Annotated in this window: 48 protein-coding genes, 1 tRNA gene and 1 riboswitch (2 of these 50 running past the window's edge); of the genes, 26 read left to right on the plus strand and 23 right to left on the minus strand. The window is 73.9% G+C overall.

Translation table 11 applies throughout. The features are described from left to right. From ACFY1T_RS26660 to ACFY1T_RS26670, 3 genes are all read left to right on the plus strand, one after another. Nucleotides 1–944: the final stretch of an ABC transporter ATP-binding protein gene (locus ACFY1T_RS26660; protein WP_390790408.1), read on the plus strand. 970 nt of this gene lie to the left of the window's left edge; only the last 944 of its 1914 coding nucleotides appear in the window; its start codon lies off the left edge, out of view; it ends in the stop codon at nt 942–944. A gap of 64 nt (nt 945–1008) precedes the next feature. Beyond that, complete coding sequence (locus tag ACFY1T_RS26665) at nt 1009–1407, plus strand: VOC family protein (RefSeq protein WP_390790409.1); 399 nt, start codon at nt 1009–1011, stop codon at nt 1405–1407. A gap of 134 nt (nt 1408–1541) precedes the next feature. Further along, nucleotides 1542–2417 carry an NAD(P)-dependent oxidoreductase gene (locus tag ACFY1T_RS26670; protein ID WP_390790410.1) on the plus strand — a complete coding sequence of 292 codons (876 nt, stop codon included), beginning with the start codon at nt 1542–1544 and terminating at the stop codon, nt 2415–2417. Nucleotides 2418–2439: 22 nt separating this feature from the next. Here ACFY1T_RS26670 and ACFY1T_RS26675 read toward each other — a convergent pair whose 3' ends face one another. Beyond that, complete coding sequence (locus tag ACFY1T_RS26675) at nt 2440–3156, minus strand: FadR/GntR family transcriptional regulator (RefSeq protein ID WP_390790411.1); 717 nt, start codon at nt 3154–3156, stop codon at nt 2440–2442. Between the two features lie 105 nt (nt 3157–3261). Between ACFY1T_RS26675 and ACFY1T_RS26680 the strand changes: the two genes are divergently transcribed. Further along, nucleotides 3262–3837 (plus strand): gluconokinase, encoded by a 576-nt coding sequence (locus tag ACFY1T_RS26680; protein WP_390790412.1) that lies wholly within the window; start codon nt 3262–3264, stop codon nt 3835–3837. A 12-nt stretch (nt 3838–3849) separates the two neighbouring features. Beyond that, complete coding sequence (locus ACFY1T_RS26685; protein WP_390790413.1) at nt 3850–5247, plus strand: gluconate:H+ symporter; 1398 nt, start codon at nt 3850–3852, stop codon at nt 5245–5247. A 132-nt stretch (nt 5248–5379) separates the two neighbouring features. On the opposite strand, the gene ACFY1T_RS26690 is transcribed toward ACFY1T_RS26685, so the two are convergent. The 4 genes from ACFY1T_RS26690 to ACFY1T_RS26705 all read right to left on the minus strand — a co-directional run bounded on the left by ACFY1T_RS26690 (nt 5380) and on the right by ACFY1T_RS26705 (nt 8597). After that, the gene (locus ACFY1T_RS26690; RefSeq protein ID WP_390790414.1) at nt 5380–5628 is read right to left on the minus strand and encodes a hypothetical protein; all 249 of its coding nucleotides are present in this window, start codon (nt 5626–5628) and stop codon (nt 5380–5382) included. Further along, the gene (locus ACFY1T_RS26695) at nt 5613–6437 is read right to left on the minus strand and encodes a hypothetical protein (RefSeq protein ID WP_390790415.1); all 825 of its coding nucleotides are present in this window, start codon (nt 6435–6437) and stop codon (nt 5613–5615) included. The genes ACFY1T_RS26690 and ACFY1T_RS26695 overlap by 16 nt, the downstream gene beginning before the upstream one ends. A gap of 58 nt (nt 6438–6495) precedes the next feature. Beyond that, the gene (locus ACFY1T_RS26700; RefSeq protein WP_390790416.1) at nt 6496–7683 is read right to left on the minus strand and encodes a cytochrome P450; all 1188 of its coding nucleotides are present in this window, start codon (nt 7681–7683) and stop codon (nt 6496–6498) included. Between the two features lie 164 nt (nt 7684–7847). After that, nucleotides 7848–8597: a hypothetical protein gene (locus ACFY1T_RS26705; RefSeq protein ID WP_390790417.1), complete on the minus strand. Its 750-nt coding sequence runs from the start codon at nt 8595–8597 to the stop codon at nt 7848–7850. Nucleotides 8598–8758: 161 nt separating this feature from the next. Here ACFY1T_RS26705 and ACFY1T_RS26710 point away from each other — a divergent pair, with 161 nt between their 5' ends. Beyond that, entirely contained in the window at nt 8759–9490 is a 732-nt protein-coding gene (locus ACFY1T_RS26710; protein ID WP_390790418.1) for an ATP-grasp domain-containing protein, read from the plus strand. Nucleotides 9491–9558: 68 nt separating this feature from the next. On the opposite strand, the gene ACFY1T_RS26715 is transcribed toward ACFY1T_RS26710, so the two are convergent. After that, complete coding sequence (locus ACFY1T_RS26715) at nt 9559–13191, minus strand: S8 family serine peptidase (protein ID WP_390790419.1); 3633 nt, start codon at nt 13189–13191, stop codon at nt 9559–9561. 98 nt (nt 13192–13289) lie between these two features. Between ACFY1T_RS26715 and ACFY1T_RS26720 the strand changes: the two genes are divergently transcribed. The 3 genes from ACFY1T_RS26720 to ACFY1T_RS26730 all read left to right on the plus strand — a co-directional run bounded on the left by ACFY1T_RS26720 (nt 13290) and on the right by ACFY1T_RS26730 (nt 17182). After that, on the plus strand, nt 13290–14795 hold the full coding sequence (locus ACFY1T_RS26720) for an MFS transporter (protein WP_390790420.1): 1506 nt from the start codon (nt 13290–13292) through the stop codon (nt 14793–14795). 13 nt (nt 14796–14808) lie between these two features. After that, on the plus strand, nt 14809–15435 hold the full coding sequence (locus ACFY1T_RS26725) for a DUF6629 family protein (protein ID WP_390790421.1): 627 nt from the start codon (nt 14809–14811) through the stop codon (nt 15433–15435). Nucleotides 15436–15526: 91 nt separating this feature from the next. Then, nucleotides 15527–17182, plus strand: coding sequence for a GMC oxidoreductase (locus ACFY1T_RS26730; RefSeq protein ID WP_390790422.1), 1656 nt, complete (start codon nt 15527–15529; stop codon nt 17180–17182). Nucleotides 17183–17254: 72 nt separating this feature from the next. Here the strand turns inward: ACFY1T_RS26730 and ACFY1T_RS26735 are convergent, their stop codons facing one another. The 5 genes from ACFY1T_RS26735 to ACFY1T_RS26755 all read right to left on the minus strand — a co-directional run bounded on the left by ACFY1T_RS26735 (nt 17255) and on the right by ACFY1T_RS26755 (nt 21325). Next, nucleotides 17255–17734, minus strand: coding sequence for a carboxymuconolactone decarboxylase family protein (locus ACFY1T_RS26735; protein ID WP_030154022.1), 480 nt, complete (start codon nt 17732–17734; stop codon nt 17255–17257). Further along, nucleotides 17731–18813 (minus strand): dihydrodipicolinate reductase, encoded by a 1083-nt coding sequence (locus ACFY1T_RS26740; protein WP_390790423.1) that lies wholly within the window; start codon nt 18811–18813, stop codon nt 17731–17733. Before ACFY1T_RS26740 ends, ACFY1T_RS26735 begins: the two co-directional genes overlap by 4 nt. 57 nt (nt 18814–18870) lie before the next feature. Then, entirely contained in the window at nt 18871–18993 is a 123-nt protein-coding gene (locus ACFY1T_RS26745) for a DUF6126 family protein (RefSeq protein WP_037846875.1), read from the minus strand. Nucleotides 18994–19018: 25 nt separating this feature from the next. Next, a complete protein-coding gene (locus tag ACFY1T_RS26750) occupies nt 19019–19720 on the minus strand; it encodes a helix-turn-helix domain-containing protein (protein WP_390790424.1) in 702 nt (233 codons plus the stop codon). Nucleotides 19721–19798: 78 nt separating this feature from the next. Continuing rightward, nucleotides 19799–21325 carry an ATP-dependent DNA ligase gene (locus ACFY1T_RS26755; protein ID WP_390790425.1) on the minus strand — a complete coding sequence of 509 codons (1527 nt, stop codon included), beginning with the start codon at nt 21323–21325 and terminating at the stop codon, nt 19799–19801. 198 nt (nt 21326–21523) lie between these two features. Here ACFY1T_RS26755 and ACFY1T_RS26760 point away from each other — a divergent pair, with 198 nt between their 5' ends. The 3 genes from ACFY1T_RS26760 (at nt 21524) to ACFY1T_RS26770 (ending at nt 26000) form a co-directional block, all read left to right on the plus strand. Continuing rightward, nucleotides 21524–24262: an alpha/beta fold hydrolase gene (locus tag ACFY1T_RS26760; protein WP_390790426.1), complete on the plus strand. Its 2739-nt coding sequence runs from the start codon at nt 21524–21526 to the stop codon at nt 24260–24262. Continuing rightward, nucleotides 24259–25122, plus strand: a complete 864-nt coding sequence (locus ACFY1T_RS26765) for an ABC transporter permease (RefSeq protein WP_390790427.1) — start codon at nt 24259–24261, stop codon at nt 25120–25122. The genes ACFY1T_RS26760 and ACFY1T_RS26765 overlap by 4 nt, the downstream gene beginning before the upstream one ends. A gap of 146 nt (nt 25123–25268) precedes the next feature. Then, nucleotides 25269–26000 carry a carbonic anhydrase gene (locus tag ACFY1T_RS26770; protein WP_390790428.1) on the plus strand — a complete coding sequence of 244 codons (732 nt, stop codon included), beginning with the start codon at nt 25269–25271 and terminating at the stop codon, nt 25998–26000. Nucleotides 26001–26079: 79 nt separating this feature from the next. On the opposite strand, the gene ACFY1T_RS26775 is transcribed toward ACFY1T_RS26770, so the two are convergent. From ACFY1T_RS26775 to ACFY1T_RS26790, 4 genes are all read right to left on the minus strand, one after another. Beyond that, entirely contained in the window at nt 26080–27021 is a 942-nt protein-coding gene (locus ACFY1T_RS26775) for an aldo/keto reductase (RefSeq protein ID WP_390790429.1), read from the minus strand. Between the two features lie 115 nt (nt 27022–27136). After that, nucleotides 27137–28294: a galactokinase gene (gene galK, locus ACFY1T_RS26780; RefSeq protein WP_390790430.1), complete on the minus strand. Its 1158-nt coding sequence runs from the start codon at nt 28292–28294 to the stop codon at nt 27137–27139. Next, entirely contained in the window at nt 28291–29379 is a 1089-nt protein-coding gene (galT, locus tag ACFY1T_RS26785) for a galactose-1-phosphate uridylyltransferase (protein ID WP_390790431.1), read from the minus strand. Before galT ends, galK begins: the two co-directional genes overlap by 4 nt. A gap of 71 nt (nt 29380–29450) precedes the next feature. Further along, on the minus strand, nt 29451–31250 hold the full coding sequence (locus ACFY1T_RS26790; RefSeq protein WP_390790432.1) for a beta-galactosidase family protein: 1800 nt from the start codon (nt 31248–31250) through the stop codon (nt 29451–29453). Between the two features lie 186 nt (nt 31251–31436). On the opposite strand from ACFY1T_RS26790, the gene ACFY1T_RS26795 reads away from it, so the two are divergent. The 5 genes from ACFY1T_RS26795 to ACFY1T_RS26815 all read left to right on the plus strand — a co-directional run bounded on the left by ACFY1T_RS26795 (nt 31437) and on the right by ACFY1T_RS26815 (nt 37182). Then, nucleotides 31437–32594 (plus strand): substrate-binding domain-containing protein, encoded by a 1158-nt coding sequence (locus ACFY1T_RS26795; protein WP_390790433.1) that lies wholly within the window; start codon nt 31437–31439, stop codon nt 32592–32594. A 136-nt stretch (nt 32595–32730) separates the two neighbouring features. Then, nucleotides 32731–34056 (plus strand): ABC transporter substrate-binding protein, encoded by a 1326-nt coding sequence (locus ACFY1T_RS26800; RefSeq protein WP_390790434.1) that lies wholly within the window; start codon nt 32731–32733, stop codon nt 34054–34056. 272 nt (nt 34057–34328) lie between these two features. Then, nucleotides 34329–35177, plus strand: a complete 849-nt coding sequence (locus tag ACFY1T_RS26805) for a carbohydrate ABC transporter permease (RefSeq protein WP_390790507.1) — start codon at nt 34329–34331, stop codon at nt 35175–35177. Continuing rightward, nucleotides 35174–36133 (plus strand): carbohydrate ABC transporter permease, encoded by a 960-nt coding sequence (locus tag ACFY1T_RS26810; RefSeq protein ID WP_390790435.1) that lies wholly within the window; start codon nt 35174–35176, stop codon nt 36131–36133. The genes ACFY1T_RS26805 and ACFY1T_RS26810 overlap by 4 nt, the downstream gene beginning before the upstream one ends. 62 nt (nt 36134–36195) lie before the next feature. Beyond that, the gene (locus ACFY1T_RS26815) at nt 36196–37182 is read left to right on the plus strand and encodes a hydroxyacid dehydrogenase (RefSeq protein ID WP_390790508.1); all 987 of its coding nucleotides are present in this window, start codon (nt 36196–36198) and stop codon (nt 37180–37182) included. 113 nt (nt 37183–37295) lie between these two features. Here ACFY1T_RS26815 and ACFY1T_RS26820 read toward each other — a convergent pair whose 3' ends face one another. Together ACFY1T_RS26820 and ACFY1T_RS26825 are read right to left on the minus strand one after the other, a co-directional pair. Then, the gene (locus tag ACFY1T_RS26820; protein WP_390790436.1) at nt 37296–38093 is read right to left on the minus strand and encodes a sugar phosphate isomerase/epimerase family protein; all 798 of its coding nucleotides are present in this window, start codon (nt 38091–38093) and stop codon (nt 37296–37298) included. Then, nucleotides 38090–39166 (minus strand): LacI family DNA-binding transcriptional regulator, encoded by a 1077-nt coding sequence (locus ACFY1T_RS26825; RefSeq protein WP_390790437.1) that lies wholly within the window; start codon nt 39164–39166, stop codon nt 38090–38092. Before ACFY1T_RS26825 ends, ACFY1T_RS26820 begins: the two co-directional genes overlap by 4 nt. Before the next feature lie 181 nt (nt 39167–39347). Between ACFY1T_RS26825 and ACFY1T_RS26830 the strand changes: the two genes are divergently transcribed. The 6 genes from ACFY1T_RS26830 to ACFY1T_RS26855 all read left to right on the plus strand — a co-directional run bounded on the left by ACFY1T_RS26830 (nt 39348) and on the right by ACFY1T_RS26855 (nt 47134). Beyond that, the gene (locus ACFY1T_RS26830; protein WP_390790438.1) at nt 39348–40499 is read left to right on the plus strand and encodes a Gfo/Idh/MocA family protein; all 1152 of its coding nucleotides are present in this window, start codon (nt 39348–39350) and stop codon (nt 40497–40499) included. Beyond that, nucleotides 40496–41674 (plus strand): dihydrodipicolinate synthase family protein, encoded by a 1179-nt coding sequence (locus tag ACFY1T_RS26835; protein WP_390790439.1) that lies wholly within the window; start codon nt 40496–40498, stop codon nt 41672–41674. Before ACFY1T_RS26830 ends, ACFY1T_RS26835 begins: the two co-directional genes overlap by 4 nt. Before the next feature lie 65 nt (nt 41675–41739). Then, nucleotides 41740–42516: a sugar phosphate isomerase/epimerase family protein gene (locus ACFY1T_RS26840; RefSeq protein ID WP_390790509.1), complete on the plus strand. Its 777-nt coding sequence runs from the start codon at nt 41740–41742 to the stop codon at nt 42514–42516. A 94-nt stretch (nt 42517–42610) separates the two neighbouring features. Then, nucleotides 42611–45004: a polysaccharide lyase 8 family protein gene (locus ACFY1T_RS26845; protein ID WP_390790440.1), complete on the plus strand. Its 2394-nt coding sequence runs from the start codon at nt 42611–42613 to the stop codon at nt 45002–45004. A gap of 29 nt (nt 45005–45033) precedes the next feature. Then, a complete protein-coding gene (locus tag ACFY1T_RS26850; RefSeq protein ID WP_390790441.1) occupies nt 45034–46650 on the plus strand; it encodes a N,N-dimethylformamidase beta subunit family domain-containing protein in 1617 nt (538 codons plus the stop codon). A gap of 85 nt (nt 46651–46735) precedes the next feature. After that, nucleotides 46736–47134 carry a VOC family protein gene (locus tag ACFY1T_RS26855; protein ID WP_390790442.1) on the plus strand — a complete coding sequence of 133 codons (399 nt, stop codon included), beginning with the start codon at nt 46736–46738 and terminating at the stop codon, nt 47132–47134. A 29-nt stretch (nt 47135–47163) separates the two neighbouring features. Here ACFY1T_RS26855 and ACFY1T_RS26860 read toward each other — a convergent pair whose 3' ends face one another. The 4 genes from ACFY1T_RS26860 to ACFY1T_RS26875 all read right to left on the minus strand — a co-directional run bounded on the left by ACFY1T_RS26860 (nt 47164) and on the right by ACFY1T_RS26875 (nt 50290). Continuing rightward, nucleotides 47164–47955, minus strand: a complete 792-nt coding sequence (locus ACFY1T_RS26860; RefSeq protein WP_390790443.1) for an ABC transporter ATP-binding protein — start codon at nt 47953–47955, stop codon at nt 47164–47166. Beyond that, nucleotides 47952–49001, minus strand: a complete 1050-nt coding sequence (locus ACFY1T_RS26865) for a FecCD family ABC transporter permease (RefSeq protein ID WP_390790444.1) — start codon at nt 48999–49001, stop codon at nt 47952–47954. The genes ACFY1T_RS26860 and ACFY1T_RS26865 overlap by 4 nt, the downstream gene beginning before the upstream one ends. Then, nucleotides 48998–49981 carry an ABC transporter substrate-binding protein gene (locus ACFY1T_RS26870; protein ID WP_390790445.1) on the minus strand — a complete coding sequence of 328 codons (984 nt, stop codon included), beginning with the start codon at nt 49979–49981 and terminating at the stop codon, nt 48998–49000. Before ACFY1T_RS26870 ends, ACFY1T_RS26865 begins: the two co-directional genes overlap by 4 nt. Before the next feature lie 56 nt (nt 49982–50037). After that, a riboswitch (cobalamin riboswitch) is annotated at nt 50038–50113 on the minus strand. A gap of 103 nt (nt 50114–50216) precedes the next feature. Beyond that, nucleotides 50217–50290 (minus strand) — tRNA-Trp (locus ACFY1T_RS26875). Between the two features lie 378 nt (nt 50291–50668). Here ACFY1T_RS26875 and ACFY1T_RS26880 point away from each other — a divergent pair. Both ACFY1T_RS26880 and ACFY1T_RS26885 read left to right on the plus strand, forming a co-directional pair. Further along, nucleotides 50669–51994 carry a glycoside hydrolase family 18 protein gene (locus ACFY1T_RS26880; protein ID WP_390790446.1) on the plus strand — a complete coding sequence of 442 codons (1326 nt, stop codon included), beginning with the start codon at nt 50669–50671 and terminating at the stop codon, nt 51992–51994. 644 nt (nt 51995–52638) lie between these two features. Beyond that, on the plus strand, nt 52639–53523 hold the full coding sequence (locus ACFY1T_RS26885) for an aldo/keto reductase (protein WP_390790447.1): 885 nt from the start codon (nt 52639–52641) through the stop codon (nt 53521–53523). On the opposite strand, the gene ACFY1T_RS26890 is transcribed toward ACFY1T_RS26885, so the two are convergent. Continuing rightward, a complete protein-coding gene (locus ACFY1T_RS26890; RefSeq protein ID WP_390790448.1) occupies nt 53512–54534 on the minus strand; it encodes a PfkB family carbohydrate kinase in 1023 nt (340 codons plus the stop codon). The two genes, ACFY1T_RS26885 and ACFY1T_RS26890, sit on opposite strands and share 12 nt — an antisense overlap. 2 nt (nt 54535–54536) lie before the next feature. Next, nucleotides 54537–55175, minus strand: a complete 639-nt coding sequence (locus ACFY1T_RS26895) for a bifunctional 4-hydroxy-2-oxoglutarate aldolase/2-dehydro-3-deoxy-phosphogluconate aldolase (RefSeq protein WP_390790449.1) — start codon at nt 55173–55175, stop codon at nt 54537–54539. A 129-nt stretch (nt 55176–55304) separates the two neighbouring features. On the opposite strand from ACFY1T_RS26895, the gene ACFY1T_RS26900 reads away from it, so the two are divergent. Next, a protein-coding gene (locus tag ACFY1T_RS26900) for an IclR family transcriptional regulator (protein ID WP_390790450.1) crosses the window boundary here: on the plus strand, nt 55305–56064 show its 5' portion. The gene runs 38 nt beyond the window's last position; only the first 760 of its 798 coding nucleotides appear in the window; its start codon is at nt 55305–55307; its stop codon lies beyond the right edge, outside the window.

Below are 56064 nucleotides of genomic sequence, written 5' to 3' on the forward strand. Positions count from 1 at the left end.
TCGAGGTGATGAGCGCGCTGGTGAGCTTCGAGCGGGTCTTCGAGATCCTCGACCTGAAGCCGCTGATCGCCCAGAAGCCGGACGCCGGGCGGGTGCCGGAGGGGCCGGTGGCCGTGGAGTTCGACCGGGTCTCCTTCGGCTACCCCTCCCCCGACAAGGTCTCGCTCGCCTCCCTGGAGGAGGTCGCGGTGCTCGACTCCCGGGGCGGTACGCCGGTCCTGCACGAGGTGTCCTTCCGCGCCGAGCCCGGGCAGATGGTCGCCCTCGTCGGCTCGTCCGGCGCCGGCAAGTCGACCATCGCCCAGCTGCTGCCGCGGCTGTACGACGCCGACGCGGGCGCCGTCCGCCTGGGCGGGGTCGACGTACGGGACCTGACGGCCGACTCGATCCGGGAGACGCTCGGCATGGTCACCCAGGACGGGCACCTGTTCCACGAATCGGTGCGTTCCAACCTGCTGCTGGCCCGGCCGGAGGCGGGCGAGGAGGAGATCTGGGAGGCCCTGCGCCGCGCGCGGCTCGACGGGCTGGTCGCCTCGCTGCCGGACGGCCTGGACACGGTGGTCGGCGAACGCGGCTACCGCCTGTCGGGCGGCGAGCGGCAGCGGCTGACCATCGCGCGGCTGCTGCTGGCCCGGCAGCGGGTGGTGATCCTGGACGAGGCCACGGCCCACCTGGACTCCACCTCGGAGGCGGCGGTGCAGGAGGCCCTGGGCGAGGCCCTGTCCGGCCGGACCGCGGTCGTCATCGCGCACCGGCTGTCGACGGTGCAGGCGGCCGACCTGATCCTCGTCGTCGAGGAGGGCCGGATCGTGGAGCGCGGTACGCACCCGGAGCTGCTGGCCGCGGGCGGGCGGTACGAGGAGCTGTACCGCACCCAGTTCGCGGCGGCGGACACGGCGGCGGGCGCCGCTCCGGGCGGCGCCGTACCGGCTGCGGGAGCATGATGCCGGGAGGTCCGCGAGCGGCGGGCCGGCGCCGAGCACCGACCGTGGAACACGTGGAGCACCGATGGACATCAAGCTGGAACTGGTCGCCGTCCCCGTCACCGACGTCGACCGGGCCAAGGCCTTCTACGAGCGGGTCGGCTTCCACGCCGACCACGACGTCACCGTGAGCGAGGACATCCGCTTCGTGCAGCTGACCCCGCCGGGCTCGGCCTGCTCGATCGCCCTGGGCAAGGGGCTCACCCGGATGGCCCCGGGATCGCTGGACAACATGCAGGTCGTCGTCACCGACATCGAGGAGGCGTACGAGGACCTGCGCGGCCGGGGCATCGAGGTGACGGAGATCCAGGACATGCCGTGGGGCTCGTTCGTCTACTTCTCCGACCCGGACGGCAACGGCTGGGCGGTCCAGCAGACGACCCCCCGCACTGCCTCGGCCGAGGGCCGGGGAGACGGCGCATAGGGCGGGTCCGGCGGTCGCGGTCCTTTCGGAACGCTCCGGTCAAGTCCGCGGCGCCGGGCGTGGGATGACCGGCCGGGCGGGGTGCGGCGCCGAGACTGGACGCACTGTACGCATCCGGAAGGGAAAGTGACGTCGTGAACACTGTCGCACTGCTGGGCACCGGGATCATGGGCTCGGGGATGGGCCGCAACCTGCTGCGGGCCGGGCTGGGGCTGCGGGTGTGGAACCGGACCCGGGAGAAGGCCGAACCGCTGGCCGCGGAAGGCGCGGTGGTCGTGGACACCCCGGCCGAGGCGGTGGCCGGGGCAGATGTCGTGCTGACCATGCTGACGGACGGCGCGGCCGTGGCCGATGCGATGGCCGCCGCCGTGCCGGGGCTGCGCGCGGGGCAGGTGTGGGCGCAGATGAGCACGGTCGGCGTGGTCGCCCTCGACGAACTGGCCGGCTTCGCCCGGGAGCACGGCCTGGTGTTCGTGGACGCCCCGGTGCAGGGCACCCGGCAGCCGGCCGAGGCCGGGACGCTGGTCGTACTGGCCTCCGGGCCGGCGGATCCTCGGCTGGACCCGGTGTTCGACGCGGTGGGCGCCAAGACGCTGTGGGCCGGGGCCGAGGCGGGGGCCGCGACCCGCTTGAAGCTGACCACGGTCGGGTACGCGATCACCTTGACGGCGGCGGTCGGCGAGGCCCTCGCGCTCGCGGAGGGACTGGGCGTGGATCCGGGCCTGTTCGCGCAGGCGCTGACCGGCGGCCCGATGGACAACCCGTACCTCCAGGCGAAGATGAAGGCCGTCCTGGAACGGGACTTCGCGCCCAGCTTCACGGTGTACGGCGCCGAGAAGGACACCGGTCTGATCGCCGAGGCGGCCGACGGCGCGGGGGTCTGCGTCGACCTGGCCCGGGCCACGGGAGAGCGCATGCGGCGCGCGGCGGCGGGAGGCCACGCGGAGGAGGACATGGCCGCCGCGTACTACGCGGGCTTCGAGACCGTGCCCGTGGGGTCGGCGTCCTGAGCCCGTTCTAGAAGGGCGTACGTCACGGGGAGGTGGGCGCCGGGGCGAGGACGTCGAGCTCCTCCAGGGCGCCCACCGCGATCTGCCGGGTCAGGGACTCGGCGCGGTCCGCGTCGCCCTCCCGTACGGCCTCGGCGACCTGTACGTGGAGGGTGACGGCGGCCGGGTCGGGGTCGGGGAACATCACGGCGTGCTGCGTGCGGCCGGTCAGGACCTCGGCGACCACGTCGCCGAGGCGGGCGAACATCTCGTTGCCGGAGGCGCGCAGCACGATCCGGTGGAAGTCGATGTCGTGGCGCAGGTACGCGTCGAGCTGGTGGCCGCGCGAGGTGCTGACCATCCCGAGGGCGGCCTCGGTGAGCGCGGCGCACTGGTCGGGGGTGGCCCGGGCGGCGGCGAGGCCGGCCGCGACGGGCTCGATCGCGGAGCGCAGCACGGTCAGTGAGCGCAGCTGGCGGGGGCGGTCGGCGCCGGCGAGGCGCCAGCGGATGACGCGCGGGTCGTAGACGTTCCACTCCTCGGCGGGGCGCACCGTGACGCCGACCCGGCGGCGGGACTCGACCAGTTGCATGGACTCCAGGACGCGGACGACCTCGCGGACCACGGTGCGCGAGGCGTCGAAGCGGTCCGCGATCTCGTCGGTGCGCAGGACGCTGCCGGGCGGGTGCTCGCCCGCGGTGATCGCGAGGCCGAGGGTGTCCAGCACGTGGGAGTGGAGTCCCTGGCCTTCGGTGGTCATGGCGTAAGCGTACGGTGATCCCCCGGCGGACCAAAGATGTGATGTTTCCCGTCAGACTCTTGAATAAGTACTACTTAATAGGCTTCAGTGAGGGCGCACGAACCGATGTCGACGAAGACAGCGAGGTACGACGTGAGCGGCACCCAGCGCGTGATGGTGGTGATGGGCGTGGCCGGCACGGGCAAGACGACCGTGGGCAGGCTGCTCGCGGCCGCGCTCGACCTCCCGTACGTGGAGGGCGACGCGTTCCACCCGGCGGCCAATGTCGCCAAGATGTCCGCCGGCATCCCGCTGGAGGACGCCGACCGGCGGCCCTGGCTGGACGCCATCGGCGCCTGGATCAGCGCCCGCCCCGCCGGGCAGGGCGCGGTGGTGGCCTCGTCGGCGCTCAAGCGCGCGTACCGCGACCGGCTGCGCGGCTCCGCGCCCGACGCCGTGTTCGTACACCTGACCGGCGAACGCTCCCTGATCGAGCGGCGCATGGCGGCGCGTACGGACCACTTCATGCCGACCGCGCTGCTCGACTCGCAGTTCGCCACGCTGGAGCCCCTCCAGCAGGACGAACTCGGCGTCGTCGTCGACGTGTCCGGATCACCCGAGGAGATCACCGAACGGGCCCTGGCCGCGCTGTCCGCGCTGCCCGGTGTCCGCCCGGACACCGCTCCCTCCCGAGAGAACTGAGGAACCCCCACCGTGACAGGTCTCAGCGTCGAGATACTGGCAGCGGCGGCACCCGCCCCGATCACCTCGGCCGGGAACACCCAGCTGGGTGTGGCCGTCCTCGCGGGTATCGCCGTCATCGTCCTGCTCATCACCCGCCTCAAGCTGCACGCCTTCCTGGCTTTGACCCTCGGCTCGCTCGCCCTCGGGGTGTTCGCGGGCGCCCCGCTGGACAAGACCATCGCGAGTTTCACGGCCGGGCTCGGCGCCACGGTCGCCGGGGTCGGCGTGCTGATCGCGCTCGGCGCGATCCTCGGCCGGCTGCTCGCGGACTCGGGCGGCGCGGACGAGATCGTCGACACCATCCTCGCCAAGGCCAAGGGCCGGGCGATGCCCTGGGCCATGGTGCTGATCGCCTCGGTGATCGGGCTGCCGCTCTTCTTCGAGGTCGGCATCGTGCTGCTGATCCCGGTGGTGCTGCTGGTGGCCAAGCGCGGCAACTACTCGCTGATGCGGATCGGCATCCCGGCGCTGGCCGGCCTGTCCGTGATGCACGGGCTGATCCCGCCGCACCCCGGCCCGCTGGTCGCCATCGACGCGCTGCACGCGAACCTCGGCGTGACCCTCGCGCTCGGCGTGGTGGTGGCGATCCCGACCGTGATCATCGCGGGGCCCGTGTTCTCCAGGTACGCGGCCCGCTGGGTGGACATCCCGGCGCCCGAGCACATGATCCCGCAGCGGCCCTCGGCGGATCTGGAGCACCGTCCGCGGTTCGGGGCGACGGTGTTCACGGTGCTGCTCCCGGTGGCGCTGATGCTGGTGAAGGCGCTCGTGGACATCGTTGTCGACGATCCGGAGAACGGCCTGCAGCGCGTCACGGACGTCGCGGGCTCCCCGCTCATCGCGCTGCTCGCCGCGGTGCTGGTGGGCATGTTCACCCTCGGCCGGGCGGCCGGGTTCACGAAGGCGCGGATCTCGACGACCGTGGAGAAGTCGCTGGCCCCGATCGCGGGGATCCTGCTCATCGTGGGCGCGGGCGGAGGCTTCAAGCAGACCCTGATCGACGCGGGCGTCGGCCGGATGATCCTGGAGCTGTCGGAGAACTGGTCGGTCCCCGCCCTCCTGCTCGCCTGGCTCATCGCCGTGGCCATCCGGCTCGCGACGGGCTCGGCGACCGTCGCCACCATCTCGGCGGCGGGGCTGGTGGCCCCGCTCGCCGCGGGCATGTCCACCACGGAGACGGCCCTGCTGGTGCTGGCCATCGGGTCGGGATCGCTGTTCTTCAGCCACGTCAACGACGCCGGATTCTGGCTGGTCAAGGAGTACTTCGGGATGACGGTCGGGCAGACGGTCAAGACCTGGTCGGTGATGGAGACCATCATCTCGGTGGTCGGGCTGGGCTTCGTCCTGCTGCTGTCACTGGTCCTGTGAGAGCGCCGGCGGCGCTTCACCTCACGCGCCCCGGCGCCCGTACGGCTCGGACGAGGCCACCACACGGCCGCTGGACGCAGTGCCCGACCGGGTGACCTCGGTCGGGCCGGGAACCGGGGTGAGCCCCCGGTCTCAGCGGCCGCCCTCCAGCTGCGCGGCCGCCACGGCGAGGCCGGTCGCGGCGGTGGCGCAGCGGTCGGCAAGGGCCGCGACCTCGGCGCGGAACGCGTCGCCCTGCGGACCCCGCCAGTCCAGCGCCTCGGCCGCCGCGTGCAGCCGGAGCGCGTGGGCGTGCAGGGCGGCCGAGTGACCGCGCAGGCCGTCGGCCGGGTCCGGCGGCCCGGGCCGGAGCCGGGTGGCGGCGTTCACCGGCTCCGCCACGGCTGGACGAGGAGGATGCCTCCGGTGCCGATCAGGCCGAGGGTGTGGACGCAGCCTTTGTACGGGGCGGCCGGGGCGGGCCTTTGCCGCTGATCCCCGTCCCGGTACCGGTCCCGGTCGCGGTACCGGTCCCGGGACCCGTATCGATCCCGGTCCCGGTCGCGGTCGAAGAACGCCCGGACGGCGGCGCCGAGTCCGAGCAGCGGCTCCGCCGGCACGGCCCGGCCGGTGGCCACCTGCCAGCCCGCGTGGTCGTTGAAGGGGTTGGCGTCGGTCAGGGCGTTCCAGGCGAACAGGTCGGCGAACGACGGGGACAGCAGGGCGAACGCCCGCTCGGCGCCCCGGTCCCGCATGATCCGGCGGAACACCCGGGCGGCCGCCGCCTGCCGGTCCTCGTTCACGGCCCGGAGGATGGCCGCGCAGTCCGGGTCGTCCAGGAGGTCGGGCCGCTCCGCGCTCGCCGCCCTGATCCGGGCCTTGAGCCCGCAGACGGCGAGGCTGACGGCCAGGCTCTCGCGGCCGGTGAGGATCCCGGCGAACCAGCCGGCCCGCGCCACACCCCGGCCGCGCGGGGCCCAGCCCAGGCCGGCGGGGTCGGTGAGGGTGCGCAGCAGGGTGCGCCAGCCGTGCCGGGAGCGGGCGTGGCGGCGGCCCAGGGCGGCGGCCGGGAGCCGGGCGCCGAGGGCCAGTTCGGAGGCGTGCCGGGCGGCTTCGCCGACTGCGTCGGCGGCCTCGGCGAGCTCGCGGCACAGGGCGTCGAGCAGTTCGGCGTCCGGGTCGGTGGGCGCGGGGCTCGCGGCGTCGGACATGGAATCCTCGCGGGATGTCGGTGGGGAGGGTGGCTTGGGCGTGGTCGTCGGGTGCGTGTCAGCGGCGGGTGAGGGTGAGCCGGATGCCGCGCGGGTCCAGTGCCTCGGGCAGCGGTCCCGGCGGGTCGAGCACCGGCCGCGTGGCCGTGATCCGGCGCCGGCGCAGGACTTCGGCGCACAGCGCGGTGGTGATCAGCAGGCCGAGCCGGTCGCCCGGGCAGCGGCCCGGGCCGTGGCCGAAGGGGGCCATACGGATGTCCTCGTCCGCGCCGGGGGTCTTCCAGCGGCCCGGTACGAAGACGTGCGCGGCGGGCACCTGCTCCGCGTCGCGCTGGTGGAAGTGGGCGGGCAGCAGGACGGTGGTGCCGGCGGGATGTCGTACGCCCCGCCACTCGGTCTCGGTACGGGTGACGCGGAGCAGGTCGGGCACCGCCGGATAGAGGCGCAGGCACTCCCGTACGCATGCGCGCAGCCGGGGCAGTTCCTCGGGGGCGGTGCATCCGGCGGCTTCGGCGGCCGCGGCCTCCTGTTCTGCGGGGTGGGCGCCGAGCAGGAGCAGGGTGCGCAGCAGCGTGGCGGGGATGCCGTCCATGGCACGCAGGGCCTGCTCCTCGCGGTCGGCGCAGGCGGCGGGGTGGCCGAGCAGGGTGTGCCCGTCCGCGGAGCCGCGGTGGCGGAGCCGGCCGAGGAGGCCGGTGGGGTGCTGCTCTCCCGCGGCCGCGCCGTCGCCGAGCACGATCCGGCGGGCGGCGCGCGCCACGGCGTGCCGGGCGCGGGCCAGGTCGAGGGTGGCGGCGGCCGTGAGGTGCCGGGCCTCTTCGGCGATGACGGTCCGGACGGCGGCGGGGGAACGGACTCCGGCGGGGTCCGGCGAGAGGGCGGTGACGGGTTCGGCGGCGTAGAACTGCCGCAGTTCCTGCCGGTCGAGCAGGACGAGCACCGCTCCGGAGAGCCCGCGCACGAGTACGGGGGCCCCGCCGTGGCGGGCGCGCAGCGCGCGCAGCGTCTCGGCGGAGAAGGCCGGACGGGCGCCGCCGGAGCCGCGGCCGCGGACGAGGAGCGGAAGCGCGCGGCCGGCGGCGAACCGGACGGCTCCGGCGCGGCCGGCCCGCGCCCGCTGCCCGCGTGAGACGGCGGACTGGGTCGTACCGGGACCGGTCATGACCGCACCACCTCCCTCGGATCGGGCCGCGGGGACGAGGTCCTCCGGCAGGACGTCCAGTGCGGCCTCGTGAAGCGTGCGCATCCGGGTACCTCCGCGCGCGGCCGGAAACCAACGGTCGGTGACATCGCCCTCACCGTACGTCCCCCCGACGCCCCCCGCGCCCCGAGCACCACCCGGGTGGATCCGGTGGTCGAAACCCTGGCCGGGGCGTGTGCGCGAAGCCCCGCCCGCCCCGGCGGACGGCGCTACTTCGCGGACGCCCCCTGGGGCGCGGGCGCGAAGGCCGCTTCGCGGAAGGTCGTGCGGAGGGGGCCCGGGGGGCGGGTGGGGTGGAGGAGGGCCCAGCGGTGGAGGCGGGGGGCGAGCCAGACCGTCTGGGTTTCGCCGTAGGACCAGGCGCCGTGCGGGGCCGGGTGCCAGAGGAGGCCGCGGGCCGGGGTCAGCTCGCCGGTGCGGATGCGGAGGGACTCGGTGACCCAGGCGCGGGTGAGCGGGTGCTCCGCCGGGGAGAGCAGGTGGCCGAGGAAGCGGGCCAGGTCGGCCGGGGGTGCGTGCAGGGTGCCGTCCGCGAAGCCGGTGCCGGTCATGCCGAGGGGGTCCCAGACGCGGGTGGCGGCGAGCTCGGCGAGCGGGCTGCCGGTGAGGTGTTCGGCGAGCCGGGTGAGGGCGGCGTGCGCCGCGGGGCCGGTGGAGTGGCTCAGCAGGTGGTGCGCGGTGGTCCCGGCCTCGGCCTCCACCCCGTACGCCGCCAGGGGCGTGTGCAGCCGCAGCGCCTCTTCGGCCACGAGGCTGCCGATCACGGGCCACAGGGCGAGTACGGGCACCAGCGCGCCGACGTCGAGGACCGCGGCCCCGTCCGCGGATCCGGCGTACGGCCCGTCCGGCCCTCCGATGGCCCAGACCGCGTCGGGGTCCGCGGCCCGGAGCACTCCCCTGATGCGGACTTCCGCGCCGGCTGCGTCGGCCGCGTCCGCGCGGTCGCTTTGGAGCGTCATGGGCTCCACGCTAGCCACCGCCCGGCGGGGCCCGCCGGTCCGGCGCCCCGGAGGCGGCCCGGATTCGGCCCGGGCCACCCGAATGCCAGCCGCGCCCCCCGGCACCCCGGGCGCCGGAAAACCGCGTGCCTTCCGCCGGGGCTCCTGGCAGGGTCTCCCCGGTGACCCTGATCCTGCCGCCCCGCATCACCGCCTCCGCCGCCCGGCTCCGCGAGGCGGCCCTCGCGCGCGGGCTGGGCACCGTACAGCTGGAGACCTTCGCCGTGCCCGACGGGCTGCGGGCACGGCATCTGCATGCCGGTCCGGCATTCGCCGACGCCGTGGCGCCGCGGCTCGGGATCGGGCTGCTGGAGGCCCCGGCCGACTGGCTGGCGCGGCTGCCCCGGGAGTTCACGGGCCGGGAGGTCCGCCTGGTCCCGATCCGCGAGGCCTGCGCCCTGCGCCGGCCCGTCTTCGTGAAGTCGCCCAACGACAAGTCGATCCCCGCCCTCGTCTACGCCGACGGCTCCCGCCTCCCGGGCCCCGACGCCGTGGACCCGGAGACCGAGGTGCTGGTCAGCGATGTCACGCGCTTCACGGCCGAGTACCGCATGCACCTCCTCGACGGCGCCGTGCACACCGCGAGCCGCTACGCCGAGGACGGCCGGCTGAGCCTCGGCCCGGCGGCCGCCGAAGCGGTCGCCTTCGCCGGGCGGCTGCCGTTCGCCACCCTCCCCTCCGCGATCGTCGTCGACGTCGGTGTCGCGGACGGCCGCTGGTCGGTGGTCGAGGCCAACGCCGCGTGGGCCAGCGGCACGTACGCCTGCGATCCGCAGCGCGCCCTCGACGTCGTCCTGCGCGCCGCCGCCCCGCTGGACTCCTTCACGGACCGCGACCGGGAATTCCTGCGCTAGAGGAGGCGCCGAGCGCGGGGGGCGGGGCGCCTTCCGGCACCCCGCCCCCCGCCGTCAGCCGGTGCCCGTCAGCTCTTGTCGGGGCGGTCCGTCACGCGCAGGGAGTTCAGCAGCGGCTTGCCGTACCCCCCGTGTGCGACGAAGCGGACGTTGAGCACGCCGTCGGTGACCGTGACCGTGTACGTCCGGGTCAGGGCCGTGTACGTGCCCGCCTCCAGCGCGATGTCCAGCGAGGGCAGCACCTGGGTGCCCTCGGCCATCACGTCGAAGACACGCTTGTTCGGCTTCGTCGAGGACAGCTCCGCGAAGCCGAGCTCCACGGTGTACGTACCGTTCGGGACGTTGTCGAAGCGGTACTCGTACATGCCTTCACGGGCGTTTCGGAACAGCTTCTGATCGGCCGTTCCGGCGATGGTGCGCCCGGTGGAGTGGGTCGAGGAGCTGCCCTGGTAGCCGTACGAGCCGGCCGTGTACTTGCGGTCCGGGGACCAGCTGTCCCCGAGCGCGTCCGTGGCAGCGGAGTCGGAGCCCGCGTCCAGGGCCACCTGGTAGCGCGGGACCACGACCTTGACCGGGACGGTGAGGACCGGGCTGCGCCCGCTCACCGAGCTGATCCGCAGGTTCGCCGTGAGGACCGAGCCGGCGGCCAGACCCGTGGTGTCGACGGCCAGGTTCACGGTGGCCTTGCCCCCGATCACCAGGTTCCCGGAGTCGGGGGTGGCCGTCAGCCAGGCGGCGTCCTCGGCCACCGTGAACCGCGAGTCGATGGTGCCGGTGTTGGTGAGTTCGAGGGTGCGGGTGCGCTTCTGTCCCGGCGGCAGGACCAGCTCCAGGGAGGGCTGGGAGGCGGTGACCCGTGCCGTCCACAGGGACTGGTTCACGGCGGTGACGCCGCCCGGCTCCACGGTGAAGGCGTTGGTCACCCCCGTGTACATGTCGGCCAGGATCGTGTACGAGTTCTTGCCGGAGGCGGCCTGCAGGAGGTAGCCGCCGTCCGCCCCGGTGGTCGCCGTGACGGCTTCGGCGCCGAAGCCGACGGTCACCGTGGCCCCCGCGACGCCCTTGCCGTCGTTCGCGTCGAGTATCCGGCCCGCGACCACGCCGCTCTTGGTGGTCCTGAAGGCGATGGCCAGTCCGTCGGTGATGCCGGCCTGGTTGAAGGAGTACTTGAAGGCGTCGGTGCCCAGCGCGTTCTCCACGCCGACCGTGGCCGTGGAGCCGCCCTTGATGCCGGTGCCGCCCGTCCCCTTGTAGGTGTAGACGACGGTGCCGTCCTCGCCGATCGCCGCCGAGAACGAGAACTTGTCGGCCTGCGCCGACCAGTGGGACACCTCGCGCCACTCGATCACGTACGTCCGGTGCGGGGCGGTGCCGGTGACACCGGTGAAGACGCCCGAACCGCTGCCGGCCGCGCCGACGACGAGGTCGTCCCAGAACGGGTACAGCGCCGCGTTGGGCGTGGCCGTGCTCGGGATGTCGCCGTTGATGTCGCCGGTGTTGTTGCCGCCGAAGCTGACGGTGCCGTTCGTCCCGATCCAGGCCTGGCCGTACGTCTTGCCGTACAGCGGGAGCGGGAACGGCAGGTCGACGCGCTCGGTGGTGTTGTCGCCGGTCAGCGCGAGCTGCCGGTCCCCGGCCGCGTACGGGCGGCCGCCCGGGGTGGCGCAGGCGTAGCCGAAGTTGTCGGTGCGCTCGGGCAGCGTGAGCGCGAGCGTCGTGTCGCCGGCGACGGTGGTCTGGGCGGCGGTGCCGGTGACGCAGCGGGAGGAGTGCGCGGCCCGTACCTCGTACGTGCCGTGCGGCACGGTGAGCTCGAAGCGGCCCTGGTCGTCGGCGGTCGCGGTCAGCGGGGTGTCCGTGAGCGTGACGGTGGCGCCCGCGGCGGGTCCGGCGGCCGAGGTGACGGTGCCGGTGAGCTTGCCTGAGGGGGCCTGGGTGAGGGAGAAGTCACCGGTGGCGGTGGCGTTCTCGGTCACCGTCGCCTGCGAGGTCTGCTGGCCGTAGCCGAACTTGGAGACCGTCAGCGTGTACGCGCCGACCGACAGGGCGGGGAAGGCGTAGGTGCCGTCGGCCGCGGTGGTCGTCGTACGGCCGATGGGGCCGGCCGCGGTGACCTTGGCGCCCGCGACGGGTGCGCCGGCGGAGCGGACGGTGCCGGAGACGGCGCCGATGGCGCCGCGCGGGGCGCCCGAGACGGCGGCGAACGCGTCGAGCTTGCCCTCGCCGAACACGTTGTTGTCGGCGGCGTTGCCGCCGCACTGGCCGTTGTCGGTGTCCTGGGCGGTGCCGTCCAGCAGTTCCTCGGTCCGCGCGACGTCGCCTTCGAGGGCGGGTGCGGCGGACCAGAGCAGGGCCACGGTGGCCGCGGTGTGCGGGGAGGCCATGGAGGTGCCGGAGAAGGCCTCGTACCCGCCGCCGGGGACGGATGAGCGGACGTTCACGCCGGGGGCGGCGATGTTCGGCTTGACGATGCCGCCGGGGCCCGCGCCGCGCGAGGAGAACGACGCGATCGCGCCGTTGATGTCGAAGGCGCCGGAGCTGTAGGAGCTCGCGTAGTCGCCGGGCGAGCCGCTGGTGGCGCAGCCGGGACCGGAGTTCCCGTTGGAGAAGGCGGGGAAGATGCCGGCGGCGCGCCAGGTGTCGACGATCTGCTGGTACCAGTCGTCGTGCGCGGCGCTGCCCCACGAGTTGTTGACCACGTGCGGGGCCAGGTCGGGGCGCGGGTTCTGGCCGCTCAGGTCGGTCGGCGCGACGATCCACTGGCCGGCGGCGAGGAGGGAGGCCTCGGAGCAGGAGTTGGTCTCGCAGCCCTTGGCGGCGATCCACTTGGCCCCGGGGGCCACGCCGATCTTGTTGGCGCCGCCGTCGTCGCCGACCATGGTGCCCATGGTGTGGGTGCCGTGGTCGTTGTTGTCGCAGGGGGCCGCGGTGGGACAGACTCCGGCCGGATCGAACCAGTTGTGGTTGTGGTCGTAGGACCCGTCCGCGTTCTTGCCGCGGTACTGGCCGTTCACGGCCGGGTGCGTGTAGTCGACGCCGCTGTCGATGTTGGCGACGACGATGCCCTCGCCGCGCACGCCGAGCTGGTCCCAGACCTGCGGGGCCTTGATGCGGTCGACGTTCCACTCGACCGCGTCGGCGGCGGCCTTCTCCCGTTTGCCCTCGGCGGGCTTGGGGAGGGTGACCTTGTCGTCGGCGTCGATCCGGGAGACCTCGGGGCGCTGTGCGAGGGTGCCCGCCAGTTTCTGGCTGCCGACGACGCGGACGGCGTTCACGATCCAGTACGAGGTGTACTCGGCCTTGGCGCCGTCCAGGGCCTTGATCACCTCGGCCTGGCTGCGCACGGCGTGCTCCTGCTTGGCGTGCAGAACCGTTTCTGCTTTGGCTGCGCGGGTCTTCTGCCGCCCCGCCGCCGAGAGGTCGGCGGCGCTGTTCAGGTACACCCAGAAGACGGCCTTGCCGGAGTCGTCGAGCTGGGTGCGGAGTTTCGGCTCGATCTTGCGCTCGGCCGCTGCGGGGGTGGGACCGGGTTCCGGCGCGGCCGCCGCCACGCCCGCTCCTACGGGCAGGAGCAAGGCCGTGGTGAGAGCGGCGAGCGCCGCGCGTAACGATCGTCGCCTGTTGCGTTGGGCCACGTGTGGTCCTCCTCGGACGCCGTGTGCAGGTTGTGCGGGAAGGGCGTGCGCGACGTGCGCGGTCATGGTGAAGGAAGGGTCATGGACATAACAAGAGGGCCTCATGAGCCGTACGCTTCGCGCCTGGGGTGGCCATCGCGGCCCCGGCGGGCGAGCCTGAAGACATGACCGATCCAGCGCCGGGCACGCAAGAGCGCGATCCGGCCGGACCCGGCGTGCCGCTCGCGTCGGCCCGGGGCCGGTGGATCGTACTGACCACCGTGCTCGGCTCGACCATGGCCATGCTCGACTCGACCGTCGTCAACGTCGCCCTCCCCACGATCGGGGTGGACCTCGACGCCGACATGGCCGTGCTCCAGTGGACCGCCAACGCCTACATGCTCACCCTGGCCGGGCTGATCCTCGTCGGCGGAGCGCTCGGTGACCGCTTCGGGCGGCGCCGGATCTTCGTCCTCGGGGTGGTGTGGTTCGCGGGCGCCTCGCTGCTGTGCGGGATCGCGCCGAACACGGGGGTCCTGATCGCCGCGCGGGCCCTCCAGGGCATCGGCGGGGCGCTGCTGACCCCCGGTTCGCTCGCGCTGATCCAGGGCTCCATCGCCGCCGAGGACCGGGCCCGGGCCGTCGGGCTGTGGTCGGGGTTCGGCGGGGTGGGCGCGGCCGTGGGGCCGTTCCTCGGCGGCTGGCTGGTGGACGGCCCCGGCTGGCGCTGGGTGTTCCTGCTGAACGTGCCGGTGGCCGCGGTGTGCGCGCCGATCGCCCTGCGGCACGTACCGGAATCACGTGACCCGCAGGCGCACGGGCGGTTCGACGTGCTCGGCGCCTTCCTGGGCGCCGCCGCCCTCGCCCTGCTCACGTACGCGCTGATCGAAGCCCGGTCCGGGTCCCCGCTCGTGATCGCCTCGGGCGTCGGGGGCGTGCTGCTGTCCGCCGTGTTCGTGTACGTCGAGCGGCACCGGGCCGATCCGATGCTGCCGCCCGACATCTTCGCCTCCCGCCAGTTCACCGCCGTCAACGTGGTCACCCTGTTCGTGTACGCGGCCTTCAGCGGGTTCTTCTTCCTGTTCGTGCTCCAGCTCCAGGTGGTGGCCGGCTACTCGGCACTGGGCGCGGGGGCGGCCCTGCTGCCGACGACCGCGCTGATGCTGCTGCTGTCGGCCCGTTCGGGGGCGCTCGGCGAGAAGATCGGGCCGCGGATCCCGCTCACGGTGGGGCCGCTGCTGTGCGCGGCGGCACTGCTGCTGATGCTGCGGGTCGGGCCGGACGCCTCGTACGTGCGGGACGTGCTGCCGGCGCTGATCGTGATGGGCATGGGCATGGTGGCCCTGGTGGCTCCGCTGACGGCGACCGTGCTGTCCTCGGTGGACCCCGGCCGTGCGGGCCTGGCCAGCGGCATCAACAACGCGGCCGCGCGGGCGGCCGGGCTGCTGGCGGTGGCGGCGCTGCCCCTGCTGGCCGGGATGGGGCCGGACGCGTACCGCTCGGCCTCGGAGTTCGACGCCGCGTTCGGGCGGGCCATGCTGTGGTGCGCGGGGCTGCTGGTGGCGGGCGCCGCCTTCGCCTGGGCCACCGTGCGCAAGCCCGTGCCCGGGGCCGGGTGCCACCCGGAGTGCCACACCTTCTGCGCGACGACCTCTCCCCCGCTCGAACCCCCGAGGACGGCGAAGCCCTGACCGGCGGCGCGCCATGTGCTGGAACGCCACGGCCGATCTGACGGCGGGTGCGGTCATCACCGCCGTCGGGATCGTGTGCGTGGCGCGCGTACGGCGGGCCCGCGATCTCCCGATCGCCGCACTGCCGTTGCTCCTGGGCGCCCACCAGCTGGTGGAGGCCGCCGTCTGGCACGCGGGCGGCGGCTGCGGCCCGGCCACCACGGCCTGGGTGGTGATCGCCCTGCCGGCGCTCCCGGTCTGGGTGCCGCTCGGGGTCCTCCTCGCGGCCGATCCGGCGGTCCGGCGCCGCCTGGCGGGGCCGGCGGCCGTCGGCCTGACCACCGCCGCGGTGCTCGCGTACCGCATCTCGACCCGGCCGGCCGTCGCCGGGATCCGGGGCCACACCCTCGGCTACGGCGTGAATGTTCCGTGGATGCCTCTCGTCCTCGCGGGCTACCTCTTCGCCACCCTGGGCGCCCTGCTGCTGTCCGGCGACCGGCGGCTGCGGCTCCTCGGTGCGGTGCTCGGCGCCGGGGCATTGGCCTGCTCAGCGCTGTGGCGGCTGGAATTCGCCTCCACCTGGTGCGCCTTCGCGGCGGTCGCCTCGCTGCTCGTCCTGGGGTGGGTCCGGCGCCCCGGGACGGGCACTTCTGTGACGTGACAGGCCGAAAGTTACCTTGACGTATGTAGTGACTTCCCATGCGCCCGGCAGTAGAACTCGTTCCCATTCCGCCGAGAGTGAGGAACGTCACATGAGTGACAAAGGCCTGCACAAATCCGGCTCCAATGGGATCTCACGCCGTGGATTCATAGCTAGAACGAGTTCTATTCTTGGGGCCGTGGCCCTCGCCGGTCAGATCACCCCGGCCCACGCCGAGAGCGCCGCTTCAGCGGCGGCGGCCGCCGGCCCCATCGACAACGGCGCGCACGTACCGGCCCTGGTGATCGGCACCGGCTACGGCGGATCCGTCGCCGCGCTGCGGCTCGCCCAGGCCGGGGTCGACGTCCACATGATCGAGATGGGCATGGCCTGGGACACCCCGGGCTCCGACGGCAAGATCTTCTGCAACACGACCTCGCCCGACCAGCGCTCCTACTGGCTGCGGACCAAGACCAAGCAGCCCCTGAGCAACTTCCTCGGCTTCCCCATCGACCGGGACATCCCCCGCTACACCGGGATCCTGGACGCCGAGGAGATGGGCGGCATCATCGTCTACCAGGGCCGCGGCGTCGGCGGCGGCTCGCTGGTCAACGGCGGCATGGCGGTGACACCGAAGCGCGCGAACTTCGGCGCCATCCTCCCGTCGGTGGACGCCGAGGAGATGTACGGCACCTACTACCCGCGGGCCAATGCCGGACTCGGGGTCGGCCTCGTCGACCCCGCCTGGTTCGACACCGTCGACTGCTACCAGTTCGCCCGCGTCGGCCGCAAGCACGCCCAGCGCTCCGGCTTCCCCTTCGTCTTCGTCCCGGACGTGTACGACTGGGACTACATGAAGCAGGAGGCGGCCGGGACCGCCCCCAAGTCCGCCGTGGCCGGGGAGATCCTCTACGGCAACAACCACGGCAAGAAGTCCCTGCAGAAGACCTACCTCGCGCAGGCCAGGGCCACCGGCAGGGTCACCATCTCCCCTCTGCACAAGGTCACTTCGGTCTCCCCTGCGGCCGGCGGCGGCTACACCGTCGCCATCGACCAGATCGACACCACCGGCGCCACGACCGCCACCAAGACCGTGGTCGCCGACAAGGTGTTCTTCGCGGCCGGCAGCGTCGGCACCAGCAAGCTGCTCGTGCGGCTCAAGGCCACCGGCGCGCTGCCCGCCCTGAACGGCGAGATCGGCAAGGGCTGGGGCGACAACGGCAACGTCATGTGCGGCCGGGCCAACCACCTGTGGGACCCGACCGGCAAGGTCCAGGCCTCCATCCCCTGCGGCGGCATCGACAACTGGGACGCGGGCGGGGCCTTCGCCGAGGTGGCGCCGCTGCCGACCGGGATCGAGACGTACGCCTCCTTCTACCTGTCCATCACCAAGAACCCGCACCGCGCCGAGTTCACGTACAACGCGGCCTCCGGCAACGTCGAGCTGAACTGGCAGACGGCGTGGAAGCAGCCGTCCATCGACATGGCCAAGAGCATCTTCGACAAGATCAACTCCAAGGAGGGGACGATCTACCGGACGGACCTGTTCGGCACCAACAAGATCTGGGGCGACCACCTCACCTACCACCCGCTCGGCGGCGCGGTCCTGAACAGGGCCACCGACAACTACGGCCGCCTGCACGGCTACACCGGCCTGTACGTGATCGATGGCGCGCTGATCCCCGGCAACACCAGCGTGAACCCGTTCGTCACCATCACGGCGCTCGCCGAACGCAACATCGAGAAGATCATCGCCACCGACCTGTAGGCGATCCGTACGCAGACCCGGGGCCGTCGGAGGAACCGACCGGCCCCGGACCCGTTGCCCTCGCGGCCCGCGTCAGTGCCCCGGCAGTACGCACACGCTGTCGAGGCCGAGCACGTGGTTGAGCCGGCCGAAGGCCAGCCAGGAACCGATGCTCATCGTGAGCTCCACGATCTCGAGCTGGCTGTACCGCGCGGTCATCCGCTCCCAGAACTCCTCGTCGAGGTTGTGGTGGTCGAGCGTGTAGCGCTCCGCGTACTCCGCGGCCAGCCGCGTCCGCTCGTCGAACCGGTCCGTGGTGCGCCAGTCGGTGACGGCGTCGGAGAACTCCTCCTCGACCTTCTCCCCGTCCCGCTCCGTGCGCCAGTCGAGGCAGAACACGCATCCGTTGATCTGGGCGACGCGCAGCCGGGCCGCCTCGAACTCGCGCAGTCCCAGGGTGGTGTGGGCGTACACCGACAGGGAGAAGTTCGCGGCGGCCATCCCGATCCCGGGGACCATGTCGCCCCACACGTACTCGATCGGGTGCTGGCCTTCGGGTATGTCGATCCTCATGGCTGTTTCCTTCCGAGCTTTCCGATGGCGGGGCGCAGGGGGACGTCGAGGGCGTCGTAGAGGCCCGGTTCGGCCTCCACCAGCCAGTCGATGGCGCCGACCAGGCGGCCGACGGCGGTGGCGTTGCCGCCCGCCGAACGGTTCTCGCCCTCGTCGGTAGCCTCGACGGTGACCTCGATGTGCGGGCGGCCCTCGATGATCACGCGGTGGGCGCCGTCCCCGCCGTCGGGCGGGGACGGCCAGTCGGGGGCGCAGGAGGCGTGGATGCGGGTGACGTGCTCGATGACGAGGCGGGGTTCGCCCTCGACGATGCCCTGCACCTCGAAGCGGATGGCGCCCTGGGTGCCGGCTTCGAACTCGCCCATGGTGCGGGTGGTGACGGTGGTGTCCAGGGGGCGGCGGTCCACGGTCTCGCGGATCTCGTCGAGTTCGACGCCGAGCGCCCGGGCCATCATGCGGATCTGGCCGCCCCACACCATGGTGGGGACGGACGGCATGAGCATCATCGGCTCGAAGTCCATGGGCTGGCCCATGCCGACGAGGTGGCGGACCGAGTCCGGCTGGTCGTAGGTGGAGTAGTCGAATATCTCCTGGCAGCGGATGGCGTCGATGGTGCTGCCCAGGCCGCTGAGCAGGAGCGGGAGGACGTCGTTGCCCCAGCCGGGGTCGACGCCGGAGGCGAAGAGCGAGCCGCCGCCCTCCGCGACCGCCGCGGCCACCGGATCGCGGAACTCGGGCGGGGCGTTCCGGTGGTCGTAGAGCGGGTAGAGGGCGGGGCTGACGACGACCGCGCCGGACCGGATGGCCCGGGTGATGTCGGCGAGCGCGTCGTCGGGGCGGGTGTCGCCGGAGGCCGCGTAGACGACGGCCTGCGGCCGGGCGGCCAGGACCGCTTCGATGTCGTCGGTGGCCAGGACCCCGGTGTCGTGGTCGAGTTCACCGAGCCGGCCCGCGTCGCGGCCGATTTTCTCGGGATGGTGGACGATGACGGCGGCCAGTTTCAGCGCCGGATGGGCCTCTACGGCACGGATGGCCAATCGGCCGACGTTGCCGGTACCCCAGACAACCGTGGAAATCATGCGCGGAGGGTAGCGACAGGACCTGCACGTTTCCAGAGTCGCGGGCCCCGGCCTTCGTTACTGGTTCTGGCCGCCCAGGACGAAGAGGAGGTAGACGAAGAAGGCGAAGAGGTGGCCGACGAACAAGTAGGCGACCAGCCGAATCAGCAGACCGCGCGGGAACTTGGACTGGAGCTTCATGGTGGGACTCCTGGGCTGGGAGGGGTCAGCGGTGGTGTGCGGGTGCGCCGGGGGCGCCGCCGCCGAGGCACAGCCCGGCGAGGCTGCTCTGCAGCAGGGTGTGGACGAAGAGCAGATCGGCCCCGCCCTGGGTGGCCGCGCCGATCCGGTGCGGGGTGAGGGAGTCGAAGTGCGCACTGTCCCCCGGCTCCAGCAGGTACTCGGCCTCGGCCAGGCGCAGCCGCAGCCGCCCGCCCAGGACGTACAGCCACTCCTCGCCGGGATGTACGCGGACCAGCTCGCCCTGGCTGCGCCCGTGCGGGACGTGCACGCGCAGCGCCTGCATCCCGCGGCCGGGGCCGCCGGCCTGCCAGTACGTCCACCCGTCGGCCTCGCGGGCACCCGGACCGCCGGCCCGTACGATGGGATCGGCGACGGCGGGGGTCTCGCCGAGCAGTTCCGAGACCGTCGTACCGTAGGTGCGGGCGAGTCCGAGCAGCAGTGGCAGCGAGGGCTGGCGCCGCCCGGTCTCCAGCCGGGACAGGTGCGCGGGCGAGAGCCGGGCCCGCGCGGCGGCGGCCTCCAGCGTGAGCCCGGCGCGGCGCCGCAGGTCACGCAGCTGCGGTGCCACGGAGGGCAGCTCGTCGGCGCCGGTGTCGGGGCCGAGCGGTTCGTCGGGGCCGAGCGGTTCGTCGGGGCCGAGCGGTTCGTCGGGCCCTTCGGGGCCGGGGGCAGGACCGGATGTCATGCCCTGATTGAGCCAGAATCCTGCCTGCCTGGCAATTTCCCTTGCCTCTGAGGCAAAGACGGGGCGTCCTCTTCCGTGTCAGGCCCCGCCGAGCACCGTCTCCACCGTGTCCGCCTCCTGCGCGCTCTTGTCCGGGCGGTGCCGCAGCACCCGCGCGAAGCGCAGCGCGACCCCGGCCGGGTAGCGCGGGGAGCGCTGGAGCCCGTCGTACGCGATCTCCACGACCAGCTCGGGCCGCACCCGCACCGTGAACCCGTCGTCCTCCACCGCCAGCTCCCCCAGCCGCTCGGTCTGCCAGCGCAGCATCTCGTCGGTGAGCCCCTTGAAGGTCTTGCCGAGCATGGCGTACGTGCCGTCGGCGGCCCGCGCCCCGAGGTGCAGGTTCGACAGCAGTCCGGTGCGCCGGCCGTGGCCCCACTCGACGGCGAGCACCACGAGGTCGAGGGTGTGCACCGGTTTCACCTTGAGCCACTGCCTGCCGCGCCGCCCGGCCGCGTAGGCGGAGTCGAGGCCCTTGACCATGACCCCCTCGTGACCGCGGCGCAGGGTCTCGGCCCAGAACTCCTCGGCTTGCGGCGCCTGCTCCCGCGGGTCCTCCACGACGAGCCGGCGGACCCGGGATTCCTGCGGCACCAGTGCGGCGAGCGCCGCGTACCGCTCGCGCACCGGGCTGTCGAGGAGCACCTCGTCCCCCGCCGCCAGCACGTCGAAGAAGTAGGGGACGACGGGCAGCGTCCGGCGCGCCGCCTCGACGTCGAGCCGTGATCCGACCCGGCTCGCGACCTCCTGGAAGGGCACGGGCCGGCCGTCGGGCGCCTGACCGATCACCTCGCCGTCGAGGATGAACCGCTCCCCCGGCAGCGCCAGGGCGAGCTCCGCCACCTCCGGCAGCCGGCCGGTGATGTCGTCCAGGGACCGCGTGTACACCCGTACGCCGTCCCCGTCGCGGTGCACCTGCACCCGGATCCCGTCGAGCTTCTCCTCCACCGCGCAGGGCCCGAGCACGTCCAGGGCCTCGGCCACCGACTTGGCGGTGTTGGCCAGCATCGGCTGTACGGGCTGCCCGACCCGCAGGGTGACCTCGCGCAGCGCCGCCGCCCCGTCGGCCAGTACCGCCGCGGCCACCCGCGGCAGCGAGCCGTCGAGCATCGCGGCGCGGCGCAGTGCGGCGGCCGGCACGCCCGCGGCCGCGGCGACCCCTTCCAGGGCGACCGCGTCGAGGGCGCCCTGGCGGACCTCGCCGGAGAGCAGGCTGCGCAGGAACCGCTGCTCGGGCGCGGTCGCCGCGCCGAGCAGGGCGTCGAGGACCCGGCGGCGCCCGGCCTGCGCGCCCGCTCCGGCGACGGCGGCGAAATCGGTCACCGCCGCGTCGACGGCGGTGACGGTCAGGGTGGGCTCGGCGGCGGGCTCGACCTCGGCGGCGAGCGCACGCCAGCCGATGCCCGGCCGGCCCTGCGGCAGGCGCCCGGAGAGGTAGGAGACGACCAGCGCGGCCTCCTCGGGCGGCGCGGCCGCGAACACCTCCGCGAGCAGGGCGGTCTTGCGGGAGCGGGCGGAGGTCTCGGCGACCTCCCGGGACACGCGCGCGACCTCGGCGAGCAGCATGCCGTCATCCTCCCGCCGCCCGTCGCACCCCGCAGCTCGGGTCCTGGGAGTGTCCGCGAAGTCCCGCCTGCCCCGAGACGCCCGGCACGCCCGTACCGCAGGCGCGGTATGCCGGGCCGCCCGGGTACTCCTCCAGGAGGTGGGCGGTTCCGCCCGGGGGCGCTCAGGGCGCGGCGGCCCGGCGTCTAGGGTTTCGGTATGAAGCCCCGACTGCCGAAGCTCCGGCTGCCACGGCGCCGCCGCACCCGCCTGCTCGCGGGGGCCGCCGCGCTCGCCGTCGTCGCCGGGGCCGGTACCTGGACCGCCTCCGCGTCCGGAGAAGCACCCGCCGTGCACCGCCAGGACCGCATGGTGGAGATGCCCGGCGCGGCCATCGACACCTCGTTCTTCACGGCCGGCGGCGCCGGGAAACGGCCCGCCGTACTCCTCGGGCACGGGTTCGGCGGCAGCAAGGACGACGTCCGCGCGCAGGCCGAGCGCCTCGCCCGGGACGGCTACGCCGTGCTGACCTGGTCGGCGCGCGGCTTCGGCCGCTCCGGCGGGCAGATCGGGCTGAACGATCCCGAGCACGAGGTCAAGGACGTGTCCCGGCTCGTCGACTGGCTCGCCCGGCAGCCGCAGGTGCGGCTCGACGGGGACGGCGATCCGCGCGTCGGCGTCGCCGGCGCCTCCTACGGCGGGGCCGTCTCGCTGCTCGCCGCCGGATACGACAAGCGGGTCGACGCGATCGCCCCGCAGATCACGTACTGGAACCTCGCGGACTCCCTCTTCCCGCAGGGCGTGTTCAAGAAGCTGTGGGCGGGCTTGTTCTTCACCACCGGTTCCGCCGACGGAATGCAGCCCGGGGGCGTCCCTGGTACGGACACCGCCCCCGCGCCCGGCCCCGCCCCCGCCGGTGGCGCCACCGCCTGCGGGCGGTTCCAGCCCGAGCTGTGCGCCATGTACGAGCGGGTCGCGGTGGCCGGGAAGCCCGACGCCGAGGCCCGCGCCCTGCTGGAGGGGCGCAGTCCGTCGGCGGTCGGGGACCGGATCAAGGTGCCGACACTGATCGTGCAGGGCCAGGAGGACTCCCTCTTCCCGCTGGACCAGGCCGACGCGATGGCGAAGACGATCGCGGCGAACGGGGCGCCCGTCTCGGTGGACTGGGCGGCCGGCGGACACGACGGCGGCCTGCGCGAGTCGGCCCGGGTCGAGGACCGGGTGGCCGGCTGGTTCGACCGCTACCTCAAGGACGAGCAGGGCGCGGACACCGGCCCGGTCTTCCGCGTCTCGCGCTCCGGAGGCATCGATTCCACGGACGGGGCGGTACAGCTGCGCGGCGCGAGCGGCGAGCGCTACCCGGGGCTGGCCTCCGCTCCCCGGGAGTTCGCCCTGAGCGGCCGGGAGCAGGGCTTCGCCAATCCGGCGGGCGGCGCGCCTCCCGCGCTGTCCTCCCTGCCCGGGATCGGCGGTCAGCTCGCCGCCGTCGGGGCCGGGCTGTCACTGGACTTCCCCGGGCAGAACGCCCGGTTCGAGTCGGAGCCCCTGACCGAGGAGGTACGGGTCACCGGGGCCCCGACCGTCACCCTGGACGTGAGGTCGACGGCTGCCGACGGTTCCGCCGTCCTGTTCGGCAAGCTGTACGACGTCGGGCCCGACGGCCGCCAGGCGGTGCTGCCGAGTCAGCTGGTCTCCCCGGTGCGGGTGGAGAACGCGCAGCAGGGCACCGCCGTGCAGCTGCGGCTGCCCGCCGTCGACCACGCCGTGGAGGCCGGGCACCGGCTGCGGCTCGTCGTCGCCGCCACCGACCTCGGCTACGCGTCCCCGGCCGCTCCGGCCACGTACACGGTCGCGGTGCGGGGCGCCCTGGCCGTGCCGGTGGCCGACGGGGTCAGGACGGCCTCGGCGGGGCTGCCCGCGTGGACCTGGGGACTGCCGCTGGGTGCGGCGCTGCTGGCCGCGGCGCTGCTGGGGATCCGGAGGACCGGCCGGGAGGGTGCGGGGCCGCCGGGTCATGCAGCGCAGCCCGAGCCCGCGGCGGCCGACGTACCCCTGGACATCACGGGGCTGACGAAGCGCTACCGGGGCGTGCAGGACCGGTACGCGGTGCGGGACCTGTCGTTCCGGGTGGAGAAGGGGCAGGTCCTGGGCCTGCTCGGGCCCAACGGCGCCGGCAAGACCACCACCCTGCGGATGCTGATGGGGCTGATCTCGCCGGACGCGGGCGAGATCCGGGTGTTCGGGCACGAGGTACGGGCGGGGGCGCCGGTGCTATCGCGGGTCGGGGCGTTCGTCGAGGGGGCCGGCTTCCTGCCGCACCTGTCGGGGCGGGCCAACCTCGAGCTGTACTGGCAGGCCACCGGGCGTCCGGCCGAGGACGCGCACATGGCGGAGGCCCTGGAGATCGCCGCGCTCGGCGACGCGCTGGACCGCGCGGTGCGCACGTACTCGCAGGGCATGCGGCAGCGCCTCGCGATCGCGCAGGCCATGCTCGGCATGCCGGACCTGCTGATCCTCGACGAACCGACGAACGGTCTGGATCCGCCGCAGATCCGGGAGATGCGGGACGTGATGATCCGGTACGCGGCGGGCGGGCGGACGGTCATCGTCTCCAGCCACCTCTTGTCGGAGGTGGAACAGACCTGCACGCACCTGGTGGTCATGGACCGCGGGCGGCTGGTACGGGCGGGCGAGGTCGCGGAGATCACCGGCGGCGGGGACACCCTGCTGGTGACGCTGGCCGGGCCGGTGGACGAGGGGACGATGGCGAAGGTGGCCGCGCTGGAGGGAGTGGGTGCGGTGACGGCCGCCGATGACGGGCTGCTCGTACGGCTCGAGGGCGCGACGGCCTCCGGGCTGATCGCCGAGCTGGTGCGGCTGGAAGTGCCGGTGAGCGCGGTGGGTCCGCACCGCCGGCTGGAGGACGCGTTCCTCACCCTGATCGGAGGTGCGGCATGAGCGCCGTGACGGAGGTGGCCCCCGGCTACCGGGCGAGCCGTACGCTGCCGCTGCGCGTGGAGGCGCTGCGGCAGTGGCGCCGGCGGCGGACGCTGGTGATGGGCGCGGTGCTCGCCGCGCTGCCGTTCATCATGATCATCGCGTTCGCGGTGGGCGGCGGACAGGACGGCCGGGGCGGCAGGGACGGGCGGATCACGCTCATCGACACGGCGACGGCCTCGGGGGCGAACTTCGCGGCCACGTGCCTGTTCGTGTCGGCCGGTTTCCTGCTGGTGGTGCCGGTGGCGCTGTTCTGCGGGGACACGGTGGCATCGGAGGCGAGCTGGTCCTCGCTGCGCTACCTGCTGGCCTCGCCGGTGCCGCGGACCCGGCTGCTGTGGAGCAAGCTCGTGGTGGCGCTGGGCTTCAGCCTGGCGGCGATGGTGCTGCTGCCGCTGGTGGCGCTGGCGGCGGGCACGATCGCGTACGGCTGGGGCCCGCTGAAGCTGCCGACGGGCGGCTCGCTGGCGGCCGCGGAGAGCGTGCCGCGCCTCGCACTCGTGGTGGCGTTCGTCTTCGTGTCGCAGCTGGTCACGGCCGGACTGGCGTTCTGGCTGTCGACGCGGACGGACGCGCCGCTGGGCGCGATGGGCGGGGCGGTCGGCCTGACCATCGTGGGGAACGTGCTGGACGCGGTGACGGCGCTCGGCTCCTGGCGGGAGTTCCTGCCCGCGCACTGGCAGTTCGCCTGGGCGGACGCGCTGCAGCCGCATCTGGAGTGGGGCGGGATGATCAAGGGGGCGGTGGTGTCGGTGTCGTACGCGCTGGTGCTGTTCGCCCTCGCGTTCCGCGGGTTCGCCCGCAAGGACATCGTGTCCTGAGGCGGCCGCCCGCGGCGGGCGTGGGCCGTCTGTGGCAATCGGGGCGGCGGCGCGTGCGTCTGCCGCCCCGTCGCCCCCGGCACGCTGAACAATCGCGGTCGTCACGACGCATCGACGCGTCTGCGCGGCACCGAGGGGTACGACCGATGCACACAGCAGGACTTCCGGCTCGCAGGGGCGTACTGACCGGAGGTCTCGCGGCCGCCCTCGTCACCCTCTCGGGGTGCTCGTCCCCACGTCCCCGGAAGGTGGCGACCGCGGCCCCGCAGCCGCGTCCGGCCACCCCGCAGGCCGCGTTCACCCGCCTGATGGAGGGCAACAAGCGCTGGGTGAGCGGCAAACTCGACCACCCCGACCGGGATCCGGAGCGGCGCGAGCTGGTCGCCGAGGCGCAGGATCCCTTCGGGGTGGTCCTCTCGTGCATCGACTCCAGGGTGGCACCCGAGCTGATCTTCGACACGGGGCTCGGGGACCTGTACGTGCTGCGCACGGGCGGGCAGGCGGTCGGCCCGGTGGTGACCGGCTCCGTCGAGTACGGCCCCATGACGGGCGGGACCCCGCTGGTCGTCGTGCTCGGCCACCAGCGCTGCGGGGCCGTCGAGGCCGCGTACGCCTCGCTGAAGGCGGGCAAGCCGCTGCCCGGGAACCTGGAGGCGCTCGCGAAGGCGATGGTGCCGGCGTACGAGCTGACGGCCCGGAGCCCGGGCGCCGACCCCGTCGACACCATGACCCACCACCAGATCAAGGTGACCGCGGACGGTCTGCGCACCAACTCCGACCTGGGGCCCCTCGTGGCGAAGGGCGCCCTCGGCGTCGTCGGCGCGTACTACTCGCTGGACACCGGCAAGGTCGAAGTCCTGACGGGCGCACCCGCCTGAGCCCGGCTCACCACGTGGTTCACCGCAGGGTTCACCGCAGGGTTCACGGCCCGGCTCACTGCGTGGTTCACGCTGCGGTTCACGCCCCCGCGACCGCGTCGATCTCCGCGAGCAGTTCGGGCCCCAGGGGGCGGTCGGCGACGGCCGCGTTGGCCCGCACCTGCTCGGGCGAGGTGGCGCCCGCGATGACGGAGGAGCAGCCGGGCCGGGCGGAGAGCCAGCCGATGGCGAGTTCGAGGATGCTGCGGCCGTGCCGGTCGGCGACGGCCGCCAGCGCCTCGACCGTGTCGAGGCGCTCCTCGGTGACGTAGCCGTCGCGGCCCTCCAGACGGGAGCCGGCCGGTACGGCGGCTCCCCGGCGGATCTTGCCGGTCAGCAGGCCGTTGGCGAGCGGGAAGTACGGCAGCACCCCGAGGCCGTAGTGCAGGGCGGCCGGCACCAGCTCCCGTTCCGCGGAACGCTGGAGCAGCGACCATTCGTTCTGCGCCGACACGAAGGGCACCGCGCCGGTCTCGCGGGCGACGTGGGCGGCCTCGGCGAGCTGCCAGCCGCTGAAGTTGGAGTGGCCGATGTAGCGGATCTTGCCCTCGGCGACGAGCTCGGTGAGCGCGGCCAGGGTCTCGGCCACGGGGGTCGCCGGGTCGGGGCTGTGCAGCTGGTAGAGGTCGATGTGGTCGGTGTCCAGGCGGCGCAGGGACTCCTCGACGGCCCGGCGGACGTACGCGCGGCCGCCGAGGGATCCGGCCGCGGGCCCGTACTCCATGGACATGCCCGCGAAGCCGAACTTGGTGGCGAGGACGACCTGGTCGCGGCGGCCCTTGAGGGCCTGCCCGAGGTGGCGCTCGGAGCCGCCGCGCCCGCCGTAGATGTCGGCGGTGTCGAGGAGGGTGATCCCCGCGTCGAGGGCCGCGTCGACGACGGAGCGGGTGGCCTGCGCGTCGAGGCGGCCGCCGAAGTTGTTGCAGCCGAGTCCGACGGCGGAGACCTGAAGGCCTGAACTGCCCAGCGGGATGTAGCGCATGCGTTTCGTTCCTCCGAAGGCCAGAAGGGATCGGCGAGAGTCTTGCCGATCGTCCGGCCCCCGTCCACCGGGCGCACGGCGGGTCCGCTGTCGGTGGCGGAGGCCTTCGCCCTGGTCAGAGGATGCGTTCGGCGCCTGCGGCCGGAGCCGCGGACATCACGCGCGGAGGCGTGAACCCGGCCGCGACGAAGGCCTCCGTGACCGCCCGGGTCACGGCCGCCTCGGCGTCGGCGTCGATGAGGGCCAGGGCCGAGCCGCCGAACCCGCCGCCGGTCATCCGGGCCCCGTACGCGCCCGCGGCACGGGCGGTGGCCACGGCCAGGTCGAGCTCCGGGCAGGAGACCTCGTAGTCCTCGCTCAGGGAGGCGTGTCCCTCGGTCAGCAGCGGGCCCGTCTCGCGCAGCCGGCCTGCGCGCAGCAGTTCCTCCACCCGTACGACCCGCTGGTTCTCGGTGACGACGTGGCGGGCGCGCCGGCGCAGGACCGGGTCGTCGAGGCGGGCCAGCGCCGGCTCCAGGTCCTCGTACGGGAGGTCGCGCAGGGCGGGCAGTCCGAGCGCGGCGGCCGCGCCGTGGCAGGAGGCGAGGCGCCGGGCGTACGCCCCGTCGCCGAGGGCGTGTTTGACGCGGGTGTCGACGACCAGGAGGCGCAGTCCGGCCGCCGCGCAGTCGAAGGGGATGTGGAGCTGTTCGAGGGTGCGGGTGTCGAGGTGGAGGGCGTGGCCTTCGGTCGCGCAGGCCGAGGCCATCTGGTCCATCACCCCGCAGGGCACGCCGACGTACGCGTTCTCGGCGCGGCGGGCGAGCGCGGCCAGTTCGGGCCGGGTGAGCGGGATCCCGTACAGGTCGGTGAGGGCGAGGGCGGTGGCCACCTCCAGGGCGGCGGAGGAGGAGAGTCCGGCTCCGGTGGGCACGTCGGAGCGGATGTGCAGGTCGGCGCCGCCGACGGGCAGGCCCGCGTCGAGCAGCGCCCACGCGACGGCGGCGGGGTAGGCGGCCCAGCTCTCCGGGCCCTCGGGCGGGCGGGCCGAGTGCAGGCGGTCGAGCGCGAGGGTGACCACGCCCGACGGGATGTCGGCGGAGTGGAGCCGCAGGGTCCGGTCGGGGCGGCGGGCCACCGCCACCTCGGTGCGCTGAGGGAGGGCGAAGGGCAGGGCGAAGCCGTCGTTGTAGTCGGTGTGTTCGCCGATCAGGTTGACCCGGCCCGGCGCCGCCCAGACCCCCTCGGGGGCGGCCCCGTACAGCCGGTGGAATCCGTCCGCGGTCCCGCTCACCGGCTCGCCGCCTCTCGCAGCCGGGCGGCCGCGTCCTCGGGCCGGACGTCGTTCATGTAGGCCTCCATGCCGGATTCGGTACCCGCCAGGTACTTGAGCTTGTCAGCGGTGCGGCGGACCGTGAAGAGCTCGAGGTGGAGCGCGAAGTCGGCCCGCGCCTCTTCCTCGCCCCGGCCCGATTCCCCGCCCGCGTCCCCGCCCCCGCCCCCGCCGGAGACCGGCGCCTGGTGCCAGGCGGAGATGTACGGGGTGGGCGCGGACGACCCGAACAGCCGGTCGAAGCGGCGCAGCAGCTCCAGGTAGAGGCGCGGGAACTCGGCGCGGGCCGCGTCGTCGAGCGTGGTCAGGTCGGCGGTGCGGCGGTGCGGATAGAGGTGGACCTCGTACGGCCAGCGCGCGGCGTACGGCACGAAGGCGGTCCAGTGCTCCCCTTCGAGGACGACCCTGGTGCCCTCGGCCCGTTCGGCGGCGAGCACCTCTTCGAAGAGGTTGCCGCCGGTGCGGGCGCGGTGGGCGGCGACGGTGGCGAGCATGCGGGTGGTGCGCGGGGTGATGAAGGGGAAGGCGTAGATCTGGCCGTGCGGGTGCGCGAGGGTCACGCCGATCTCGGTGCCGCGGTTCTCGAAGCAGTAGACCTGCCGGACGCCGGCGCGGGCGGAGAGCTCGGCGGTGCGGTCGGTCCACGCGGCCAGGACGAGCGCGGCGCGTTCCTCGTCGAGTTCGGCGAAGGAGGTCCGGTGGTCGGGGGTGAAGCAGATGACCTCGCAGCGGCCGGTGTCGCCGGCGAGGGAGGGGAAGCGGTTCTCGAAGACGACCACGTCGTAGTCGGGGGCCGGGATCTCGCTCGCGCGCCCCTCGGTGGAGGGGCACAGCGGGCAGGCGTCGGCCGGCGGGTGGTAGGTGCGGCCCTGGCGGTGGGAGGCGATGACGACGGCGTCGCCGAGCAGCGGGTCGCGGCGCACCTCGGAGGAGGTGGCGGACGCGTCGAGGGGGCGGGTGTCGGGGACGGCGCGGGCCGCGCCGTCGTCGGCGTCGTAGTAGAGGATCTCTCGGCCGTCGGCCAGGCGGGTGCTCGTTCGCTTCACGGGAAGAGCTTCTCTCAGGGGAAGGTCGGGAGCGTGCGCGGGGGTTCGCCGGGATCGGCGGGCGCGCCGGTTCACTCGAGGGTGACGACGGTGGGGCGGCCGAGGTCGGGGGCGTCGCGCAGCGGCAGGTCGGCGCCGGGGCGCTCCAGTTCGAGGAGGACGATCTCGTTCCGGCCGGTCCGCCAGAGGGGCGCGGGGGCGTAGAGCGTGCGCTGCGGGCCACGGGGGGTGTCGTAGTGGCCCAGGAGGAAGCCGTTGAGCCAGACGAGGCCGGTGCCCCAGCCGCCGACGTCGAGGAATCCGTCGGCGGGGGCGCCCGGGAGGGCGTGGGTGAAGCGGTGGAAGGCCGGTCGGCCCGTGTCCCGTGGTGCGTCCCCGGTCTGCGGCGACCAGCGGAGGCCGGCCAGGTCGGTGAGCGGGAGCGGCCGGATCTCCCACTCGAACAGCTGCTGGTGGCCGTGGCGGACACCGCGCCAGATGCCCTTGCGGTCGTCGAGGAGCGGGCCGTAGTTGACCCGGCCCTGGGCCCGGACGAGGACGTCGAGGACGACTCCCCCCTCTCCGACGGCCAGGTCGAGCCCCTCGTCCGGGCGATTGCGGTCGAGGATGCCGAGGGGCTCGCCGTCGGCGGACACGTACGCCCGGTCGCCGAGGCCGTCGATCCGGACGGGCATGGCGGGGCGCGGCCCGGTGACGGTGGTGCGGTAGTGGATCAGCCCGTGGGACTGGCCCAGCTTCTCCATCGGCTCGGGCGCCGGGCGCAGGACGGGTTCCCCGCCGAGCACGTCGAGGTGGTCCATGAGCGGGGCGGTGCCGGCGGGGACGGCGAGGGCCGGAGTGATGCGGGGCGGCGGCTCGGGCAGCGGGCCGTCGGGCAGGGGCGCGTACTTCCCGATGACCTCGCGGAACGCGTGGAACTTCGGGGTGAGTTCGCCGGCCTCGCCGATGGGGGCGTCGTAGTCGTAGCTGGTGACGGTGGGCTGGTAGCCGGGGTCGCCGGGGCGGGATCCGGTGTGGTTGGCGCCGGCCCAGAAGCCGAAGTTGGTGCCGCCGTGGGCCATGTAGAGGTTGACGGAGGCGCCGGTGGCGAGGAGTTCGTCGAGGGAGCGCGCCGCGTCCTCGACGGCGCGGACGTGGTGGTCCTCGCCCCAGTGGTCGAACCAGCCGATCCAGAACTCCATGGCGGCGAGCGGGCCGGTCCGCTGGTAGCGGCGCAGGTGGGCGAGGCGTTCGGCGGGCCGCGCGCCGAAGGTGGCGGTGGCGAGCCGGCCGGGGAGCGTGCCGCCTTGGAGCATGGCGTCCTCGGGCCCGTCGGCGGTGAACAGGAGGCAGTCCACTCCGCGTTCCACCAGGGCCCGTTCCACGTGGGCCCGGTAGCGCGTGTCGTTGCCGTACGAGCCGTACTCGTTCTCGATCTGGACGGCGACGACCGGGCCGCCGCGGCTCGCGAGCAGGGGCAGCAGCTCGGGGGCGACGAGGTCGAACCAGCCGTCGACCTCGGCCTCGAAGCGCGGGTCCGAGCAGCGCAGGCGGAGGCCGTCGACGGCGAGGAGCCGGGCGGGCAGCCCGCCGAAATCCCATTCGGCGCAGATGTAGGGGCCGGGGCGGACGATGGCGTCGAGGCCGAGGTCCCGGGCGGTGCGCAGGAAGCGTCCGAGGTCGCGCGGGCCGGTGAAGTCGGCCTTCCCGGGGGCGCTCTCGTGGAAGTTCCACGGGACGTACGTGTCGACCGTGTTGGCACCGAGGGCGCGCAGCCGCCGCAGCCGGTCCTCCCACAGGTCCGGATGGACCCGGAAGTAGTGCAGGGCCCCCGAGACGATGCGGTGGGGGCGTCCTGCTCGCCGGAATCCGTCCTGGTCGTACGTGAGCATGCGCTGACTCCCGAGAGAGGTCGTGATGCCGTGAGGTGCGGGACGCCGCCGAATATATGAACGCGGCGGCACGCCGTCAATGACCGGTTGATCGGAAACGATCGAATCGATCGGTTCGGTTCTCTATGATGGCGGGACACGGCGCGGACAGGGATGCCGTCGAAGACCGCAGGGGGTAGGGAAACCTTGAGACCACATGTGGACCAGCGGCAGGCGCAGGTGCTCGCGCTCGTCCGGGCGCGGGGCAGCGTGCGCGTGGCGGACCTGGCGCGGGAGCTGGGCGTCTCGCCGGTCACCCTGCGGCGCGACATCGAGGCGATGGCGGCCCGGGGCGAGATCCACCGGATGCACGGGGTGATCAGCCGGGTGGAGAGCGGTCGTCCGGGCGGCGCGGCGGCGGAGCGGGGGTCGGCGCCGTCGGCGGGGCCGGTGGCCGCGTCGACGGCGGGCCCGGCCGGGGGCCGGGCGGGCGCGGCGGCTGCCGAGGGGCTGGTGGTCGGGATGGTGGTGCCGACGACGGAGTACTACTACGCCGACGTCGTCCGCGGGGCCCGTGAGGTGGTCGAGGCGCACGGGGCGCGGCTGACCGTGGGACTGACCCGGTACCTGCCGGGCGAGGACCGGACGCAGGCGGACCGGCTGCTGTCCACCGGGGCGGACGGGCTGCTGCTCACCCCGAACTGGGATGCCGGTTCGCCCGGCCCCGGCGAGGGGGCGTGGACCGCGGAGCTGCCGGTTCCGACGGTGCTGGTGGAGCGCTGGGCCCCGCCGGGGCATCCGGCGGCGGCGCTGGACCGGGTGGCCTCCGACCACGCGCACGGAGCGGCGACGGCGGTGCAGCACCTGGTGGATCGGGGGCACCGGCGGATCGCCCTGGCCAGCCGTGCGACGCCGACGACGCCGCGGCTGCGGGCCGGGTACGAGGCGGCGGTGGCCGCGCTCGGCCTGGAGCCGGCGCCGCCGTGGCCGGCGGCCGGGCCGGACCCGCTCTCGGACGCCGATCTGTTCGCGCGGACGCTGGACTACCTGTGCGAGGCGGTGACGGCGGGCGGGGTGAGCGCCGCGCTGGTCCACAGCGACACCGACGCGATCATGCTGATCCCGAGGCTGCAGGCGCGCGGGGTGCGGGTACCGGAGGACCTCGCGGTGATCACGTACGACGACGAGGTGGCGGGACTGGCCGACGTACCGCTCTCGGCGGTGGCGCCGGCCAAGCGCGAGGTGGGGGCGCGGGCGGCGGGGCTGCTGCTGGACCGGCTGACGGCGCCGCGCGGCGCCACGGGCGACGGTGAGGGCCCGCGGCAGCACGTGGAGCTGCTCCCGCGGTTGACGATCCGCTCGTAAGGAACAGGAAGCAATGCGCTGGGCGATCATTTCGATCGAGTTGTGCGTTCGCTCTTGACGGTGTGCGTGTTCGTGCAAAAGATGGGCCGCGTTCTCCCATCCGCCGCCGTCCGCGGTCGTCCGTAGGAGCCACTCCATGTCGCGCAGCTTCCGTTCCTCCCGCATGCCCCGGTTCGCCCTGACCGTCTCGGTCGCCTCCCTGGCCCTGCTCGCCACCGCGTGCGGCGGGGAGGCGGAGCCGGGCGGGTCCGCGGCGGCCGGCGGCTCGCCGGAACAGCCGGTCACCATCACCTACTGGTCCTCGTCCGCGGGGGCCCAGCAGACGGCCGACGCGTTCAACAAGACGCACCCGAACGTCCGGGTGCGGTTCTCGGCGGTGCCGGGCGGGCCGGACGGGGCGGCGAAGCTGGCCAACGCCGTCAAGGGCGGCAACGCGCCCGACGTCGCGACGATGGACTACTCGGCGCTCCCGGAGTTCGCGAGCGGCGGCAACCTGGAGGACCTGAGCGCAACTTCCGGGAAGCTCGTCTCGGAGAAGTTCCCGGAAGCGGTCCAGTCCCTGGTCAAGCTGGGCGGGAAGACCTGGGCCGTGCCCTTCGACGTCACCCCGCTCGAGCTCTTCTACCGGAAGGACGTCTTCGAGAAGCACGGGGTGGCCGTGCCGAAGACGTGGGAGGAGTACAAGGCGGCCGCGGAGAAGATCCACCGGGCCGACCCGGCGGTCAGGATCACGAACCTCGGCGGCGGCGACCCGGCGGTGCTCGCGGGCCTCTCCTGGCAGGCGGGCGCCCGGTGGTACGGCACCGAGGGCGAGAAGTGGAAGGTCGCGATCAACGACCCCGCCTCGAAGAGGGTGGCGGAGTACTGGAACGGCCTGATGGCCTCCGGGGTGGTGTCGAAGACCCCCCTGTGGGGTGAGGGCGAGGCGAAGGAACGCTCGTCCGGGCAGGTCGCCACCGTCATCGGCGCGGCGTGGACGGCGGGCACCTTCCTGGCGAACTACCCCGACCTCAAGGGGAAGTGGGGCATAGCCCCGCTGCCGACCTGGGACGGCAAGCCCGCCACCGGCATGTACGGAGGCACCTCGTACATCGTGCCGAAGGGCAGCAAGCAGACCAAGGCAGCGGCGGAGTTCATCGCGTGGGTCACCACCGACCCGGAGGCCGTCAAGGCGCGGCTCAGCTCCCTGAAGTCGCCGAGCAGCGCCCTGCCGGCCAATGCCGAGATGCGGGCCGAGGCCGCGAAGCTGTTCGACACGGCGTACTTCGAGGGGCAGGACCCGTACGGCCTCGCCGGCGCGGCCGCGGCGACCATCGTGCCCGGCTGGACCTGGGGCCCGGTCCACCTCCAGGTCAATGCGGCGCAGAACGCGACCGGCCCCGACCTGGTCAAGGCCCTGAGCGAGGGGCAGTCGGCCGCCGAGAAGGCCATCAAGGACCGCGGCCTGGGCCTGGCCGGCTGATGCCGCGCACCGACTCCGCCGACGCCGCGGACCTGGCCGGCCCCGGCGGTTCGACCGGCGTGGCCGGCCCGGGCGGCCTGACGGACCCGACCGGCCTGAGCGCTTCGACCGGCCCGGGCGGCGGTTCGACCGGTTCGACCGGTTCCGCCGGTTCCTCTGGTTCCTCTCGTTCCACTGGTTCCACTGGTTCCACGGCCGCCGGACGGCGCCGCGCGCAGCCGGCCCACGCAGGCCGAGCCGCAGGAGGCGGCGGCGGGGCGGCCGCCGGGTTCATGGCACCCTTCTTCCTCCTCTTCGCGCTCGTGACGGTCGCCCCCGTCGGGTACGCCGCCTGGCTCAGCCTCTTCCGCGAGGAGCGGTCCGGGCTCGGATTCGGCGGAGCCCGGCGGGTCTTCAGCGGAATCGGGAACTACACCGAGGCCCTGACCGATCCCCTCTTCCTCGCCTCGTTCCGCCACGTCGCCGTCTACAGCCTGCTCTACATCCCCGTCATGGTCGGCGGCGCGCTGCTCCTCGCCCTGCTGCTGGACTCCGCCCTCGCCCGCGCCCGGCGGTTCTTCCAGATCGCCTTCTACCTGCCGCACGCGGTCCCCGGCCTGATCGCCGCGATGGTCTGGCTCTACCTGTACACGCCCGGCCTCAGCCCCGTCCTCGACGTGCTCGACTCGGCCGGGATCTCCTGGGACTTCTTCGGCCGCGACGAGGCCCTGCTGTCGGTGGTCAACATCTCGGCCTGGCAGTGGACGGGCTACAACATGGTCATCTTCTTCGCCGGGCTCCAGGCCGTCCCCCGGGAGACCCTGGAAGCCGCCGTCATGGACGGCGCCGGAGCCATCCGCATCGCCTTCCAGGTCAAGGTGCCGAGCATCCGGCCCACCCTCGTCCTGACCGTCCTGTTCACCTGCGTCGGCGCCGTCCAGCTCTTCGACGCCCCGCAACTGCTCCAGCTGCGGGCCACCGAGATGGGCGAGTCCTGGTCCCCGACCATGTACGTCTTCAGCGCCGCGTTCAAACGCCACGACTACGGGCTGGCGGCCGCGAGCGCGCTGCTCCTCGCCCTGGTCGCCGCAGCCGCTTCGTACGTCGTCACCAAGCTCGGCAACCGCTGGAGGTCCGCATGACCGCACCACTCGCCGCCGCCGAGGCGGCCGGCGCGGCTCCGGGCCGGGGTCCCGCCCCGGCCCCCACCGCCTCGGCCAAGTCCGCGGCACCGGCCCCGGCCCCGGCCCGCAGGGCGCGCGGCGGCGGCCTGCTCTCCCGTACCGCCGTCAACGCCGTCCTCCTCCTCGTCGCCGCGTACACCCTGATGCCCCTGGCCTGGCTGGTCCTGGCCGCCACCAAGAACCGCCGGGACCTCTTCGCCACCGACCCCTACGCCTTCGGCGACTTCAGCCTCTTCACCAACCTCGGCGAGGTCTTCACGTACGACGACGGCATCTTCGGCCGCTGGCTCGCCAACAGCCTCCTCTACACCGTCGTCGGCTCCACCCTCTCCGCCCTCATCAGCGTGGCGTGCGGTCACGCGTTCCACGCGTACGAGTTCCGGCACAAGGAGAAGCTCTTCGGCTTCGTCCTCGCCGGGGTCCTCGTTCCCGCCACCGTGCTCCAGCTGCCGCTGTACCTGATGGCCTCGGCCGCCGGCGCCGTGAACACGTACTGGGCGTACCTGGTGCCCGCCCTGGTGAACCCGTTCGGCGTCTACCTGGCCCGGGTGTTCGCCGAAGGTTACGTCCCCGACGAGGTGCTGGCCGCCGCCCGCGTCGACGGCGCGGGTGAACTGCGGCTCTTCGCGCACGTGTCGTTCCCGATGCTGTGGCCGGGGTTTGTGACCATCTTCCTGTTCACCTTCACGGCGATCTGGAACAACTTCTACGGCGCGCTGACCATGCTGAACGACGAGCGGCTCTACCCCGTCAGTCTGGGCCTGTTCATGTGGAACCGCAGCGTCTACCAGCAGCCCGAGCTCTATCCCCTGGTGATCACCGGTTCACTCGTCGCCGTCGTCCCGCTGGTACTGGCCTTCCTCGGCCTGCAGCGGTTCTGGCGCTCGGGTCTCACCGCAGGAGCCGTCAAGTGACGCACCGCCTCTTCCCCGCCGCGCCCCCCGGCCCCCGGCGCCGCCCCGCCACCGTGCTCGCCATGAGCCCCGGCACGCGGGCCGCCGTCCTCAGCGGCCGCATGCTGCCCGAGCTGGTCCGGGTCGCCGATGTGGACACCGACCTGCTGCTGACGGGCTTCGAGCACGAGGAGCCCGAGCTCCGGCGCCGTCTGGCGGACGCCGAAGTGCTGCTGACCGGCTGGGGCTGCCCGCCGCTCGACGCCCGGGCGCTGGAGCGGATGCCGCGGCTGCGCGCCGTGGTGCATGCCGCCGGCAGCGTCAAACAGCATGTCACGGACGCCTGCTGGGAGCGCGGGCTGCTGGTGTCCAGCGCCGCCGCCGCCAATGCCGTGCCGGTCGCCGAGTACACGCTCGCCGCGATCCTGTTCGCCAACAAGCGGGTGCTGGAATCCGCGCACGCGTACCGGGCCGCGCGCGGTCCGATCGACCTGCTGCGCCGCTACCCGGCCGTCGGCAACTACCACCGCACCGTCGGCGTCGTCGGCGCCTCGCTCATCGGCCGCCGCGTGATGGAGTTGCTGCGCCCCTTCGACCTGCGGGTGCTCGTCCACGATCCGTACGCCGACCCCGGCGACCTCGCCGCGCTGGGCGCCGAGTCCTGCGCGCTCGACGAACTGCTGCGCCGCAGCGACGTGGTGACCCTGCACGCCCCCGCGCTCCCGCAGACCCTTCATCTGCTGGACGCGGCGCGGCTGGCCCTGATGCCGGACGGCGCCACGCTGGTCAACACCGCGCGGGGATCGCTCGTCGACACCGTGGCGCTGACCGAGGAGCTGGTCGCGGGGCGGCTGCACGCCGTGCTCGACCACACCGAGCCCGAGGTGCTGCCCGCCGGGTCCCCGCTGTACAACCTCCCGAACGTGCTGCTCACCCCGCACGTGGCGGGTTCGCTGGGCGGGGAGCTCGACCGGCTCGCGGCGACGGCGGTCGAGGAGCTGGAGCGGTACGCCCTGGGGCTGGACTTCCGCTACGCCGTCGACCGGGGCCGGCTCGCCTACTCGGCCTGAGCCCGCGCGCCCGCTCCCTCGGGTGTGTCCGCGAAGTCCCGCCTGCCCCGCGACGCCCGGCACGCACTCCCGGCGCACCGAACGCCGCGGGACCGACCTCCCGGCGGCCGGCGCTACTTCGCGGACCCGCCCTCGGCCGCCAACCGCTCCAGGTACGCCCGGCCCCGCGCGAGTTGACCCGGCAGCTCGGCGGCGCCGGGGTACCAGCGTTTCTCGTACTCCCAGCAGAGCCAGCCGTCCTGCGGTGCCGAGGCCACCGCCTCGGCAAGCGGCAGCACCCCGGCGCCGAGCCCGAGCGGGGTGAGCTCCTGCGCCGATGCCACGTCCTTCACCTGTACGTAGCCCAGGTGCCCGTCCAGCGCCCGCCGCGACTGCGCCGGCGACTCTCCCCCGAGCCAGGTGTGCAGTACGTCCCACAGCGCCCCCGCGCCGCCCTGCCCGACCCGGTCCAGCACGCGCGCGGCGGCGGCTGCGGTCCGGTGCGAGTCGTGCGTCTCGAGGAGGATCCGCACCCCGTGCCGCTCGGCGAACGGCGCGGCGGCGGCCAGCCTGCGGACGGCATGTGCATCGGCGGCGGCATCCGACTGCCCGGCGCCTCCGGGGAACACCCGGACGTACGGGGCTTCGAGGTCGGCGGCGAGCCGGACCAGGGCGTGCAGCTCGGCGAGGACGGGCTCGTCCGCACCGGCGGCGGCCACCCGGGCGTAGCCCGCGACCGCGAGGACCTCGACCCCGGCGGCGGTGAGGGTGCGCAGGCCCGCCGCCCGGTCCGCCGGAGGGCTGTCGGGGTGCAGGGGCTCCTCGGGGTGGGCGCGCAGCTCGAGGCCCTCGTAGCCGTGGGCGGCGGCGAGGGCGGCGCTGCGCCCGAGAGGCGCCCCGGGCAGGCCGAGCGTGGAGAAGGCGTACCTCACGGACGGCTCCCCTCGTGAGGGGGCGGCGCCGTGGAACCGCGCACCATGAGCTCGGTGGGCAGGGTGGTGATGCCGCCTGGCGGCAACGGCTTGCGGCCGGTGACCAGCTGGGCGGCGAGCAGGCCGGCCTCGCGCAGCGGTACGCGGACGGTGGTGAGGGCCGGGGCGGTGTCCACGCAGACCGGGAGGTCGTCGAAGCCGGCGACGGAGACGTCCCCGGGGATGCGCAGGCCGGCCTCGCGCAGGGCCGCGGCCACTCCGGTGGCCACGGTGTCGTTGGCCGCGGCGACGGCGGTGAAGGGGGCCCCGCGGCGCAGCAGCTCGCGGGTGGCGTCGTAGCCGGCGGAGCGCTCGAAACCGGCGTGCACCGTGAGCGGCTCGCAGGCTTCGGGCAGGGCGGGATCGTGCCGGCGCAGCGCCTCGCGGTGGCCGCCGAGCCGCTCCCGGGTGGTGCTCAGCCCCGGCGGTCCGGCGACGTACGCGATGCGCCGGTGGCCGAGTGACAGCAGGTGCTCGGCGAGGCGGAAGGCGCCGCCCCGGTCGTCGAACATGACGGTGGCGACGGGCAGCGCGGCGGGAACGGGCAACGGGGGCCGTCCGCACAGCACGACGGGGGCGCCGGCGTCCGCCATGCGGGTGACGCGCGCGGCGAGGGCGGCGGTGTGCCCGGGCTCCTCGACGGCCCCGCCGGTCAGGACCACCCCGCCCGCGCGCTGGCCCTCCAGCAGGGTGAGGTAGGCGAGTTCGGCTTCGGGGGCACCCTCGGTGTTGCAGACGACGGCGAGGCGGCGGGGATCGCCCTGGCCGGTCGGCGCGAGGGCGCTCTGAAGGGATCCGGCGAGGATGCCGAAGAAGCTGTCCGCCACGTCGTGCACGAGGACGCCGACCAGGTCGGAGGTGGCGGCCGCGAGGGCGCGGGCGGGTCCGTTGGCCACGTAACCGAGCTCTTCGACCGCCTGTTCCACACGGGTCCGCGTGCCGCCGGCCACCGGGTACCCGCCGTTGAGCACCCGCGAGACCGTCGCGGGCGACACGCCCGCGTGCGCCGCGACCTCGGCGAGAGTCACCGCCATCTTCCACCCCTCCTGCTCGTCCCGGGCCATCGTCTCATCCGGGTGTGGACCTCCATGCTGCCGGATTAAGAAAGCGCTTTCCATCACTCGAACGAGTGTTGCGCGGCTGTCGTTCCCGGCCCTAGTCTGATGTGAGTGAAAGCGCTTTCTATCGGATGACGGGCATGGAGGAGGGGACACCATGGAGCGCAGGACGATCAAGATCGCCATGAACGGCGTGACCGGGCGGATGGGATACCGCCAGCATCTGGTCCGCTCGCTGCTCGCCCTGCGCGAGCAGGGCGGCCTGGACCTCGGCGACGGCCGGTCGCTGTGGCCCGAGCCGGTGCTGGTCGGACGCCGGGAGCCGGCGCTGCGGGCCATCGCCGACGAGCACGGGCTGGAGCACGTGAGCACGGACCTGGCGGCCGTGCTGGCCGACCCCGAGGTCGAGATCTACTTCGACGCGCAGGTCACCGGCGCCCGCGAGGCCGCGGTCCGGCAGGCCGTGGCGGCGGGCAAGCACGTCTACTGCGAGAAACCGACCGCTCTGAGCTTCGCCTCCTCTCTGGAGCTGGCCCGGCTGGCCGCGGAGGCCGGGGTCAAGCACGGGGTCGTCCAGGACAAGCTGTTCCTGCCGGGGCTGCTGAAACTGAAGCGGCTGATCGAAGGCGGCTTCTTCGGCGAGATCCTGTCGGTGCGCGGGGAGTTCGGGTACTGGGTCTTCGAGGGTGACTGGCAGCCCGCCCAGCGGCCGTCCTGGAACTACCGGGCGCAGGACGGCGGGGGCATCGTCGCCGACATGTTCCCGCACTGGGAGTACCTGCTGCACGGGCTGTTCGGCCGGGTCCGCACGGTGCAGGCACTGGCCCGTACGCACATCGGGCGCCGCTGGGACGAGGAGGGCAAACCGTACGAGGCGACCGCGGACGACGCCGCGTACGGAGTCTTCGAGCTGGAGGGCGGCGCCGTCGCGCAGATCAACTCCTCCTGGGCGGTGCGGGTCCACCGTGACGAGCTGGTGGAGTTCCAGGTGGACGGGACGCACGGCTCGGCGGTCGCCGGGCTGCGCGGCTGCCGCGTCCAGCACCGGGGGACGACGCCCAAACCGGTGTGGAATCCCGACCTCCCGCAGACGGAGGCCTTCCGCGCGCAGTGGCAGGAGGTCCCGGACAACGGCCCGTACGACAACGGATTCAAGGCCCAGTGGGAACTGTTCCTGCGCCATGTCGTCCTCGACGAGCCCTGGCAGTGGGACCTGCTGGCCGGCGCGCGCGGGGTGCAGCTCGCCGAGCTGGGGCTGCGGTCCTCCGCGGAGGGCCTGCGGCTGCCGGTGCCGGAGGTGGTCCTGTGAGCATCCGGCTCCCGGCCGCGGACGGCGGACACCGTCTGCACCGGCCTCGTACCGATCCGCTCACGCCTCTGGTCTGCGGTCCGGCGCGCAGTCGCAGGTTCTATGCGGCCGCGCACGTGGTGGCGGATCCGCTCGCCGTCTGCGCCGGCGGCCCGGACTCCCCGGCCGGCCCGGCGGTGGACTGGGAAGCGACGCTGGCGTTCCGGCACCGGCTGTGGGCACAGGGCCTCGGGGTCGCGGAGGCCATGGACACGGCGCAGCGCGGGATGGGCCTGGACTGGCCGGCCGCGGCGGAGCTGATCCGCCGGTCGGCCGCCGAGGCCCGGGCGGTGGGCGGCCGGATCGTCTGCGGCGCCGGCACCGACCAGCTCGCCCCGGGCGCCGGGCACACGTTGACCGCGATCGCCGCCGCCTACGAGGAACAGCTCGCGCATGTCGAGTCCTGCGGGGCGGGAGCCGTGTTGATGGCCTCCCGCGCCCTGGCGGCCGCGGCGCGCGGCCCGGAGGACTACGCACAGGTCTACGGGAGGCTGCTGCGGCAGAGTGCCCGGCCGGTCGTACTGCACTGGCTGGGCCCGATGTTCGACCCGGCGCTGGCCGGCTACTGGGGGCACGCCGATCTCGACGCGGCCACCGAGGTGTTCCTGAAGGTGATCGCCGACTGCCCGGAGAAGGTGGACGGGATCAAGGTCTCGCTGCTGGACGCCGACCGGGAGAGGGACATCAGGCGCAGACTCCCGCCGGGCGTGCGCTGCTACACGGGCGACGACTACCACTATCCCGAACTGATCGCCGGGGAGCGGGGAGGGGAGCCGGGAAGCGATGCGCTGCTGGGCGTCTTCGACCCGATCGCCCCGCTGGCAGCCAGGGCCGGGCTCGCCCTGGACCGGGACGACCCCGCCGGTTTCCGCGCCCTGCTGGATCCCACGGTGGCGTTGTCCCGGCACCTGTTCACCCCGCCGACCCGGTACTACAAGACCGGGGTGGTGCTGCTGGCCTGGCTGGCGGGGTACCAGGAGCACTTCGCGATGCTGGGCGGGCTCCAGTCGGCCCGGCCGCTCCCCCATCTGGCCACCGCCTACGAACAGGCCGATCTGCTGGGCCTGTTCCCCGATCCGGAGCTAGCCGAGGCACGGATGCGGCAGCTCCTCGCGGTGTACGGGGTGGCGTCGTGAGCCGGGGGGCGGCCCCGGCTCCGGCCCGGTTCAGCCTCAACCAGGAGACCATCCGGCAGTGGTCGATGCCCGAGCTGGTCGACGGGTGCGTCGCGGCGGGGGTGGGCGCGGTCGGGCTGTGGCGGGATCCGGTGCGGCAGTTCGGGCTGCGCGAGACGGCGAAGCTGGTCGCCGGGGCCGGGCTGCGGGTCAGCTCGCTGTGTCGCGGCGGGTTCTTCACCGCCGCCGATCCGCTGGGGCGGGCGGCGGCCCTCGCGGACAACCGCCGGGCCGTGGAGGAGGCCGCCGAGCTGGGCGCCGACGTACTGGTCCTGGTCTCGGGGGGCCTGCCCGAGGGCGACCGGGACCTGGTGGGGGCGCGGCGGCGGATCGTCGACGTCCTGGGCGAGCTCGCCCCCTGGGCGCAGGCGCACGGGGTACGGCTGGGGATCGAGCCCCTGCACCCGATGTTCGCCTCGGACCGCTGTGTGGTCTCCACGCTCGGCCAGGCCCTGGACATCGCCGAGCGGTTCCCGGCGCAGCAGGTGGGGGTGGTCGTCGACTCCTATCACCTGTGGTGGGACGAGCGGCTGCCCGCCGATCTGCGCCGGGCGGGGGCGGGCGGGCGGATCGTGTCGGTCCAGGTGGCCGACTGGGTGACCCCGCTGCCGGCGGGGGTGCTGCTGGGGCGGGGGCAGCTGGGCGACGGCTGCATCGATCTGCGGGCGTTCCGGGAGCTGGCCGACGCGGCCGGCCACCGCGGGCCGGTGGAGGTGGAGATCTTCCATCCGGGGCTCTGGGCGCGAGACGGTGCCGAGGTGCTGCGGGAGGTGATCGACCGCTACCGCGCGCACGTGGCCTGAGGCGCACGGGCTGAAGCACGTGGCCTGCGCCCTTCCGAGTGGGGCAAGTGACGGGCCGGCGGGGGCCGGTACGGGATCGGAAACGGAGCATGCGATGACAGACGTGTGGAGTCGGCGCGCCTTCCTCTCCGCCGCGGGCGGGGGTGCGCTCCTGCTGGGAGCGCCCGCCGCCCGGGCGGGGGCCGCGCCGACGGACGGGGTGCACGACGCCATGCGGGCGGTGTGGCGCGGGCTTCTCCTGGGCGGTGACGTCCCCGCCGCGGCCGAGCCGTTCCGGTCGAGACTCGCCGATCTCGGCGCCCTGGCCGGCGGATGGCGTTCCGCCATGGCTCCGGCGGCCGGTTCGCTCTGGCCCGACCTGGGGTACGGCGGCGACCCCGAGATGATGATGCAGAGCTACCACCGGCTGCGGACCATGGCCGAGGCGTACGTACGGCCCGGGACCGGGGTCACCGGGGACGCCGGGCTGCGCACGGCCCTGCTGACCGGGCTGGACCATCTGCACGCGGACGTCTACCACGCCGGCCAGGTGCGGTACGGGAACTGGTACTGCTGGCAGATCGGCGCCCCGCAGGCCCTGCTGGACCTGTGCGTGCTGCTGTACGCGGAGCTGCCGGCCGCCCGGTCGGCGGCGTTCTGCGCGGCCGTCGACCATTTCGTCCCGGACTCGGTCGTCGGCTCGTACGCCGGGACCAGTACGGGGGCGAACCGGGTGGACCTGTGCCGGGTGCTGGCGCTGCGCGGGGTGGTCGGCGGGGACTCGGCGAAGATCGCCCTGGCCCGGGACGCGCTCGCGCCGGTGTTCCCGTACGTCAGCGCGGGCGACGGGCTCTACCGGGACGGGTCGTTCGTGCAGCACACCTGGGTGCCGTACACGGGGACGTACGGGGCGGTGCTGCTCGGCGGGCTGGGGATGCTGTTCGCCTTGCTGAAGGGCACTGCGTGGGAGGTCACGGACCCCGGGGCGCAGATCGCCTTCGACGCGGTGGAACGGGCCTGGGCTCCGTTCCTCTTCAACGGTCTGATCATGGACTCCGTGTCCGGGCGGGCGGTGAGCCGGGGTCTGATGGTCGCCGATCCGCGCCAGGTCCAGCAGGACGACCATGCGCGGGGGCATGCGGTGCTGGCCGCGATCCTGCTCCTCGCGCAGGGCGCGAGCCCGGCCGAGCGGGCACGCTGGCGGGGGCTCGTGAAGGGGTGGATGGCCCGGGACTACTACAGTCGCCCCCTCGCGGACACGACACTCGCCCTGTCCTCGCTGGCCCGTCTGGCGGAGGTCGACGCCGACGCGTCGGTCGCGGCACTGCCCGAGCCGGTCGGGCACCGGCTGTTCGCGTCCATGGACCGGGCCACGCACCGGCGGCCCGGCTGGGCGGCCTCGCTGTCCATGGCCTCGAAGCGGATCGCCCACTACGAGACGGGCAACGGGGAGAACCTGCGCGGCTGGCACACCGGGAGCGGGATGCTCTCCTGGTGGGGGGCCTCGTACGGCAACGGCCAGTACTCGGACGCCTTCTGGCCGACGGTGGACCCGTACCGGCTGCCGGGGACCACGGTGTCGCGGAAGGTGCTCGCCGACGGGGCGGGCGGCGACTGGGGGGCGTCCCGGCCCGACGCGGCCTGGGTGGGCGGGACGACCGACGGGGAGTTCGCCTCGCTGGGGCAGCAGCTGCGGGGCCTGGGCAGTACGCTCACGGCCCGCACGTCCTGGTTCTTCCTCGCCGACACGATCGTCTGCATGGGGTCCGGGATCCGCTGCTCGGACGGGGCCGCGGTCGAGACGGTGGTCGACAACCGCAATCTGGGCGCGGCCGGGACCCACGCCCTCACGGTGGGCGGTACGGTCCAGCCGGCCGCCCTCGGCTGGTCGGCCGCCTTCCCTTCCCCCGGCTGGGCCCATCTGGCGGGCTTCGGCGGGTACGTGATGTCGGGCGCGGGCTCGTTCAAGGCCCTGCGCGAGGCGCGCACCGGCCGGTGGAGCGAGATCAACCGGGGCGGCTCCACCACGGCCCTGACCCGGCGCTACCTCACCCTCTGGTACGACCACGGCGTGGACCCGGCCGGAGCGGGGTACGTCCACCAGGTGCTGCCGGGCGCGACGGCGGCCCGGACCGCCGCCAGGGCCGCCACCGCCGGATGGCTCGTGGTGCTCGCCAACTCGGAGACCGCCCAAGGCATCTCGGTGCCCTCGCTCGGCTTCACCGGGGTCAATTTCTGGCAGGCGGGATCGGCGGGCCCGCTGGAGGCGGGAGCGCCCTGTTCGGTGACGGTCCGGGAGGGACCGGACGGCACGGCCGCGGTGTGCGTCGCGGACCCGGCCCGGGCCCTGACCTCGCTGACGCTGGTGTGGCACCGCCCGGTCGCCGCGGTGCTGTCCCGCCCGCCGAGCCTGGTCTCGGAGGCCACGGGCGGACAGCTGCGGCTCGGCTTCGGGGACCTGACCGCGGCGGCGGGCGCCGGCCAGCAGGTGGTGGTCCGGCTGGGGTGAGACGTCAAGCGTGACATAACGTGCCCTTCATGGATCAGGAGCACATAGCCGGGGCCGGGGACGGCGACGGCGCGGACAGGCGGCGGTTCCTCGCGATCGCGACGGGAGCGGCCACCGCCGCCGGGCTCGGGGCCGTGGCCGGCTGCGGGAACGGGGCAGCCGACGGGGCGGCGGGGAAGAGCGGGGGCACGGGGGCGAAGCCCGGCCCGGCGGCGGGGAAGGGCGGGCCGGCCGGTTTCGACGTCAAGGCCGAGAACGCCAAGCCGGGGCATGCCGATTGGCGTGTGACGAAGGCCGGACCGGCCCGGGCCGTGGAGGGCTTCGCCGACAAGGTCAGCGTCCTGCCCGGCGAGTCCTTCGGCCTGCACGTGTCCACCACCGCGCCCCGGTTCACCGTCTCCGCCTACCGGATGGGCTGGTACGGCGGCGCCCGGGCCCGGCTGGTGTGGCGGTCCGAGGCGCTGCCCGGCGTGCGCCAGCCGGAGCACACGGTGGATCCCGCCACCCGGACCGTCCGCACCCGGTGGCCCCGCACCACCACCGTCGAGACCAAGGACTGGCCCGAGGGCTGCTACCTGCTGCGGCTCGACGCCCAGGGCGGCGAGGGCCAGCGCTTCGTCCCGGTCACCGTCCGCTCGGCGGCGAGCGCGGGCCGCACGGTCGTGGTGAACGCGGTGGCGACCTGGCAGGCGTACAACCGGTGGGGCGGCTACGGCAGCTACGACGGCCCCAGCGGCGGCTACGCCTCGCGCTCCCTCGCCGTCACCTTCGACCGGCCGTACGAGTACGACGACGGCGCGGGCCTGTTCCTCGTCTACGAGGCCCCCCTGATCGCCCTCGCAGAGCGGCTCGGCATACCCCTGGCCTACGCGACGACCACCGACGTCGCGCGGGAGAAGCGGCTGCTGGAAGGCGCCTCGGCGGTCCTCTCCCTCGGCCACGACGAGTACTGGTCGCCCGAGCAGCGCGCCCACTTCACCGCCGCCCGGGACGCCGGGACCAACCTGGCGATCCTCGGCGCGAACTGCTGCTTCCGCCGGATCCGGCTGGAGCCCTCCGATCTCGGGCCCGACCGTACGGTGGTCTGCTACAAGTCGGCCTACGACCAGGACCCCGGCTTCAAGCGCGGCCAGCCGGCCACCGTGGACTTCCGGTCGGCGCCCGGCGCCGACCCGGAGAGCTCACTGCTCGGCGTGATCTACGACGGATACCCGGTGGACGCCCCGTACGTGGTGACCCACCCCGGCCACTGGCTGTTCGAGGGAACCGGCGTGCAGGCCGGCGACCGGTTTCCCCACCTGGTGGGCGTGGAGTACGACAAGGTCGACACGGGGTTCCCGACGCCCCGGCCGATCGAGATCCTGGCCCACTCCCCCGTGGTGTGCGAGGGCCGGCCCAGCCACCAGGACACGGCGTACTACACGGTTCCCAGCGGTGCGGGCGTGTTCGCGACCGGGACCATGCGGTGGGTGGAGGCCCTGGACGCGACGGGCGACGGCCGCGGCGGCGCCAACCACGGCCTCGACGCGAAGGCCGGCGCGCTGACCACCCGGGTGACGGAGAACCTGCTGCGGGCGTTCGCCGCGGGCCCGGCGGGGCGCGCACACCCCGCGCAGGACAACGTCAAGGCGGTGTACGGAGGTTAGGATCGCGCTCACGGCATCGCGTGTCGGTCACCGACCGGGTGAGGCATGGAGGTGCCCGTGATGTGCCTTGCGGAGGCATTCACTCATGTCAGTACAGCTGAACCACACGATCGTCCACGCCCGGAACAACCGGGAGTCCGCGCAATTCCTGGCGGACGTCCTCGGCCTTGAAGTCGGGACCGAATGGGGCCCGTTCGTCCCCGTCAGCACGGCCAACGGCGTCACCCTCGACTTCGCGACCGTCCCGGCCGAGTCCCTCACCGTCCAGCACTACGCGTTCCTCGTGTCCGAAGCGGAATTCGACGTGGCGTTCGGAAAGATCCGGGCGGCCGGGATCCCGTACTTCGCGGATCCCCACATGAAGAAGCCGGGCGAGATCAACCACAACGACGGGGGCCGCGGCGTCTACTTCCCGGACCCGTCGGGCCACGGGATGGAGATCATCACCCGTCCGTACGGCTACCAGGAGCCCACGGCCGGCTGACCGGCCGGAGCCACACGTCCGCCTCCCGCTCACTTCCCGTCGAGCGGGAGGTAGACGATGTTCGGTGCGGCGCCGGCCGGATGGGCGGTGATGCGGGTGCGGACCCCGTACACCTCGGCCAGCAGGTCCTCGGTCAGCACCTCCGCCGGTGTCCCCGCGGCAGCGACCCGGCCGCCCGCCAGTACGTACAGGCGGTCGCAGTACGAGGCCGCCAGGTTGAGGTCGTGCAGCACGAGCAGCGCGGTGGCGGGCAGCGCGCGGACCAGGGCGAGGATCTCCAGCTGGTAGCGGATGTCCAGGTGGTTCGTCGGCTCGTCGAGCGCGAGCAGGCCCGGCTCCTGGACGAGGGCGCGGGCCACCAGGGCCCGTTGCCGCTCGCCGCCGGAGAGCCCGTCGTACCGCCGGCCCGCGAAGCCGCTCGCGCCGACGGTCTCCAGGGCCTCGGCGACGCGCCGTTCGTCGTCCGGGCCGTCCTGCTCCCAGAAGCGCTTGTGCGGGCTGCGCCCCATCGCGACCACCTCGCGGACGGTCAGCCCGAAGGTCCCCGCCGCGTCCTGCGGGACGACGGCGACCCGCCGGGCCCGGTCCTTGGCGCCCAGCCGCGCCGCGTCCTCGCCGTCCAGCACCACCCGGCCGGCGGTGGGCCGCAGGGTCCCGTAGACGCAGCGCAGCAGCGTGGTCTTGCCGCTGCCGTTGGGGCCGACCACCCCCACCGTCTCGCCGGGCCGCGCGGTCAGGTCGACTCCGTGCAGCAGCGTGTGCCCGTCGGTCTCGTAACGCACGGCCTCGACGGCGAGTTCCACCGGCTGCCGCCCGCTCATCCCGCCACCCCCTCGACCCGCGTCGAGCGGCGCAGCATCCACAGGAAGAACGGTCCGCCGACGAGCGCGGTGACCACGCCGACCGGTATTTCCTCGGGCGCCGCGGCCGTACGGGCGACCAGGTCGGCCAGGGTCAGGAAGACGGCCCCGCCCAGCGCGGCCACGGGCAGCAGCGCCCGGTGTCCGGAGCCGACCGCCATCCGGGCGGCGTGCGGAACCATGAGCCCGACGAACCCGATGGCGCCGCTGTACGCGACGAGCACGCCGATGACGAGGGAGGTGAGGACGAAGACGGCGGCGCGGAAGCGCCCGGTGTCCAGGCCGAGGGTCCGCGCGCCCTCCTCTCCCGCGAGGAGCAGGTCGAGCGGCCGGGCGAGCGCGATCAGCAGGGCGGTGCCGACGAGCAGCGCGGCGGCGGGCAGGGCGAGTTCGCCCCAGCGGGCGCCGCCGAGGCCGCCCAGGGTCCAGAACAGGACGGACCGGACCTGGTCGGGGTGCGCGGCGAGCACCAGCACCAGGCTGGTGAGCGCGGACAGGATGTACTGGACGGCGACCCCGGCGAGGATCAGCCGGCCGGTGGTCATCGTGCCACCGCGCCGGGCCATGGCGTAGACGGCGACGAGCGCGCCCATCGACCCGGCGAAGGCGGCGGCCGGCACGCCCAGGGCCCCGATCCCGCCGAGGGCGCCGGCCGTACCCGCGGCTCCGGCGCCGAAGACGATGACGAGGACGGCGCCCAGCGAAGCCCCGGAGGAGGCTCCCAGCAGGAAGGGATCGGCGAGCTGATTGCGTACGAGGGCCTGCAGGACGGTGCCCGCCACGGCCAGCCCGGCTCCGACGACCGCCCCGAGCAGCACCCGCGGCATCCGCACGTCCCACACGATGGAGGCGAAGGCCCCGGTGCGCTGCCCGGGTCCGCCCAGCACGATGTCGAGGACCCGGCCGGGGGCGATGCGTACCGGCCCCAGGGCGAGCCCGGCGACGGCCGAGGCGAGGAGCGCGGCGGCCAGGAGCGCGAGGACGAGCGGTATGCGGGGGCGGCTCACGCGGCGTCGGGGTGGAGCTGGCGGCCCAGGGACTCCACGGCGTCGGCGACGCGCACGCCGAGGACGGCCGAGGACAGGGGCAGCACCACGAACCGCTTGTTCTTGATCGCGGGAACCTCCGCCAGCGCCGGGTCGTTCAACAGGCGCTGCTTCTTCGCTTCGACGGTGGTGCCGCCGTAGTCGTAGATGAGGACGACCTCCGGCCGCCGCTCGATGACCTTCTCCCACGACACGTCACCGAAGGTGTCCTTGAGGTCGGCGAAGGTGTTCGTCCCGCCCGCCAGCGAGACGATCTCGTTGCCGATGCCGCCTCCGCCGGAGGTGAAGGCGGTGCCCTCGCCCGAGTCGTAGACGAAGACGGCCGGCCTGGGCTTGTCCTTGACCCGGGCGGTGACGGCGTCGATGCGGCGCTGCTCGTCCGCGATGAGGCGCGCGCCGCGCTCCGGCACGCCGAAGGTCCGCGCGACCTCGGTGATCTCGGTCTTCAGCTGTTCGAGGCCGACCGGGCCGGTGCTGCAGTACTCCACGCTGAGCCGGGAGTTGATGCCGGCCTTGGCGAGTCCCTCGCGGTCGCGCCCCTGCGCCTTGTCGAAGGCGCTGGCGTATCCGCCGTAGACGAAGTCCGGGTCGGCGCCGAGGAGGACCTCCTTCGAGGGGTACTCCTCGGCCAGCACCTTGATCTTGTCGTAGGCGGGCCGGTAGGCGGGCAGCACCGAGTCGTCGAGGTAGGCAGTCGCGGCCATCCGGTCCTGGAGGCCGAGGGCGAGCAGGATCTCGGTGGCGTGCTGGTTCATCGTGACGGCCCGCCGCGGCGGGGCCTGGTAGGTGCTGCTGACACCGCAGTTGGTGACGGTGTACGGGAACCCCGGCGCGGCGGCCGCGGGCCCGTCACCCGACGGGGGCGAACCGGCGCAGGCGGCCAGGGGTATCAGGAGCGCGATCGGGACGAGTGCGCGCAGAACGGCGCGGGAACGCGGCATGGCGAAGCCTCTCCGGGGGATCCTCGTCCCCTGGTCGACGTGAAGAGGCGATGCGTCAGTGTCTGACTCCCGGTCCCGCGCGGGGACCGGTCACAGTGGCGGGACCGCACCGGATTCGCACCGGTTTCCTGTCCTGCACCGCCTGGGGGTGGTTCGCCCCAGTCTGCCAGACGGCCTCGAAACGCCGCCGGGCCCGCCCCCTCGGAGGGGACGGGCCCGGCGCGCGTACTGCTCGCAGGGGCGGCAGGATTCGAACCTGCGACATCTGGTTTTGGAGACCAGCGCTCTGACCAGCTGAGCTACGCCCCTTCGGTGAGGAAACTCTGACACGGAGCGCCCCGGAGATCCAAATGGATTTGGGGTCAAGCGGTTGGGACTCCGGCCCGCGTGGCGGAGCCGATGGTCCGCAGCCAGCCGATCGGAGCGCGTTTCCCCTGGTCAGGACGGCGCCCACCTGGATCGCGCCGCCGTGCCCGATCCAGTCGGCGTCCACCCGATCGGACAGGAGGTACCGGGCGGCGGGCAGTTGACCTCGGCGGGGGCGACAGACCGGCGTCGCCGCCCTCGCCGCGGTCCCCTCCGGTCCGAGTTTCGAACGCCCCCTTGACCCATCTGGTCCAGACCAATAGTTTCCGGCATGCACCGCGCACGCGTCCCGCACCGCTCCCGCCTCCGCAAAGGAAGCCCATGCGCCGCAGCATGCCCGGCAGGCTGGCCGTCGCCGCCTGTTCCCTCGCCCTGCTCACCGCCCTCGCACCCGCCGCCGCCGCGCAGGCCGACGGCGGGCACGACCGCTCGTACAAGCGGGTCGGGTACTTCACCCAATGGGGCGTCTACGGACGGGACTTCCAGGTCCAGGACCTCGAGACGAGCGGCACCGCCGGCAAGCTCACCCACGTCAACTACGCCTTCGGCAACATCAGCGCGGAGGGCAAGTGCTTCACCGGCAACGTGCCCGGCGAGGCCGACGCCTGGGCCGACTACGTACGCCCGCTCGACGCCGCGAACTCCGTCGACGGGGTCGCCGACACCGCGGAGCAGCCGCTCGCCGGCAACTTCAACCAGCTGCGCGAGCTCAAGGCCAGGCACCCCGGCCTCAAGGTCCTCCTCTCGCTGGGCGGTTGGAGCTGGTCCACGCACTTCTCGAACGCCGCCCTCACCCCCGCGTCCCGCAAGGCCCTCGTCCAGTCCTGCATCGACCTCTACATCAAGGGCAACCTGCCCCAGGACGGCGCCCGCGGCGGCGCGGGCTCGGCGGCCGGGCTCTTCGACGGGATCGACCTCGACTGGGAGTGGCCGGGCTCGGCCGGTGACACGGACACCACGTACCGCCCCGAGGACAAGCAGAATTTCGCGGCACTGGTGAAGGAGTTCCGTACGCAGCTCGACGCGTACGCGCGCGGCCAGAAGCGGAAGGAGAAGTACGAGCTGACGGCGTTCGTCCCGACCGCCCCCGCCAAGATCGACGCGGGCTTCGACGTCCGCCGCATCATGCGCGACCTGGACTTCGTGAACCTCCAGGGGTACGACTTCCACGTCTCCGGCGAGCCGGTCACGGCCCAGCAGTCCGCGCTCCACGCCCGCGGCGACTTCAGCGCGGCCGGCACGGTGGAGGCCTGGCGCCACCGCGGGGCGCCGGCGAACAAGCTGGTGATGGGCATGCCGTTCTACGGGCAGGGCTGGACCGGGGTCAGCGGCGGCGGGGACGGCATGGGCCGGCCGGCGACCGGCCCGGCGCCCGCGACCTGGGCGGCCGGGTACGAGGACTACAAGGCGCTGAAGAAGCTCGCCGATTCGGGTGCGTACAAGGTCTACCGCGACCGCCGGGGCGGCCACGCCTGGCTGTTCGACGGCAGCACGCTGTGGACGTACGACGACCCGCAGGTGCTGCGGACCAAGACGGAGTACATCCGCGAGAACGGCCTGGGCGGCGCGATGTTCTGGTCCCTGGACGCGGACACCGCCGACGGGGAGCTGATGACGGCCGTCGACCGGGGGCTGCACGGCCGCTGACCGGCCGCGACACCGGCCGCAGGGCCCACCCGACCGGCGCCGCCGGGCCGCGGAAACGACCCGGCCCGGCGGCGTCCCACCCCGTACGCTCGCCGCCATGGAGACCACGACGGTACGGGCGGTCAACCGGCTCACCACGCGCTGGATCCGGCAGGCGGTGACCGGCGAGGAGGGCACGGTCCTCACGGCGGACTGATCGGGCGGCTGCCGGTCCTGTCGGAGAAGGAGACCCGCTGCTGCTCGCCTCGGCGCTCGCGCTGCGGCTGACGTGGGCGGAGCCCTTCAGGGAACTGCCCTGCCGGCACGCCCAAGGCCCGTGGCAGGGGCGGACGCTGCGCGGTCTGTACCGCACCTCTTCCACCCCTGACCTGGTCCGCGTGACCTCTGGGGGCACGACGGACACGGTCACGACCCTCGAAGTGGCCGGCGCGGACGAGGTGGACGTGCACCTGGTCCCCGGCGAGCCGCACGCGGCGCCGGGCGATGTCCTGGCTGACGGCCCGGCCTCGGCCCGTACTGCACATCGCCACCGCGGCCTTCACGGTCCGCGCCGAGCACGATCTGCTGGAGCGCGCGACGGTAGCGGCGGGCCGGCGGCCGTCGCTCAGCCGAGGGCCGGCCGGCCGTCCCGTTAACCTCACCCCATGACCTCCGAAACGATCACCGCGGCAGCATCCGGCACCTGGCGGCTCGGCGACCTCGCCGTCCGCCGGATCGGTTTCGGCGCCATGCGCCTGACGCACCTGGCCGACGGCTCCCCCACCGACCGCGAGCGGGTCGTCTCCGTACTGCGGCGCGCCGTCGGGCTCGGCGTGAACCACATCGACACCGCCTCCTTCTACTTCTCCCCCACCCGCTCCGCCAACGAGCTGATCAACCGCGCCCTGGCCCCCTACGCCGACGACCTGGTCATCACGACCAAGGTCGGACCGGGCCGCGACAGCGCCGGCGTGTGGTGGTGGGCCACGCCCGAGCAGCTGCGCGGGCAGGTCGAGGAGAATCTGCGCCAGCTGGGCCGGGACCACCTGGACGTGGTCAACCTGCGGGTCCCGCGCCGGGAGAGCTCCGGGTCGATCGCCGAGCACTTCGGCGCGCTGGCCGAGCTGCGCACGGCCGGGCTCATCCGCCACCTCGGCGTGTCCAACGTACGGCCCGACCACCTCGCCGAGGCCCTGGCCATCGCCCCCGTCGTCTGCGTGCAGAACCCGTACGGGATCGGCTCTCCCGCCGAGGACCACGCCCTCCTCGACGCGTGCGGGCAACAGGGCATCGCCTTCGTGCCGTTCTTCGCGATCGCCGGCGCGGGCAAGGAGGCCGGAGCGGTCGCGGAGGAGGCCGGGCAGGTGCGGGCCGTCGCCGAGGCCCACGGCGTGTCGGCGGCGCAGGTGCGGCTCGCCTGGACCCTGAACCGCGGCCCGCACGTGCTCGCCATCCCGGGCACCGGGAACCCGGACCACCTCGTCGAGAACGTCGCCACCGGGGCGCTGCGGCTGACCCCGGAGGAGATCGCGCTGCTCTCAGCCGTCTAGGGGGCGCCCGGCGCCGCTTCCGCGGTGGGCGGCGGCCAGGGCCGCCGTTTCGGGGAACGTCGGGACGCGGCCCGTGCCGCCGCGGCCGGAGACCGAGAGGGAGGCCGCCGCCATGCCGTACGCGACGGCGTCGGCCAGGCCGTCGCCGAGGGCGAGCCGGGCGGTGGCGGTGCCGGTGAAGCAGTCCCCGGCGCCGGTCGCGTCCACCGGACGCGGGTTGACCGGTACGGGGTGGTACTCCGCCCGCGCGCCGTCGTCGAGCAGCAGCCGGTCGGCGCCCGCGGTGACGACGACCGTACGGGCGCCCAGGGCCCGGTAGCGGGCGGCGGCTGCGCGCGGATCGGCCGTGCCGACCAGGGCCTCGGAGTCGGCGGGGCAGGAGGTCTTGAGCAGCCCGGTCAGCGGCGCGATCCGGGCCAGCAGCTCGCGGGCCTCGGCCCGACCGGTCAGGCGGGGCCGGAAGTTGGGATCGTACGAGAGGTGCCCGCCGGCCCCGTGCACGGTTTCGGCGGCGGCCACCACCGCCTCTCGGCTGCTCCGGGACAGCGCGCCGGTGATCCCGCTGGTGATGAGGGCCTTCGTGCCCGTCAGCAGGTCCTGCCAGGAATCGACGTGCCGGGTGGAGAGGGTGGAACCGGCGCTGTGGGTGCGCCAGTAGACGAAGGCGCGGTCCCCTTCGGTGTCGGCGGCGAGCAGATAGGCGCCGTTGGGGCGCGGGGCGCGGCGTACGTGGGCGACGTCCACGCCGAGCGCGGCCGCGCGGCGCAGCAGCGGGATGCCGAGCTCGTCGTCGCCGACCACGGTGAGCAGGGCGGTCCGGGCCCCTGCGGCGGCGGCCGCGGCCGCCGCGTTGAGGGCGTCGCCGGAGTAGGAGATGCGGGCCGGGGTGCCGTCGGCGGCTTCCCCGAGGGCGGTGTCGGTGTGGATCTCGACGAGGACCTCTCCGAGGACGAGGACGTCGTAGCCGGGGTCGCGGCCGGTCGCGCGGACGCCGCGGAGCGCGGGGGCCATCCTCAGCGCCCCACCGCGGCGCAGCCGGTGCAGCAGGGCCGGGCCAGCTCGGCGAACACGGCGGCCAGTTCGCCCGGATCGTCGGGCAGGCCGCTGCCGATGCCGACGGCGGCCGCCCCCGCGGCGAGCCATTCCCCGACCTCGGCGGGCCGGATGCCGCCGGTCGGTATGAACAGCCCCTCGGGCAGGACCGCTTTGAGGGAGCGGATGAACTGCGGACCGCCGACGTGCGCCGGGAACACCTTCGCGGCGCCCGCGGACCGGACGGCGCAGGCTATCTCCCCCGGGGTGAACCCGCCCTCCAGGAAGACGGCCCCGCGCCGGTCGGCGAGCGCCCGGACCTCGCGGGCCGGGTACGGGGAGACCAGGAAGGCCGCGCCCGCGTCGAGGGCGGCCCCGGCCTGGCCTGCGGTGGTGACGGTGCCGACGCCGATCAGGGCGGCCCGGCCGGACGCGTCGGCGAGCGGGGCGGTCCGCGCGACGGCCTCGGCCCAGCCGGGGGTGGAGGTGGTCAGCTCGACCACGCGGCAGCCGGCGGCCAGCAGGCCCGTGGTCCGGCGAACGGCTCCGTCGGCATCGGCGTCGCGCAGGACCGGCAGCAGCCGCTGGGCCGACAGCGCGTCGTACGGGTGGCAGGACAAAGGACCCCTCCCTCTCCATCTTGTTCCGCTGCACCACACGCCACTTGTTCCGCGTAGTGGAACGAAGTACCGTGTAGCGGAACCACTTTCGCAGACCCTACCGCCACCCGCCCTGCCCTGGGAGAGCGCATGCCCGACGACGGGCCCACGAACGACCCGGCCGCAAGCCCCGCGCGCGGCGGCCGCACCTCGGCCGCCGGCACGGCGCTGGAGAAGTCGATGCGGATCCTGGAGGCGGTGGCCGCGCCGGGCGGACCGCACCGGCTCACCGATGTGGTGGCGGCCGCGGCCGTGCCGAAATCGAGCGCGTTCCGGATCCTCGCCTCGCTGACCGAGCAGGGATTCGTCCGCCCGGAAGGCGGATCTCGCTACGGGGTCGGGCCCCGGCTGCGGGCTCTGTCCGCCCTGGTCGGCGGCGGCGAGCCGCACAGCATCGGGCGGATCCTCGGCGAGCTCCGCGCGGCGGTCGGCCAGACGGTCCACCTGGCCCTGCACAGCGGGGAGACGCTCACCTACATCCGGAAGCTGGAGAGCGACCAGCCGTTCCGGACGGCCTCCCGCGTCGGGATGCGGATGCCGCTCCACAGCACCGCGATCGGCAAGAGCATCCTGGCGCACCTGCCCGAGGCGCAGGTACGGGCCCTGATCGCGAGCGCGGGACTGCCGCGCCGCACGCCGAGGACGCTGACCGGCACGGAGGCCCTGCTTGCGGAGCTGGAGACCGTACGGTCCCGGGGCTTCGCCGTGGACGACGAGGAGAACGAGCCGACGATCCGGTGCATCGGCGCCGCGGTCCTGGACCCGGAGGGTCGCCCGATCGGCGGGGTCAGCGTCACCACGGTGACCTTCCTGGTCTCGCGCGAGGAGATCGAGGCGTACGCGCCGGCCC

It is taken from the genome of Streptomyces sp. NPDC001194 (genome assembly GCF_042896985.1).
GTDB lineage: Bacteria > Actinomycetota > Actinomycetes > Streptomycetales > Streptomycetaceae > Streptomyces.

Coding starts and splice junctions, on each gene's coding strand:
- ACFY1T_RS26890 (WP_390790448.1), bottom strand. CDS start 54,534: ATGGCCCCCGCGCTCCGCGGCGTCCGCGCGACCGGCCGCGACCCCGGC.
- ACFY1T_RS26825 (WP_390790437.1), bottom strand. CDS start 39,166: ATGGCGGTGACTCTCGCCGAGGTCGCGGCGCACGCGGGCGTGTCGCCC.
- ACFY1T_RS26815 (WP_390790508.1), top strand. CDS start 36,196: ATGAGCCCCGGCACGCGGGCCGCCGTCCTCAGCGGCCGCATGCTGCCC.
- ACFY1T_RS26810 (WP_390790435.1), top strand. CDS start 35,174: ATGACCGCACCACTCGCCGCCGCCGAGGCGGCCGGCGCGGCTCCGGGC.
- ACFY1T_RS26695 (WP_390790415.1), bottom strand. CDS start 6,437: ATGTCCGACGCCGCGAGCCCCGCGCCCACCGACCCGGACGCCGAACTG.
- ACFY1T_RS26885 (WP_390790447.1), top strand. CDS start 52,639: ATGACCTCCGAAACGATCACCGCGGCAGCATCCGGCACCTGGCGGCTC.
- ACFY1T_RS26680 (WP_390790412.1), top strand. CDS start 3,262: ATGTCGACGAAGACAGCGAGGTACGACGTGAGCGGCACCCAGCGCGTG.
- ACFY1T_RS26665 (WP_390790409.1), top strand. CDS start 1,009: ATGGACATCAAGCTGGAACTGGTCGCCGTCCCCGTCACCGACGTCGAC.
- ACFY1T_RS26705 (WP_390790417.1), bottom strand. CDS start 8,597: ATGACGCTCCAAAGCGACCGCGCGGACGCGGCCGACGCAGCCGGCGCG.
- ACFY1T_RS26775 (WP_390790429.1), bottom strand. CDS start 27,021: ATGCGCTACATCCCGCTGGGCAGTTCAGGCCTTCAGGTCTCCGCCGTC.
- ACFY1T_RS26720 (WP_390790420.1), top strand. CDS start 13,290: ATGACCGATCCAGCGCCGGGCACGCAAGAGCGCGATCCGGCCGGACCC.
- ACFY1T_RS26800 (WP_390790434.1), top strand. CDS start 32,731: ATGTCGCGCAGCTTCCGTTCCTCCCGCATGCCCCGGTTCGCCCTGACC.
- ACFY1T_RS26770 (WP_390790428.1), top strand. CDS start 25,269: ATGCACACAGCAGGACTTCCGGCTCGCAGGGGCGTACTGACCGGAGGT.
- ACFY1T_RS26755 (WP_390790425.1), bottom strand. CDS start 21,325: ATGCTGCTCGCCGAGGTCGCGCGCGTGTCCCGGGAGGTCGCCGAGACC.
- ACFY1T_RS26700 (WP_390790416.1), bottom strand. CDS start 7,683: ATGCGCACGCTTCACGAGGCCGCACTGGACGTCCTGCCGGAGGACCTC.
- ACFY1T_RS26845 (WP_390790440.1), top strand. CDS start 42,611: ATGACAGACGTGTGGAGTCGGCGCGCCTTCCTCTCCGCCGCGGGCGGG.
- ACFY1T_RS26855 (WP_390790442.1), top strand. CDS start 46,736: ATGTCAGTACAGCTGAACCACACGATCGTCCACGCCCGGAACAACCGG.
- ACFY1T_RS26735 (WP_030154022.1), bottom strand. CDS start 17,734: ATGAGGATCGACATACCCGAAGGCCAGCACCCGATCGAGTACGTGTGG.
- ACFY1T_RS26830 (WP_390790438.1), top strand. CDS start 39,348: ATGGAGCGCAGGACGATCAAGATCGCCATGAACGGCGTGACCGGGCGG.
- ACFY1T_RS26715 (WP_390790419.1), bottom strand. CDS start 13,191: ATGACCGCGCACGTCGCGCACGCCCTTCCCGCACAACCTGCACACGGC.
- ACFY1T_RS26740 (WP_390790423.1), bottom strand. CDS start 18,813: ATGATTTCCACGGTTGTCTGGGGTACCGGCAACGTCGGCCGATTGGCC.
- ACFY1T_RS26790 (WP_390790432.1), bottom strand. CDS start 31,250: ATGCTCACGTACGACCAGGACGGATTCCGGCGAGCAGGACGCCCCCAC.
- ACFY1T_RS26805 (WP_390790507.1), top strand. CDS start 34,329: ATGGCACCCTTCTTCCTCCTCTTCGCGCTCGTGACGGTCGCCCCCGTC.
- ACFY1T_RS26745 (WP_037846875.1), bottom strand. CDS start 18,993: ATGAAGCTCCAGTCCAAGTTCCCGCGCGGTCTGCTGATTCGGCTGGTC.
- ACFY1T_RS26675 (WP_390790411.1), bottom strand. CDS start 3,156: ATGACCACCGAAGGCCAGGGACTCCACTCCCACGTGCTGGACACCCTC.
- ACFY1T_RS26750 (WP_390790424.1), bottom strand. CDS start 19,720: ATGACATCCGGTCCTGCCCCCGGCCCCGAAGGGCCCGACGAACCGCTC.
- ACFY1T_RS26870 (WP_390790445.1), bottom strand. CDS start 49,981: ATGCCGCGTTCCCGCGCCGTTCTGCGCGCACTCGTCCCGATCGCGCTC.
- ACFY1T_RS26760 (WP_390790426.1), top strand. CDS start 21,524: ATGAAGCCCCGACTGCCGAAGCTCCGGCTGCCACGGCGCCGCCGCACC.
- ACFY1T_RS26860 (WP_390790443.1), bottom strand. CDS start 47,955: ATGAGCGGGCGGCAGCCGGTGGAACTCGCCGTCGAGGCCGTGCGTTAC.
- ACFY1T_RS26850 (WP_390790441.1), top strand. CDS start 45,034: ATGGATCAGGAGCACATAGCCGGGGCCGGGGACGGCGACGGCGCGGAC.
- ACFY1T_RS26765 (WP_390790427.1), top strand. CDS start 24,259: ATGAGCGCCGTGACGGAGGTGGCCCCCGGCTACCGGGCGAGCCGTACG.
- ACFY1T_RS26840 (WP_390790509.1), top strand. CDS start 41,740: ATGCCCGAGCTGGTCGACGGGTGCGTCGCGGCGGGGGTGGGCGCGGTC.
- ACFY1T_RS26730 (WP_390790422.1), top strand. CDS start 15,527: ATGAGTGACAAAGGCCTGCACAAATCCGGCTCCAATGGGATCTCACGC.
- ACFY1T_RS26880 (WP_390790446.1), top strand. CDS start 50,669: ATGCGCCGCAGCATGCCCGGCAGGCTGGCCGTCGCCGCCTGTTCCCTC.
- ACFY1T_RS26725 (WP_390790421.1), top strand. CDS start 14,809: ATGTGCTGGAACGCCACGGCCGATCTGACGGCGGGTGCGGTCATCACC.